This is a genomic window from Allokutzneria sp. A3M-2-11 16 (genome assembly GCF_024213555.1).
Classification (GTDB): Bacteria; Actinomycetota; Actinomycetes; order Mycobacteriales; family Pseudonocardiaceae; genus Allokutzneria.
Map to the genome: position 1 here is coordinate 1 of NZ_JANAVO010000013.1, position 56654 is coordinate 56654.

The following is a 56654-nucleotide window of genomic DNA, read 5'->3' on the forward strand; positions in this document are numbered from 1 at the left end:
AAGCGCGACCTCGACGACGGCATGTCCTCCCTCCGCTTCCTCGTACCCGCCCTGGACGGCGTGCTGATCTACGACCGGATCGATCGGATCGCCCGCGCACTCCCCAAAGATGACCGGACCCTGGACCAGAAGCGCGCCGATGTGGCGATGGATGTGCTGCTGGGTAAGGAGACCGGCGCACCCCAGGGTGAGGTGCGGGTCTACCTCACGATGCCGGTCACGAGTGTCATCGGGATGAACGACGATCCGGCGATGCTGCACGGATACGGACCCCTCCCGGCCGAGATCGCGCGGGATGTCGTCGCTGGTGGGATCTGGAAGCGCATCCTCACCGACCCCGTCACCGGCATGGCCGAAGAAGTCAGCGATGTGTACCGGCCGACCGCGAAGCAGCGGGAGTTGATCGCGGCTCGGTTCCCGAGGTGCACGGCGATCGGGTGTCAGCAGCCCGCCCACCGCTGTGACCTGGACCATTGCTGCCGCTACGACGGCACCAACACGACGGTGAAGAACCTGCGGCCCAAGTGTCGGCACCACCACCGGATGAAGCACGAATCCAGCTGGACGTGCGAAAACCGAGACGACAGGCGGCACGTGTGGACCACACCCAGCGGCGACGTCTACGAAACCGAACTCGAACCCATCGCCGAACCGGCGCCCTTCTGAGACGCGCGGGCGACGTGGTCGGCGATGTAGGTGGCGAGCACGGGCCAGAGCTGCCACGGGAAGCCGTGTGCCATGCCCTCCACCACCACGAACTCGGCGCCGGGGATGGCGGCAGCGGTGGCACGGCCGCCGCTGATGTCGCAGAGGATGTCCTCGGAGCCGTGCAGCACGAGGGTGGGCGCCTGCACGGTACGCAGACGCGACGTGCGGTCGCCGGTGGCGAGGACGGCCATGCCCTGGCGCTGCATCCCGGACGGGTCATAACCCCGGTCGAAGATCCGCCCGGCGCGCTCGACCGCCCCGGCGAGGTCGAACTCCAGGACGGGGGAAGCGGCGATCCGCATGGTGCTGACATGCCACTCGATGAACGCCTCGCGCTCCTGCGGCGGGCCGCCGAGCTTGGCGAACGGCGCGAAGTTGCCCTCGGCGACACCGGGCTCGCCGGTGGTCGACATGATCGACGTGAGCGAGGCGGTGCGGTCGGGGTGCTCGATCGCGATCATCTGCCCGATCGCGCCGCCCATTGAGGCACCGACGATGTGCGCGCGGGCGATGCCGAGTACGTCGAGCAGACCAACGGTGTCGGCGGCCATGTCGGACAGCGAATACGCGGCGGAGGACAGATCGCCTGCGAACGCGGCCGCGAAATCGGGCCGGGGAGCATCGGTGAAGAACGTGGAGCGGCCGACGTCGCGGTTGTCGAACCGGATCACCTGGAGACCGCGTTCCACCAGCTCACGGCAGAAGCCTTCGGGCCAGTTGATCAGCTGACCGCCCGCGCCCATGATCAGGACGACGGGTGGGGCGCCGGGGTCGCCGAACCGCTCGTAGACGATCTCGATTCCGGAGGGGCCGACGTTCAACGCTTTCAGTTCCGGCATGGGCGCAAACCGTAGCCGCGCGGCTGCCCGGGGAAATCGGGCGACAGGCCGACGATTTCCCCTTGTCACCCGGGTTACGGTGAAAATGGCGACACCGGTTGTGGGAGAGCACGGGGTGGGGTAGTCCCGTGCGGTGACCACCGACAACGCGGGTGTGACCGTCGGCGTCGAAGAGGAGTTCCTGCTCGTCGACCCCGGCACGGGATTCCCGGCCCCGGGCGGCGCGGACGTGCTGCGGCACGCGCGAGCGCGCAGGCGCGTCGTCTCGCTCCAAGGGGAGATGCTGAGCACCCAGGTCGAAGCGGCGACCGGCGTGTGCGCCGACCTCGGGGAGCTGCACGACCACCTCAGCGAAGGCCGCGCGTTGCTGGCGGACGGGGCCGGGGCCAACGGGATGCTGCTGGTGCCGACCGGAACGCCGGTGCTCCGCGACGGCCCGCCGCCGCCCGCGGAAGGCGACCGGTTCGCCGCGATCATCGACGCCTACGCCGAGGTCGCCGAGCACTACCAGGTCAACGGCTGCCACGTGCACGTCGGAGTTCCCGACCGGGACACGGCGATCGCGGTGATCAACCACCTGCGGCCGTGGTTGCCGACGCTGCTCGCGCTCTCCGCGAACTCGATCTTCACGGACGGGCGCGACTCCGGCTACGCGAGCTGGCGCGTCCTTGAGCAGTCCCGGTTTCCCGGCTGGGGTGTCACGCCGTGGTTCGGCTCGGCGCACGAGTACGACGACGAGGTCGCCCGGCTCGTCGCCTGCGGGGCGGTGATGGACGAGGCGATGAGCTTCTGGCTCGCGCGCCCCTCCCCGCGATTCCCGACCGTCGAGCTGCGCGTGGCCGACACGGTCCCGACCGCCGACGAAGCGGTCCTTCAGGCGGCGTTGACCAGAGGGCTCGTGCGCACCGCGCTCACCGACCTGGAACGGGGAAGGGAAGCGCACAGGATCAGCGACCAGGTGGCCGCGACAGCGATCTGGACAGCGGCTCGCCACGGCGTACACGGCGAAGCGGTGCACCCGGTCCACCTCCGGCGCGTGCCCGCGACGGCGATGATGGCGGAGCTGCTCGACCACATCCGCCCGGCGCTGAACGAGACCGGCGACCTGGAGCGGACGGAACAGCTGCTGAAGACGGTGATCCGCGACGGTTCGGGGGCCGACCGGCAGCGCATTGCCGCCGCGCGTGGCCCGAGAGCGGTCATCGCCATGCTCGCCGACGACGTGAGGTCTTAACAGGACTGCTCGGGGGTAGTCCGTGCAGGTGGCTACCACTCGCTCGTTGCCGAAGGCCGTCGGTCCGCTGACCGAGGCGCTGTTCGCGACCCTGTCGGAGGCGCCGACCGGTGCGACACTGCCGTATGCGCCCGCCGAGCCCTACGGGCACGATCTCCAGCTCGCGCTGTACACCTGCTACGAGCTGCACTACCAAGGATTTCCCGGTGTTTCCGACGCGTGGGAGTGGGACCCGGAGCTGCTGAGGTTCCGCGCTCACCTCGAAAACGCCTTCCTGAGCGCACTTCGGCGCAACGTGGCGGGCGGCGTCGACGTCGCGGCTGAAGTCGACGCGTTGCTCGTGGACAGTGCGGGAACGGCGGGATACCTGTGCGACGAGGGCGAGTGGTGGCAGATGCGGGAGTACTTCGTGCACCGCTCGATCTACCACCTGAAGGAAGCCGATCCGCATGCCTGGGTCCTGCCGCGCCTGCGTGGACGGGCCAAGGCCGCGCTCGTCGCGGTGGAGTTCGACGAGTTCGGCGGTGGCCGCGCGGAACGCATGCACTCGCAGCTCTTCGCCGATCTCCTGGACGGCGCTGGGCTGGACTCCGGATACCTCGCCTACATCAACGAGGTTCCCGCGCCCGCGCTCGCCTTGGTGAACATGATGTCCTTGTTCGGCCTGCACCGCGGCCTGCGTGGCGCACTGGTCGGGCACTTCGCCGCCGCGGAGATCACCACCGCCCCGGCGGCGAAGCGGATGGAGAAGGCGTTGGAGCGCATGCAGGCCCATCCGGCGTGCATCCGGTTCTACACCGAGCACATCGAAGCCGACGCCGTGCATGAGCAGGTGTTGCGGCACGAGGTGCTCGGCGATCTCCTTGCGCACGAACCGGAACTCGCCGCGGACGTGGTGCTGGGGATTCAGGCGACCGAGCTGCTGGAGACGCACCTCGCCGACCACCTCATGGCGAGCTGGTCGGCGGGACGGACCTCACTCCTCTGACTTCTTCGGGCGGTGACTGGTGTCGCACAAGGGATAGCGTTTGCTCCTGCGGCACATGCAGACCGCGACCTGGAAGCGGTCGCACACGACCGTGTTGCCGTCGAAGTCCACGAGCTCCACGGGGCCTTCGAGCATCAACGGGCCGCCGCGGACCATCCGGGCCCGGCGAGGCCGCTCAGCGGGTTCGGTCGGCACGGATCACCACCAGCTCCTCGTCGCGCTGACCCGGCTCGATCAGCCCCTTGTGCTCCAGCCAGCTGGCCCGGCTCCGCATCACGGGGCCGAAGGGACAACGGCCGCGTGCCACGATCGCGGCCTTCAGACCCGCCTCGCGCAGGCGGAGAAGGGTCTTCTCCGGGCCACACAGGGCGGAGTGCACCATGAGCATCATTCCCTTGGGGGACAACAAACCTGGTGCTCGATCGCAGAGCGGGTCGAGTAGCGCCCTTCCGTCGTCTCCGGCGTCCCACGCACGGGCGGGCGCGTGCCGTCCCGGCTCACCGTGTCCACAGGGGACATACGGCGGGTTGGCGAGCACGACGTCGAAATGCCGGTCGGACAAGCACTTCCGGATGTCGCCGTGCCGAAGCCGCACCCGGCGGCCGCTCAGCCGGGTGTTGACGAACGCCGTCACCAGTGCCCGCCAGGACACGTCGATCGCCGTGACCTCGGCGGCCCCGGCGTCCGCCGCCGCTCGGGCGAGCACGCCCGAACCAGTGCCGATGTCGAGCACGCGAGCCCCTGCCGGCAGCGGCGCGACGAGCATCGCGTCGACGAGGAGCGCCGTGTCGTCCTGGGGGAGGTAGACCCCCATCTTCCCTGGTAGCCACACACGTTCTCGATACCTCCGGGGCCGCGTCCCAAACGTCAGCGGCCGGTGAGTTCCTGGAACATCCGCCGTGCGGGCAGCACCATCGCGGCCAGGCCGGGGGAGTCCAGCTCGGTCAGCTCCGCGAGCAGCCGCTCGCACCGCCGTGTCGTCCGGTCGGCATCGGAGTTCCGCACGATGTCGGCCAGGCAGTCCAGCAAGTCGGCGAGCATGCCCCGCGATCGCTGGTCAGGGTGACTGAACGGGTTGTCGGAGCGCTCGGTGGCGCGCAGGGAGTCGGCGATCTCGTGCAGGTGCGGCCAGCTCGCCCGCAGGCCCCGGAGCAGGCGCCGATGTCGTTCCGTGGGGCCGTGTTCCTCGACCGCTCGGCGGCGCGCGTTGAAGCGCTTGCTCTTCCTGCTGTACGCGACGGCGCGTTCGGCCTTGCGGACCAGGTCCTCGGCGTGGCGGGCGCGGGCTGGCCAGTTCGGCGGATCGTCGGTGTCCCCGTTTCCCCGGAGCTGTTCGGCGATCTCGTTGAGCAGACCGGAGAACTGCTCGGCCAGCCGCTCGGCGGACGCGCGGGCGGGCCTGGCGTAGAACGGTGGGAACAGCAATGCGTTCACGGCGGTCCCGATGCCGACGCCGAGGATCGTCTCCAGCAGCCGGTCACCGAGCAGGTACGGGTCGTTTCCGGTGCCCCACGCGAGGATCAGCATCGCGGTGATGCCCACCCAGTAGCCGCTCTCACCGTAGAACGGGAGCCGTCCGATGAGCAGCCCGAGCAGCGTCGCGAGCCCGATCGCGACCGTGTGCCACGGGATCACGAGGTCCACCAAGGCCGCGAGGAGTACCGCCGAGGCCACCGACGCGACCTGTTGCACGGACGTGCGAAGCGTTCCGGTGACCGTCGACTCCACCGCGAAGATCGCCGCGTAGGGAGCGAGAAACGCTTGCGGCAGCCCGAGGAGCGTCGTCGAGACGAGCCATGCCAGCATCGCGGCGAGCGCGGCCTTCGCGGCCTGTGCCAACACCAGGCGCTCGGTGCCGGGTGTGGTGAACGCGCGCCTAACCCACCGGAACTTCATCGACCGTTCGTGCTGTCACCGCGAACCGCAGCCCGAGCGGATTGAGCACTTCTGGCAACGGTTTGTGGTTCGCGAGCTGAGGATGCGACGTCAACAGGAAGTCGTGCTCTAGGAACAGCGTCGACAGCGCTTTGGCCGCGACGAACAGGACGAGGTCGCGCTCAGGACAGAACGGCGCGGGGATGAGCAGCGTCGAACCGTCCACAGTGCTGTCTCGCAGCACCAACGGCGTCGTGGGCCACAACCGCAGCGATTCGAGCACGCTCGCTCGGAGGTGGTCCTGATCGCGCGGGATCGAAGGATGCGAGGCCAGCAGCGCGAGGGTCCGGAAGGTCGCCATGCCCGCCGCGTCGAACGCGAACAACCAGTGCGCCACCTGGGACTCGGGGCGCACATCGGCCGACTTCGGCAGCTGGGCGATCCGTTCGGCGAGGCTTCCGGGCTCCGCACGGTCCACATAGGACCGTATATCGCGGAGGAAGATCTCTCGGTGCTCCGCGTGCTTTCGGTGGAAGTACGACCACTTCGCGTTCTCTCGTAGCGACTTCAGGCGCGCGGTGATGCGGGAGTCGTCGGCCGCGGAGTCGCCGAGGACGATCCGGCGCACCAACCGCCACCACATGGTCGCGAAGCCGTCCCAATCGAGTGGGCCGACCTCGGGCGAGATCTCTTTCTCCACATTGGCAGGCGTACAGGACACGGCATCGGAGAGCACACGATGCACGTCCTCGCGCGAAAGCACCAGGGAGAACGAACGTCCGGGCACGCGGAGCTGAAGACGATCGTCACCGTACTTGTCCCGAAGTCGTTGCAGGAGATGCACAAGCCGCTTGTCGGCGCCGCGGGGGGTGATCGGCAAGAGTGCTGTCGTCGCCACCCGGAGCGTGTCGAGAACGGAGGCGCGTGCCATCAGCCCTCCCGCCAGTCCGAAGTGGACAGTGCGGAACTGGCCTGCGGCCCCATCAGCAGCATGCCGCCGTCCACGACGTAGGAAGCTCCGGTGACGTAACCCGCGGCCGGAGTGGCGAGGAAGGCCACCACGCTGGCCACCTCGTGCGCGTGGCCTGGCCGCCCGAGCGGGTACCCGGGCCGGTCCTGCGTCCTGGGGTCGACGTTCTCCTGGCCCGTCATCGGCGTCGAGATCTCGCCCGGCGCAACGGAATTGACGGTGATGCCGTGCTCGGAGAGCTCCAGCGCGAGCACCTTGGTGAGCATGCCGAGGCCCGCCTTCGCCGCGCAGTACGGGGCCGCGCCGACGCGGGGCGCGTGCTCGTGCACGCTGGTGATGTTGATGATCCGCCCGCCCCGGCCCGCCTCGATCATCCACCTGGCCGCGCGTTGCGTGCACAGGAAGGCCCCGTCGAGGTCGACCGAGAGCACACCGCGCCAGGTGTCGTAGGCCATCCCGATCGCGGGCTCCGCCGAGCCGGTCCCCGCGCAGTTGACCAGGACGTCGACCCCGCCGAGCTCCTCGGCCAGCTCGTCGATGGCGTTGGCCGAGCCGGGCAGGTCGGTCAGGTCCAGCCGCCGCACCGCCGCCTTCGCGCCGCACCCCGTGACGTCGGTCGCGGTCTGTTCCGCGCCGTCGGCGTCCCGGTGGTAGGTGATGCCGACGTCCACCCCCGCGCAGGCCAGGGTGATCGCGATCGCCTTGCCGATCCCGGAGTCCGACCCGGTGACGATCGCGGTGCGCGGCCTGCCGTCCTGTTCGTGCGGCAGCGGGGCAACTGGGTGCGAGTCCATGCCTGCTGCTTACCCCGCCGCGAGGGCCCGCAACCGGGAGTAGGCGCCGTTGAAGGCGTTCTGGTCGATCGGCTTCGACGAGTACTGCCAGATGGTGTGGATGCCCCACCGGTGCGGCAGCGCGCCGATCGCCGCGGCGTAGCGGGCGATCCACAGCGGGTTGGTCGCGCTGAAGTCCTCGCGTCCGCCAGTGCACTTGGCCCACCAGTTCGCGCTGGTGTAGATCGTCGGGTAGCGGCTCGTCCTGGCCCGGTAGGTGTCGGAGAAGTTCTTGATCCACCTGGCCATCGCGTCCTGGCTGAGGCCGTAACACGTGTCGCCGTAAGGGTTGTGCTCGATGTCCAGCGCCCCGGGCAGCGTCATCCCGTCCTTGGCCCAGTCGCCGCCGTTGTCGACGAAGTAGTTGGCCTGGGCCGCGCCGCTGGACCGGTTCGGCAGCGCGAAGTGGTAGGCGCCCCGGATCATGCCGATCTGCCGGGAACCCGTGTACTGCTGGCCGAACCTGGGGTTCTTGAAGCCGGTGCCCTCGGTCGCCTTGACGTAGACGAAGCGCCTGCCGAGGTTCCAGTGCTCCTGCCAGTTCACCTCGCCCTGGTGCCCGCTGACGTCGATCCCGGCGACGGTCGCCCTGGTCCGCGGATCGAGCGGGACCTCCTCGATCGAGCGCGGCGCGTCCGGGGCGATGCCCTCGTACCGGGCGATCTGCGAGCCCATCGCCGCGTCGCCCCAGGCCGCGGCGGTGAGGGCCGAAGCGAGGAGCGCGCCCGTGGTCAGCGCCGCCGTGAACGCGAGGTGTGCGGTGATCTTCATGTCGACTCCCGATGCTGTGCGTCCTGCCCGGGGTGAATAGCCGGGGCGGACCCGCCCAAGCCGGTCGGCGCGCGGCTTCACTCGAAGACATAGCGGAGGTTTGCCGCGCGGTCGCCCGGGTAGCGCATAGCAGAGTGATCATGAACGCCGGGACCGGCTTTGGGCGTTTCCCGCTGGGCCGCATGGCTGGAACTCCGCTCCTACGGCCGGGTGACGAAGCGCCGGAAAGGTGACGCAGCGAGAGCGCTTCTCCCGCGTCGGGATAGGTGCACGCGCATCTAGCTGCGGTGGAGAAGATCTACCCGACCGGGGAATGCGGAAAAGGTAACTTCTTCAATTGCAACAACTCCTCCGGGTGCGAGCCCGTTTTTGTCTGGAGAAGGAGAATGTGGTGAAAACCGATCGTGCGGTCGGCCGTGCCGTGCTCGTCGCGGCGACGCTGGCAGTTCTGCTGCCGTTCAGCGTGGGAACCGCTCAAGCCACGCCCGCCGTCCCCGCTTCCGGCGCCAATGGCGTCGTGGTGGGCAATACCGGCGGTAACGACAACGACGTCGAGGTCGGTAACCACCGAGCCGTGGGAAACCGCGTCGGTGTGCGCAACACCGATTCCAACCGCAACCGCACCGGCGTCGGCAACAGTGACGCCGCCCGCAACGACTCGCTGGTCGGCAACACCGGCTCCGACGACAACGGCACCGTCGTCGGCAACCGCGACGCCAACGGCAACGGAACAGCCGTGGTGAACCGCGGCGCGCACCGCAATGGAACCGTTGTGGTGAACCGCGGGGCCGACCTCAACAAGACCGACGTGGTCAACCTGCGGGGGCACCGCAACACCACGGTGGTCGGCAACAACGACAGCGACCGCAACCAGTCGGCGGTCCGCAACAGCGGCTCGCACCGCAACACGACCGTCATCAGCAACAACGGCAGCCACGGCAACCGCGTGGTCGTGGACAACTCCAACTCCCACGGGAACACCACGGTGATCAGCAACAACGGCGGCAGCCGCAACACCGTGCGCATTGGCAACGGCGGAACCAGCGTGGACATCGAAGGGGGCTGATCGGCCCTTTTCGGAGAAAGCGGCTCGCCGGTGCCCCCGCACGCACCGGCGGGCCTTTTCGCTCGACTGTCGAAACTATTTGGAGTATTCGTGAAAAAGCGTGCCGCCGCGGTTCTCGCGGGAACCGCCGCCATGATGGCCGTCAGCACTCCGGCGCAGGCGATCGGCATCGGCCTGGATACCCGGCCCACGCCGATCGAGGTGCTGAACAACGTGAGCGTGCTGCCCGTCCAGCTCTGCGGCGCCGGATCGTGCCGGAACGCCCCGGTGGGTGACGACGAGCAGAAGTTGATCACGAACAGCCACGTCGGTCCCTGACCGCTCCCGGCCACCCCATCGTGCGCGTGGCGGTCCCTTCGGCTCCGGCCGGAAACGGCTAAGACGTAAGGGGAACAGCTCACGTGGATGGGGGAGGGCGTGCGGGACAGGGTTTCGATCAGGGTGTCGAACAAGCTCGACATCACCGATCTCACCTGGGACGACGAACCGGTGCGTCGACCGAGGGCGACGCGGGTCAAGCTGGTGGCGCTGTGCGTGCTCGCCGGTGTGCTGCTGGCGGCCGCGCTGTTCCCGGCCGTCGGCGCGCTGGGCATGGTGGCGGTGCGGGCGGGCGACACGGTCGACACCACCGCCACCGACCTCGTCGCCAAGGACCCGCCGCTGCTCACCACGATGCTGGACACCACGGGCAGGCCGCTGGCGCACCACTACGACCAGTACCGGGTGCTGGTGCCCGCCAACAAGATCGCCGTCACGATGAAGGCCGCCATCGTGGCCATCGAGGACCACCGCTTCTACGAGCACGAGGGCGTCGACCTGGTGGCGATCGGCCGCGCGCTGGTCACCAACACCCTGCGCGGCAAGGTCTCCCAGGGCGGGTCGACGCTCACGCAGCAGTACGTGAAGAACTACCTGACCCACATCGTGGCCGAGACGAAGCTGGAGCAGACCAAGGCCCAGGAGCAGTCCGCGGCGCGCAAGCTCCGCGAGCTGCGCACGGCGTTGCAGCTGGAGCGGGTGCTGACCAAGGACGAGATCCTGGCCCGCTACCTGAACACCGTCCCCTTCGGACAGAAGTCCTACGGGATCGCGGCCGCCGCGCAGACCTACTTCGGCATCGCCCAGGAGGACCTGACCGTCGCGCAGGCCGCGCTGCTCGCGGGCATCGTGAACGAGCCGAGCGGGCTGAACCCCTACCGCTTCCCGGAGCGCGCGCTGGCCCGGCGCAACGTGGTCATCGACGAGATGGCCAAGCAGCACCGGTTGCCCGTGGAGATGGCCGAGGCGGAGAAGAAGCTGCCGCTGGGGCTCGCCCCGGAGACGGCCCGCCCGCCGAACGGCTGCATCGGCACCGGCGACGCGGGTTACTTCTGCGACTACGTGACCAAGTACCTGGAAGGCGTCGGCCTGTCCAAGGAGCAGCTGCGCCGGGGCGGCTACACGATCAAGACCACGCTCGACCGCGACGCGCTGACCAAGGCCAAGACCGCGGTGGACGCGCAGGTCCCGCCGGATACCGAGCACGCGGCCAACGCGATGGCGATCGTCAAGCCCGGCAAGGACAAGCACCGCGTGGTGGGACTCGCCGCGAACCGCCCGTACGGCCTCCGGCGGGACAAGCACGAGACGACGCTCGGGTTGCCCTACGCGATGCAGAACCTCGGCGCGGGCTCGATCTACAAGATCTTCACCGCGGCCGCGGCACTGGAGAAGGGCATGGGGATCAGCGCCGGCCTGCCGGTGCCCGGCTCCTACACGTCCAACGTGTTCACGGGCGGCGCGGCCAGCTGTCCCATGGGCGCGGAGGGACTGCGGAAGTACTGCGTGCAGAACGCGGGGGAGTACCCCGAGCGGATGTCGATGCAGGACGCCCTGGCCACGTCGCCGAACACGACGTTCGTGCAGCTGCTGGAGAAGGTCGGCGTGTCCTCGGCGGTGGACATGGCCGTGCGGCTGGGCCTGCGCTCGCTGAACACCGTGCGCGCGGGCGAGGACCCGAAGAAGCGGCCGATCGGCAGGTTCTTCGCCGAGCAGAACTACGGCTCCTTCACCCTCGGCCCGACCCCGACGAGCACGCTGGAGCTGGCCAACGTCGGAGCCACCCTGGCCAGCGGGGGCACCTGGTGCCCGCCGAGCCCGGTGGAGGAGGTGCTGGACCGGCACGGGCGCCGCGTCCCGCTCCGCGAACTGCCGTGCGCGCAGGTGGTGGCGCCGGGGCTGGCCAACGCGATGACCGTGGGGATGAGCAAGGACACGCTCTCCGGCACGGCGGTCGCGGCGGCGAAGGCCTACGGCTGGGACCGGCCGATGGCGGGCAAGACCGGGACCACGCAGGAGCACAAGTCCTCCGGGTTCCTCGGCTACACCCCGCAGCTGTCGGCGGCGGTGTTCACCTTCGACGACTCGCCGTCGCCGACCACGCTCTGCGATCCGGGCGGGTCGCTGCCGCCGCGGCCGTGCACCGGCGGCCGCTACATCTACGGCGGCAAGTACCCGGCGCGCACCTGGTTCCACGCCATGAACGGGGAAGGCGGCCAGCCCGGGATCATGACCGCGATGGAGCGGGCGGAGCTGCCCGAGCTGGAGGACCGCTACACCGAGGGCGAGCGCCGGGAACCGGAGGTGCGCGAACGCGTCCCGTCGGTGGTCGGGCTGTCCCTGGACGCGGCGCGGGAACGGCTGGAGGGCGCGGGTTTCACCGTCCGGGTCGTGCAGAAGGCGAGCCAGAAACCCAAGGGCACGGTGATCGGCCAGAGCGGTAGCTCGGTGATCACCTTGCAGGTCAGCACGGGCGTGGCCGCGAGCGAGGCGGGCTCCGAGGCCGCCACACCGGGAACGCCCACCACGACGAGACCGAAGCCCAAGCCCACCACCGGCCAGTCGACGACGACGCGGCCCCGCCCGACCCGGACGACGGGCTAGCACCATGTCCCGCACGCGGCCCCCAACAACCGCACGCCCCCCGTCCCCTCCCCCACAACATCAGCTGGGCAGCCCAAACTCCCGTTTCGTACTCAAAACGGGATTTTGGAGCGCTCTTTTTCCCGTTATGAGTACGAAACGGGGTTCTCTAGACGGCGCCCGCGGGGAATGGGGTGGACGGGCGCGTGGAGTGCTATGGGCTGAGTTTACTCGGTGGGCGGAGTGCGGACGGGCTTGAAGGACATGGGCTAGGGCTTGCCCTTGCCCCGCACGACGCTGTTGGTGATCAGCTCCGACAGGTGGTCACCGACCGGGGCGTTCTCGCACGAGCTCGCCTGACCGCAGAGCTGGATCGGAAGGATGCTGACGTTGTTCAACGCGCGCAGGCCGAGGGGCTGGTCGTTGAGCACGACCGCGGCCTCGGCGGGGGAGGCGGCGGCGAGCACGCCCGCGACGGCGACGGCGATACCCGCCGCGCGAGTGGAGAACGACATGGCAGAGCACTCCAGACAGGTCGGGGACGCGCCGGAAACCCTTGACGGCGCGGGGAAAACTCAGGCTAGCGACGAAGGGCCGGTCACATTCGCCGGGGTGCCTGGCGTTCCCCGCCCCCGAGACGGAAGAATGATCGACGAGGACCACTCAGACAGTGTTGACCCGGGGAAGGCGGCGGCGGTGCCACAGCGCGTCCTGGCGGGTTCGCGCACGCCCGTGCAGTGGGCGGCCGGAGTCGTCGCGGCGACCTTCCTGTTCCTGGGCATCTTCGGCCTTGTTCCCGGGCTGACCACGGACTACGCGCTGCTCAAGATGGCCGGGCCGCGGTCGGGCGCCGAGCTGTTCGGGGTGTTCGACGTGTCCGTGCTGCACAACGTCGTGCACCTGCTCTTCGGCGCGGCGGGCCTCACCCTCGGCAACACCGGCAAGGGCGCGCGGCTGTTCCTCGCGGTCGGCGCCGGGGTGGCGCTGGCGCTGGGCCTCTACGGTTTCCTGGTCCCGCAGGACAGCACGGCGAACGTGCTCCCGACGGACGCGGCGGGCACCTGGCTGCACGTCGGGCTCGCGGCGGTGATGGCCGTGCTGGCGCTGTGTTGGCGAGTGCCGGAGAAGTCCACTCGGGCAGGTGAGCCGTTGCGGCGAAAGGAAGAGCTGCCGTCCAGTCGGTGAGACCTGTTCTTCGCCCGGGGAATCGGTAGGCTGGCGGGATTCAGGGTCCGTTCCATCCGCTCACGCATCCGGGGACTGTGCAGTCATGGTCAGCAGCGACAAGCTCGACTCCACCCCCTACGACCCCGGTCAGCCCGCGCCGCTGCTGCACGTCCGGGTCACCAGGACCGGCGCGACCAGCGTGATCACCGTGGCCGGGGAGATCGACATGTACTCCGCCCGCGAGCTGGAGGTCGCGCTGACCGGGCAGATGGAGGCCGACGCCGACGCGGCGGTGGTGATCGCCGACCTCAACGGCGTCTCCTTCATGGGGTCGGTCGGGCTGGCGGTGCTGCACGAGGCCGCGGTGCGCGCGGCGGGCCAGGGCGTGCAACTGCGCCTCGCGGTCTCCACCAAGGTGGTGACGCGGGCACTGGAGGTCTCCGGGCTGACGTCGGAGTTCGCCCTCTACCGCACCGTGCAGGACGCCCTGGCCGCGTGAGGCCGGTTTGAATTCTTTGTCGTCCGGCAACTACCTGGGGCGTGAGAATCGCGCTGGTGTCGGCCGAGCACCCTCGGCATCCACACGCCGATGAGCTGCCGCGTCGGCTGATCGCCCTCGGGCACAGGGTCACCCGGCTCGGCCATTCCGGACTGGGGCGGGAACTCGCCACCGATCCGCCCGACGTCGTGCACGCGCACTCGTGGCTCTCCGGCCTGGCCGCGCTGTCGGCGGCGCAGCACACCGACATCCCGGTCGTGCAGACCTGCGACGGCCTCGACGCCTCGGAACACCGGCTGGTGAAGCGCGTCGTCGGACGCACGGCCGCGCGGATTGTCGTTGCGTGCCAAGACGATGCGGCCGAGCTGGTGAGCAGCGGAGTGCGCAGGAGCCGGATCGCCGTCGTGCCCGTCGGCGTGGACACGAAGGTGTTCAGCCCCGAGGGCCCGGTGGCGCGGCGCTCGGAGCGGCACCGCGTGATCGTCGCCGACGACGGAGCCGACCTCGTTCGCGCCGCGCTGCGCGGGGCGCCCGAGACGGAGGTGCTGGTTCCCGGTGATCGCGTGACGCCGGAGCTGCTGCGCTCCGCCGACGCCGTGGTGTGCGTGCCCCGGCGGGACTCCCTCGGCCGTCTCGCGCTCGCGGCGATGGCGTGCGGTGTTCCCGTTGTGGCGCAACCGGTCGGGGCGCTCGCCGATGTGGTGGTGGACGGGATCACCGGAGTGCACGTGCCGACCCGCGATCCCCGTTTCCTGGCCCAGGTGCTGCGGAACCTGCTGGCCGATCCGGTGCGGCGGTGCACGTTGGGCGTCGCCGGGCGGGATCGCGTCGAGTGCCGGTACTCCTGGGAGCGCGTCGCCGAGGAGATGGTGCGGATCTACGCGCGCTCAAGCGTTCAGTGCGCGGCACCACCCCTGCCCGCGACCGACCACAGTGGACAGTGAGGCGCGTCAGGCCAGGCTGAGCTGACCCGCGGAGGTGGTCCTCGGGCCGAGTTCACCGCTGCGGTAGTGCCTGCGGCAGAGCACCTGGTAGCGCACGGTGCTCTCGGCGTCGGGATCGCTGGCAGCGTCCTCAGTGTCGGCGACCAGCACCGTGTCGCCCTCGCGGAGGATGCGGTTGTCCTGGGTGCGCGCGTTGAACCTGCCCGGGAAACCGCACCAGCAGAGCACTTCGACCTGGACCGGGTGCAGCTCGTCGGCCAGCTCCACCAGCCGCTGCGTCCCGGGGAAGAGGTGGCTGCGGAAGTCGATGGCCAGGCCGAAGCAGTAGACGTCGACCTGCGCGTGGTCGGCCAGCTCGGCCAGCTGCTCGACCTGGCAGGGGGAGAGGAACTGGGCCTCGTCCACGATGAGGTAGTCCACCCGCTGGTTGCCCGCCCACTGCGCGCGCACCAGGTCCTGGATGTTCATCTCCTCGTGCACCTCGATGGCGTCCCGGGTGATGCCGATCCGGCTGGTGATCGTCGGCGTTCCGGAGCGGTCGTGCCGCACCAGCAGCAGGCCCCGCCGTCCCTGCCGGGCGTGGTTGTGGTCGATCTGCAGCGCCAGGGTCGACTTGCCGCAGGCCATCGGGCCGAAGTAGTACCGGATCCTGCCGGGGACGGGTTGGTCGCGGCGCGCGGCGGCCGAGGGCACCGGCGAGAGGGCGTGCGTCGCGTCCACGGCGGGGGAGTGTCCGGTCTGTGTCACGGGCGCCGACACTAACGGGTGGTGATCGGCGCGCGTGCAGGGCATCGCGGGGTGGGACTTGTGCGGCGGAGTCCAGTCCCTATGCTCTGCCGATGAGTTTGGTCGATGTCCGTTCGTGGACCCCCGCGGCGCTGTCCGTCGCCGAGGCGGCGCACCGCTTCCTGGTCGACGTCGCCGCCACCCGCGGCGCGCTCTCCGTGACCGCCGTCGTCGCTGACCACGGCGACGCGGGCGTCGAGATCACCCTGGGTTTCGGCACCGGCACCGAGATCGGCGGCTCCGTCTCCACGCACGTCGGCGACGACGAGGACGTGTGCGCCGCGGTGGCCGACCGGCTCCAGGAGATGATGATCGACTACCTGTTCGGCGCCTGGCCGGAATGCCCCGGCCACGGGCACCCGGCGGCCAGCAGGCGGTTGGCTGGCGCGGTGTGGGTGTGCCCGACCGAGGGGGAGAAGCACTTCGCGGTCCCCGTCGGCCGCTACCCGCACAAGGTGAACGTGCCGCTGTAGCGCCATCAGGCGTCCAGCTCGTGCTTGCGGGTTTCCGGTGCGGCGTATGCCATCCACAGCACGGCCAGCAGCACGGTGGCGCCGATGACGGCGAAGGTCGGCGGCAGCCCGAGGTGCGGCCACAGCACCGTGCCGAAGATCAGCGGCACGAAGCCCGCCCCGATCCGGCTCACCGTGGACGCCCAGCCGAACCCGCTGGCGCGCAGCTCGGTCGGGTAGAGCTCCGAGACGTAGGCGTAGAGCGCGGGAATGGTGATCTGGATCAGGAAGCCGTAGACCGCGATCCACAGCTTGGCGGCCGAGGCGATCTCCAGTTGCGCGGCGAAGAGGACCAGGGCGAGCGCGGACAGCGGGGCGCTCACGCCGATCACCCACTTGCGGCCGACCACGTCCACCAGCCACGCGGACACGAGCACGCCGACGACGCCGACGGCGGTCATCAGCGTGGTCACCATGAAGGCCGCGTAGTCGCCGTAGCCCTCGGCCTTGAGGATGCTGGGCAGCCAGGTCAGCGCGCCGTAGTAGAGGACGAAGACGGTCAGGAACACCGCCCAGGCCGCTGAGGTGATCTTGGGGCTGTACCGCCACAACGCGGCGACCTGGGCGGCGACCGCGCGCGGGGTCAGCCGGGGTGCGGGATGCGGCTCGGGCAGGCGCCACGGCCCGACCTCGGCGCCGGTGCGCGCCACCAGCCGGTCGATCACCGCGCGGGCCTCGTCGCCGCGCCCGCGCCGCACCAGGTACATCGGGGACTCCGGCACCGACCGCCGCACCCAGAACACCAGCAGCGCGGGCAGCACCATCACGAGCATGAGCGCGCGCCAGCCGCCGACGCCCGCGAGCAGCGTGGAGGTCAGGCCGCACAGCGTCGCGCCGATGGGCCACCAGATGTCCATCGCGGTGAGCACTCGGCCGCGCACCTTCGCCGGGGTGAACTCGCCGACGAGCGCGTAGTCGACCGGGATGCAGCCGCCGAGCCCGACCCCGGCCAGGAACCGGAACACGCAGAAGGTGACGAAGTCCGGTGACGCCGCCCCGGCCACGGTGAACAGCGAGAACATCAGCAGCGTCCAGCGGAACGCGCGCTGCCGCCCGACCAGGTCGGCGATCCCGCCCCAGGCGAACGCGCCGACCGCCATGCCGATCAGGTTGGCGGTGCCGACCCAGCCGCGTTCGCCCGTCGTCAGGCCCCACTCGGCGCCGACGAGCGGGATGAGGAAGCCGTTGAGGGCCACGTCCCAGGCGTCGAACATGAAGCCGAGCCCGCCGACCAGGAAGATCGTTCCCTGGGTGTGCCACCGCCAGGGCAGCTCCTGGACGACCTGATCACCAGTGCGCATCACCGCATCCTAAGTCATCATTTACCTCGATGACTTCAGTGCACAGTGAAATTAATCTTTCGAGATCAAACCGAAAAACAACGCGCCTGGACGATCCACGCGGCCGAGCCGTAGAACACCCCGTGCTCGGTCTGGTGGGCGCCCATGTCCGCCCGCACCTCGTCGAGCACACGGCTCTGGGCCCCGGGGGAGAGGTCGCGCGTCATCCAGCCGAACTGCTCGACGACGAAGTCGAGGGCGTCGTCGACGTCGCGGCCGAAGTACATGGGCTCGCTGACCGGACGGAACTCGATCTCGGTGAATCCCGCCGAGGCCAGGAGCTCCCGGGAGAGGTCCGGATCGGTGAGCGAACCGGCGCGCGGCGTGGCAGGAGGTTGTTCGCGCCCGGCGGCGAAGGCGGTGCGGAAGGTGGTCATCCACTCGTTGCGCTTCGCGGGCTGCCAGGTCAGGAGCGCGAGCCGCCCGCCGGGGCGCAGTGCGCGGGCGATGTTGGCGAACGCGGCCTCGGCGTCGCCGAAGAACATCGCGCCATGGCGGCTGATCGCGACGTCGAAGCCGCCTTCGGTGAAGGGGTGGATCTGCGCGTCTGCTTGGAGGAAGGTCGCGTTCGATATCCCTTCGCGCTCCGCGAGTTCGCGGGCCAGGTCGAGCATTCGCGTCGACAGGTCCACTCCGACCGCTGATCCGTTCTTGGCCAGGCGCGCGGCGTCCCGCGTGTACTGACCGCTGCCGCAACCGATGTCGAGCACAGTCGCGTCCGGCTCGATCGCCGCGGCGGTGAAGAAGTGGTCGCGGTAGGCGGCGACCCCGTCGTCGAACCGTTGCGCACGCCTCGTCCAGAACGCGCCTTGATCACCGTTCCACGCGCTGAGCTGGTCCGAGTTGGACGGGTCAACTGTTGCAGTCATGTTGCGCAGCCTATGTGCGGCCGCCTCGCTATTTAGGGTTCGACGGACGATCGCCGACGAGAGGGGCCGCATGTCGACCTGCTGTGTTGTCGGAGGAGGGCCGGGCGGCCTGGTGCTCGCGTACCTGATGGCGCGGGCGGGGATCGAGGTGACGCTGCTGGAGTCGCAGCCGGACTTCGACCGCGACTTCCGGGGTGACTCGCTGCACCCGGCGACCCTGGAGCTGATGGACCAGCTCGGGCTGGCCGACCGGCTGCTGGAGCTGGACCACTTCCGCGCCACCACCTTCTCCCTGCACAGCCCCGGCCGGACGATCAGGACCGCCGACTACGACCGCATCGGCGGCAAGTTCCCTTACGTGGCACTGCTGCCGCAGGCCCGCTTCCTGGACTTCCTCGCGCGCGAGGCCGCCGCGTTCCCCGGTTTCGAGCTGCGCACGAACGCGAAGGTCACCGCGCTGGTCGAGGAGGACGGACGCGTCGTCGGCGTGCGCTGCGGCCGGGAGAGCGTCCGCGCGGACCTGGTGATCGCCGCGGACGGGCGGTTCTCCCGGCTGCGGCGGCTGGCCGACCTGCCGGTCACCTCGCTCGGCGGGGGCGGGGACATCCTGTGGTTCCGGCTGCCCCGGCGCGCGGACGACCCGCCCGAGGCCGACGTGGACATCTACTTCGGCGCCGGGCACTACGTCGGCCTGCTCGGCGGTCCGGACTCGTGGCAGGTCGGCTACACGATCCCGAAGGGCGGCTTCCAGGCGGCCCGGCGGGCCGGGGTGGAGCCGATCCGCGAGTTCCTGCACGTCAACGTGCCCTGGCTGGCCGATCGCGCCGACCAGCTGACCCGCTTCGAGCAGATCACGCTGCTGTCGGTGGACATCGCGCGGGCCAAGCGGTGGCACCGACCGGGGTTGCTGATGATCGGCGACGCGGCGCACGTGATCTCCCCGGTCGGTGGCAACGGGATCTTGATGGCGGTCCAGGACGCGGTGGTGGCGGCGAACGTGCTGATCCCGCGACTGCGTGCGGGCTCCGTGCCGGAGGAGGCGCTGGCGGAGGTGCAGCGGCTGCGCGAGCCCGCGATCGAGAAGGTGCAGGCGCAGCAGGTCCGGGTCGAGGAGCGGACGGCGAAGGCGCTCGCGACCGGCCTCCCGTATCGGCCCCCATTGGCGTTTCGCCTGCTCTGCGCGCTCGCGCCGTTCCGCAAGGCGGCGGCCCGCGCCAACGCGTACGGACCCTTCCGGCCGACGCTCGATCCGGGACTGCTGGACATGTAACCCCTATGGGGGTACAAAGGGGGTACACCTGATGAGAGGGGTATCCCGTGCCGAAGATCAACGTGTATCTGCCGGACGAGCTGGCCGAGGCCGTCAAGGAGACGGGCGTGCCGGTGTCGGCGATCTGCCAGCGCGCGCTGGAGCAGTCCGTGCGCCGCGTGACCGCGATCAGGGAAACCGCGCTCGGCGACCTGAAGGGCGATGACCCGACAGCGCGCATGGGCCTGGCGCGCTACACCGACCGGGCGCGCGAGGCGGTCAGGCTCGGCATCGACCGGGCGCGCCGCGCGGGCTCGGAGAGCGTCGACTCGGAGCACCTGCTCGGCGGGGTGCTGGCCGAGGGAGGCAACCTCGCGCTGCACGTGCTGCGCGCCGTGGACATCGCCCCCGAGCAGCTGCTGCGCGACCTGGACGGTGAGCAGTCCTCGGCCTCGGGCGGGGGCACCGGCGCGCGGTTCAGCAGCTCCGCGGCGAACGTGCTGGAACTGGCGGTGACCGAGGCGGTCTCGCTCGGCCACAACTATGTGGGCTGCGAACACCTGTTGCTGGGCTTGGTCGCCGAGCCGGAGGGGATGGGTGGCGAGTTCCTGCGGTCCCGCGGGGTCGAGCTGCGGTTGACGCGGCGGGCGGTGTCGGCGGCGCTCGCGGGGTACACGCACCTGCGCGCCCAGTCCAGCCCGCAGGCCGACGCGGCGGCGCTGCTCCAACCGATCATGCAGCGGCTGGAGCGCATCGAGAAGCACGTGGGCCTGTGAAGCCGATCCTGGTGCTGGCCACCACCGACACGATCGCCCAGTCGCACAACGCGGTCGCCACCGGCCCAAAGTTGATTCCATCAGGGCTGGTGCCCTCGGGAGTGGTCGTCGAGGACGTGCTCGCGGAGCCGAGCTGGGACGTCACGCCGTCGACGATGCTGGCCATCGCGCGCCGTGTCCGTGACGCGCTGCTGGTCGACGGCTTCGGCGGAGTCGTTGTGGCGCATGGGTTTGACACTGTCGAGCACACGCCGTTCCTGACCGAGCTGATGGTCGGCGAGGTCAGCAGGCTCGGCGCGATCGTGTTCACCGGCGCTGTGCGGCTGCGCGACGAGCCGTTCAGCGACGCTCCGCGGAACCTGGCTTCGTCCATTGTGGCCGCTGGTGAACCGGCTCTGCGCGGAGCGGGCGTGGTGGTGTGCGCGGACGACGAACTCCACGCGGCGCGATGGGTCCGCCAGGTCGACGCGACGTCCGTGCGCGGGTTGTCCTCCGGGCCGCATCCGTTGGTGGGCAAGGTGATCGAGGGCCACGTGATGCTCATCGGCGGCGCGCCGCATCCTGTTCCCCCACCCGTCGGCGAGCCCGAAACCGACGTCGCCGTCATCGCGGCCTATCCCGGTGCTCGCGCGGAGCAGCTGTCGGCGATCGTCGACGCGGGCGCGCGCGGCATCGTGCTCGACGGGACCGGCATCGGCAACGTCCCCGTGGAGATGTTCGCGGCCGTGGGCGAGGTCGTCGACTGGGACATCCCCGTCGTGGTCGCGTCACGGGCGCAGCCGCACTCCGGCACGGAGATCGGCATCGTGAGCAAGGTCGGCGCGATCAGCTCACGCGGACTCGGCGTGGGCCAGGCCCGCAGTGCCCTCATGGTGGCCCTTGGCGGAGGCGGGGTCTCCTACGCCCGCTCCTACTTCGCCCACCTCTGATCCCCCGCCGAGGCCGTCTAGAGATCTCCCGTTTCGTACTCTTATCGGGGTTTGGAGCGCTCTAATCCACGGTAATGAGTACGAAACGGGATTGGTTTGGACCACGCCGGCTTACGAGGAGGTGGAGGCGGCGTGGTGCAGTGGGTCAGTTTAGCTCAGCGGGGGCCAGGGGGAGCCCCACGTGGTGTCGCGGGCGGCGCGGTAGAGCGGGCCGTGGCGTTTGGTGACGGTGGTTTCGGACAGCGCGCCGTCGTTGGAGCAGAGTTGCAGGGACACCAAACCCTTGCGCTTCAAGGGATGCCTGAGGATGCGGTTTTCCGCGCGGGAGAGGGGAACGGTCGAGGCCGCCACGTAGGAGAACTTCTCGTCCTCGAAGTTGAGCGTGCCTTCCTTGATCAGCCGGTGCGCGCCGACGCGGGGCAGGCGCGCGGAGAAGTGGCACCAGTCCGAACCGCGGGGGATGGGGCAGGCGTGCTCGTGGGGGCAGGGCGCGACGAGGGAGCGCCCCATGTCGAGCAGCTGTGCGCGAGCCTCGGCGATCCGCGAATACCCCGCCGGAGTACCGGGTTCGATCAGCACGACCATGGCGCCGGACGCCGCGAGCCACGCGACGGTCCGGGAACGCATGGCCTCCGGGAGCTCACCGAGCACATAGGACAGTGTCACCAGGTCGGCGGCGGGCAGGGGGGTCTTGGGATCGATCACGCCCCGCCGCCACGTCGCCGATCGCAACGCGGGGGACTTGGCGGACGCGGCGAGCTTGCGCCCCAGGGCGAGCGCCTTCTCCACCTGCTCGACCACGGTCAGCTCGGTGAGCGTGGACCAGGTGCCCGCGGCGGCCCACAGCGCGGTTCCGGTGCCGCCGCCGACGTCGACGTGCGACTTCGGGGAGAACTCCGGCGCGAACGTGGCGACCTCGTCCAGCACCGCGCGCACCGCCGCGTAGGTGGCGGGCATGCGGTAGCCGGCGTAGGCCGCCACATCGCTGTCGGAGTTCATGATCGGCGTGGTGGCCGCGCGTCCCTCCCGGTACCGGGTGCTCAGGCGGTCCACCGCGCGCGAGAGCTCCTGGTTGGGGAAGCGGCGCAGCTCGGTGTCCAAAGCGGACTGCAGGTCGGTCGGGAGGGCCACGAGCGAAGATTCTCGCTCATGCCGCGACTGGCTGGGCGAACTGGGCCGCGTACAGGCGCGCGTAGTGCCCGCCCGCCGCGAGCAGCGCGTGGTGATCACCCTGCTCGACGATCCGCCCGGAGTCCATCACCAGGATCACGTCCGCGTCGCGGATGGTGGACAGCCGGTGCGCGATCACGAAGCTGGTGCGGTCCTGGCGCAGCGACGACATCGCCTGCTGGAGCAGCACTTCGGTGCGCGTGTCCACCGAGCTGGTCGCCTCGTCGAGCACGAGCATCGCGGGGTCGGCCAGGAACGCCCGCGCGATGGTGATCAGCTGCTTCTCCCCGGCGCTGACGTTGGAGCCCTCCTCGTCGATCACCGTCTCGTAGCCGTCGGGCAGCGTGCGGACGAAGCGGTCGACGTGGGTGGCGCGCGCCGCCTCGACGATCCGTTCGCGGGTGACGTCGTCGACGCCGTAGGCGATGTTCTCCGCGATCGTCCCGCCGAAGAGCCACGTGTCTTGAAGGACCATGCCGATGTTGCCGCGCACCTGGGACCGGTGCGCCTCGGCGATGTCCACTCCGTCCAGGGTGATCCGGCCCTCGGAGATCTCGTAGAACCGCATCAGCAGGTTGACCAGCGTGGACTTGCCCGCACCGGTCGGGCCGACGATGGCGACGGTCTGCCCCGGCCGCACCGACAGCGAAAGGTCCTCGATGAGCGGCTTGTCGGGGGAGTAGCGGAAGGACACGTTCTCGAAGGTCACTCGTCCGCGCACCGTGCCGAGCGGAACGGGCCGCAGCGGTTCCGGGCGCTGCTCCTCCGCGTCGAGCAGCCCGAACACGCGTTCCGCCGACGCGAGCCCCGACTGGACGATGTTGGTCATCGCGGCGAGCTGGGTGATCGGGTGGTTGAACTCGTGGACGTACTGGATGAACGCCTGCACGTCGCCCAGCGACATCGTCCCGCTGGCCACCCGGAGCCCGCCGACCACCGCGACCATCACGTAGGTCAGGTTGCCGACGAAGGACATCGCGGGCTGGGTGATCCCGGAGACGAACTGCGCGCGGAAGGCCGCCGTGTACAGCTTCTCGTTGTGCTCGGCGAAGGTCGCGATCGCTTCCCGCTGCCTGCCGAAGAGCTTGACCAGCGCGTGCCCGGTGTACATCTCCTCGATGTGGCCGTTGAGCTTGCCGGTGGTCGCCCACTGCGTGCTGAAGTGCGGCTGTGCCCGCTTCGCGATCGCCCTGGTGATCACGATCGCGACCGGGATGGTGACCAGCGCGAGCAGCGCCATGGTCGGCGAGAGCCAGAACATCATCACCACCACGCCGAGCAGCGTCAGCAGCGAGATCGCGACGCGGCTCAGAACCTGTTGCAGCGCCTCGGAAACGTTGTCGATGTCGTTGGTGACCCTGGAGAGCACCTCGCCCCTGGGGCTGCGGTCGAAGTACTCCAGCGGCAGCCGGTTGAGCTTGTCCGCCGAGCGCTCGCGCAGCCGGAAAGCCAAGCGCTGCGCCACGATCGCGGTCAACCTGCCCTGTGCCCAGGCGAAGCCGGACGAGCCCGCGATGGCGGCCAGTGCCCACGCCAGCGCGGTGCCGACCGCGGTGAAGTCGATGCCGGGCCCCCGCGCTCCGGTGAAGATCAGATCGGTGACGTGGCCGAAAATCAGCGGCACGGTCACCCACAGGGCGACGTAACCCAGTCCGGCGGTGAAGACCCCGGCCAGCAGCGCTCGTTCCGGCCCCATCATCCGCAGCAGCCTGGCCAGGGAACCGCTGAAGTCGTCCGGCTTGGCCGTTTCCTCGGTGTTCATTTCGCCCCCACAGTGTCCTGGGAGAGCACGATCTCCCGGTAGGTGTCGCTGGTGTCCATCAGTTCGGAGTGCGTGCCTGTGCCGACAACGCGCCCGCCGTCGAGCACGACGATCCGGTCCGCGTCGCGGATGGTGGAGATCCGCTGCGCGACGATCACCACGGTCGCGTCGCCGAGCTCGCGCGCCAGCGCGGCCCGCAGCGCGGCGTCGGTGCTGTTGTCCAGCGCGGAGAACGAGTCGTCGAAGAGGTAGATGTCCGGCTTCGCCACGAGTGCCCTGGCGATGGCGAGCCGCTGGCGCTGCCCGCCGGAGACGTTGCTGCCGCCTTGCCCGATCGGGGCGTCGAGCCCGTCCGGCAGCGCCGCGACGAAGTCCCTCGCCTGGGCGATGTCCAAGGCGTGCCACAGGTCCTCGTCGGTGGCGGCGGGGTTGCCGTAGCGCAGGTTGGACGCGATCGTCCCGGAGAACAGGTAAGGCTTCTGGGGGACGAACCCGATCGAACCGGCCAGCGTCGCCGGAGCCAGCTCGCGGACGTCGACCTCGCCGATCCGGACCTCGCCCTCGGTGGCGTCGAACAGCCGGGGCAGCAGGTTCAGCAGCGTGGTCTTGCCGCTGCCGGTGGAGCCGACCACGGCGGTGGTCTGGCCTGGGCGGGCGATGAGGTCCACGTCGTGCAGCACCGGCCGCTCCGCGCCGGGGTACCGGAAACCGGCGCCGCGGACGTCGACGTGACCCGGTCGGGGGAGGTCGGTGACCGCGTTCTCGGCGACGGTGACGCTCGTGGCGGTGCTCAGCACCTCGTCGATGCGGCCCGCCGACACCCGCGCGCGGGGGAGCTGGAGGACCATGAACGTCGCCATCAGCGTGGACATCAGGATCTGCATCAGGTAGTGCAGGAACGCGAACAGCGCGCCGATCGGCATCGCCCCCGCGTCCACCCGCTGCCCGCCGAACCACATCACGGCCGCGTTGGACAGCTCCATCACCAGCATGATCGCGGGCAGCATCAGCGCCATCAGTTTGCCGACCCCGAGCGCGACACCCATCAGCTCGCCGTTGGCGTCGGCGAAGCGCTCACGCTCGTGGTCCTCGCGGACGAAGGCCCGCACCACGCGGATGCCGGTGATCTGCTCGCGCAGCAGGCGGTTCACCCGGTCGATGCGCTGCTGCACGAACCCGGCCAGCGGCCCCATGCCGCGCAGGATCAGCCGCATCGCCAGCGCGAGCGCGGGCACCACCACGACCAGCAGCGCCGACAGCGGAACGTCCTGTCCCAGAGCCATGATCACGCCGCCGACGCCCATGATCGGCGCGGTCACCATGGATGCCAGCGCGAGCATCGTCACCATCTGGACCTGCTGGACGTCGTTGGTGGTGCGGGTGATCAACGACGGCGCGCCGAACTCGCCGAGCTCGCGCACGGAGAAGGTCTGCACCCTGGCGAAGACCGAGGCGCGGATATCGCGGCCGACCGCCATCGCCGTGCGCGCGGCGAAGTAGATCGCGGCCGCGGCGCCCACGACCTGGACGAGGGTGACCGCGAGCATGACCGCGCCGCTGCCGAGGATGTGGTCGGCGTCGCCCTTGACCACGCCGTTGTTGATGATGTCGGCGTTCAGGGCCGGCAGCAGGAGCGAGGCGAAGGTCTGCGCGAGCTGGAGCAGCACCACGATCGCGATGGCACCGCGGTACGGGCGGAGATGGGTGCGGAGCAGGCGGAGGAGCGCTCCGCGGCGCTCGGGTTCGTCGGTCACGTGATCACGTTAGGAACTCAACCAATGTTGAGGTCAAGGGCACGCGTGCAACCTTCCGGGGCCCTCGCGGCATGTAGTGGGCAGAGGGGGCCACCGGCCCCACCGATCCGAACCCGATCCGAGGAGTTCCGCATGCGCAAACGAATGATCTTCGCCGCCGGGGCGCTCGTGCTGGGCGGCGTCTGCCTCGCCGCACCGGCGCTGGCCCAGCCCACCCCGGCCCCCGCGCCGGGATCCGGCGAGTGCGCGTTCCCGCTCCCCGCGCCGCCGCTGCCAGGTCAGGCCACGCCCCTGCCGATCGCGCCGCCCGCCCCCGGCCACCCTGTGCCGGTTCCTGTGCCGAGCCCGTTCACGCCGCCCGGTGCCGTCGCACCGCCCGCCCCGAACCAGGCAGGCCCGCGGCCGCCCGAGCCCGCGCCGCTTCCGGTCCCGCCCGCTCCCGGCCAGGCCGTTCCCGCCCCGGCCCCGCCTGGCGCTGTTCGGCCCGATGTCGCGATGCCGCCCGCCCCGTTCCCGCCCGGTGCTGTCCGGCCCGACGGCGCGATCGCGGTCCGGCCCGACGCTCCGGTCCCGCCCGCTCCCGGCCAGGTCACGCCCGCGCCGCTGCCGGTTCCCGGCACGCCGGGCGAGCCCACTGCGGCACCGGCCCCGGTTCCGGCCCCGGCTCCGATCCGGTGCCCGGTTCCCGCCCCGCCCAAGTGACCTGCGACGCGGGAGACCACCACGCGTGAGCGATCCCATCTGGAACGCCGAGTTCAGCGCCTGTTTCGACCGGTGCGCCGGCGGCATGCGCTTCACCACGTACCTGCTGTGCGGCGACTGGCACGAGGCCGAGGACCTGATGCAGGCGGCGTTCCTGAAGCTCTACCTCGCCGGGCCGCGGCTGGCCCGGCGGGAGGGGCTGGAACCGTACCTGCGCCGGATCGTGGTCCGGACCTTCCTCGCCGAGCGGCGGCGGGTCCGCTGGCGCAGGGAACGGGTCACCGACGCGCCGCCCGAGGTGCCGCAGGACGCGGCGATCAGCGAGGACAAGCTCGTCCTGTGGCAGGCGCTCGGCACGGTCCCGCCGCGCCAGCGGGCGGTGCTGGTGCTGCGGTACTGGACCGACCTGAGCGTCGAGGAGACCGCCGCGGCGCTGAAATGCTCGACCGGGACCGTGAAGAGCCAGGGCAGCCGCGGGCTGGTCGCGCTGCGGCGCATCCTGGGACCGGATTTCGCCGACTTGCCAGTGGAGGTGTGACGTGGTGCGGGAACAGGACGTGCGGGCGGCCTTCGCGGCGCTCAACGCGCGCGGGGCGCCACCGCTGGCCGTGACGGCGGAGGACCTGATCGAGTGCGGTGACCGGGTTCGCAAGCGCCGCAAGAAGACCCTGGCCGCCGCGTGCACCGGGCTCGCCGTCGCGGTGGTGCTCGCCGGGGTGTTCGTGGCGCTGCCGGAGCACCGCGCGCCGGGGGAGATCACCCCCGCGCGCCTGCCGGACTCCACGTCGATCTTCGTGCCGCCGGACGCGCCACCGATGCCGGAGCCCGTCCGCCCGCCCGGCCAGCGCTGACGTCCGAACAGGTGGTTTTGCCCGTTCAGCTGAGGATTTCGCGTTCCATGCGGCTATTCCCCGATCATGGGCAGGCATTCCCTTGAGGAACCGGGGAAACTCGACATCTCCAAGATCTTCGACGGCGGCGCGGCCCAGGCGGTGACGAGCCGGCACCGGCTGGTCGTGCGCCTGGTGGCCCTGTGCGCGCTGGGCGGGGTGCTGCTCGCGGCGGTGCTGTTCCCGCCGGTCGGACTGCTCGGCTTCCTGTCCAACAAGACCGGCGACACCGTCAACGCCACCGCGGTCGAGCTGATCGACAAGGACCCGCCGGTGGTCAGCACGATGGTGGACGTCTCGGGCAAGCCGTTCGCGCGCCTCTACGACCAGTACCGCGTCCTGGTGCCCGCAGAGCAGATCTCGCCCGCGATGAAGTCGGCCATCATCGCGGTCGAGGACCACCGCTTCTACGAGCACAACGGCGTGGACCTGATGGCGATCGCCCGCGCGCTGATCGCGAACGAGGCTGAGGGGCGGATCTCGCAGGGCGGCTCGACGCTCACCCAGCAGTACGTCAAGAACTACCTCGTCCACGTCGCGGCCGCGACCAAGCAGGACCGGGAGAAGGCGCTGGAGCAGTCGACCGCGCGCAAGATCCGCGAACTGCGCACGGCGGTCCAGGTGGAGCAGGCGCTGAGCAAGGACGAGATCCTGGCCCGCTACCTCAACACCGTCCCCTTTGGACAGAACTCGTACGGCATCGCCGCCGCGGCGCAGACCTACTTCGACGTGCCGCAGGAACGCATGACGGTCGCGCAGGCCGCGCTGCTGGCGGGGATCGTGAACGAGCCGAGCGGCCTCAATCCCTACCGCTTCCCCGAACGCGCGCTCGCCCGGCGCAACGTCGTGATCGACGAGATGGTCGCGCAGAAGCGCATCGCCGCCGACGTCGCGGACGTGGAGAAGCGCAAGCCGCTCGGACTGGCACCGGAGATGTCCAGGCCGCCCAACGGTTGCGTGGGAGTCGGCGACGCCGGTTACTTCTGCGACTACGTGCTGAAGTACCTGAGCGGGGCGGGCGTGGACCTCGCGACCGTGCGCCGCGGCGGGTACACGATCAAGACCACCCTCGACCTGGACGCGCTCGCCAAGGCCAAGGAGGCGGTCGACGCGCACGTCCCGCCGGACACCGACCAGGTGGCCAACGCGATGGCGATCATCAAGCCCGGCAAGGACAAACACCGCGTCGTCGCGCTCACCGCGAACCGCACGTACGGACTGGACAAGTCGAAGGACGAGACCACGCTCGGCCTGCCCTACGCGTTGCAGAACCTCGGCGCCGGGTCGATCTACAAGATCTTCACCGCGGCGGCGGCCCTGGAGAAGGGCAAGGACATCAACGACGTCATCGACGTGCCGCGGTCCTATGTGTCCGAGAAGTTCATCGGTGGCGGCGCGAGTTGCCCGATGGGGCGCGCGGGGCTGCGGAAGTACTGCGTGCAGAACAACACCGGGAGCGACTACCCGGAGAAGCTGACCATTCAGGACGCGTTGGCCGTGTCGCCGAACACCGCGTTCGTGAAGCTGCTGGAGGAGACCGGGGTCTCGGCCGCGGTGGACATGGCCGTGCGACTGGGGCTGAGGTCGCTGGCCACGACGACCGCGAGCGAGGACGCCAAGAAGCGCACGATCGGGAAGTTCTTCTCCGACCACAACTTCGGCTCGTTCACCCTCGGGCCGACACCAACGTCCACAATGGAGCTGGCCAACGTCGGGGCGACCCTGGCCAGCGAGGGCACGTGGTGCCCGCCGAGCCCGGTCGAGGCGGTCGTGGATCGCGGCGGGCGCGCGCTGCCGGTGCGCGAGGAGCCGTGTGCGCAGGTCGTCGAACCGAAGGTGGCGAAGGCGATGACCGTCGGGATGAGCAAGGACACGATCGACGGCACCGCGGTCACCGCCGCGAAGACCTACGGCTGGGATCGCCCGATGGCGGGCAAGACCGGGACCACCCAGGAGCACAAGTCGGCCGGATTCCTCGGCTACACCACGGATCTGGCGGGAGCGGTGTTCACCTTCGACGACTCGACCGCGCCGAGCACGCTGTGCGACCCGGGCGGAGACGCCCCGCCGAAGCCGTGCAGCAGCGGGAAGTACATCTACGGCGGCAAACAACCCGCGCGCACGTGGTTCCAGGCGATGAACGGCGTGGGTCAGGAGCCCGGGATCATGACCGTGCTGCCCCGCGCGGAACTGCCCACAGTGGACGGTGGCCGCTAACGGTGTCTTCAAGTACCCCCGACCCCCCTCCCAGCGGTCGCTAACGGCTACTAACCCCGGGGTTAGTAGCCGTTAGCGATGGTTCTAGGTGGGGTTGGGGGTACTTGAAGACGTGCGGACCTAGCGGGTGTAGTGGAGCCAGACGACGCCGGTTTCGAAGTGGCGGACGCTTTGGAGCGCAAAGGAATCCGGGCGGAAGTCGCCGGAGAACAGCGGCGTGCCGGAGCCGCACGCCACCGGGTTCACCTTCAGCACCAGTTCGTCGATCTCGTCCCGCAGCTGCGCGGCCAGGTTCCCGCCGCCGCACAGCCAGATGCCCATGCCCTCCTCCGCCTTGAGGGAGCGGACCCTGGCCACCGGGTCACCGGCGACGATCTCGATGCCCGGGACCGGGGCGAGGCTGGTGGAGAACACGACCTGGCGCAGGTGGGAGTACGGGCTGGTGATCCCGTGCGGCAGTCCCGGATCGTAGGTGCCGCGTCCCATGAGGACGGTGTCGAATCGACGGTTCGGCGTGTCCTCCGGCATGCCGAGCATCGGGCGGACGTGCGTCGGCACGCCTTCCGGGTACTCCTCGCAGACCGCCGTGATGTGATCGCCCTCCATCGGGAAGAAGTCGAACTCGTGGTTCGGGCCGCTGATGAAGCCGTCGATCGTGGTGGCCACGAAGTAGGTCAGTTTGCGCACGGTGTTCCTCGGGTTTGGTCGAGCGTGCCACGCCGAAGTGCACGCGTTTAGGTGACAGGAAGCCCGTTTCCGGGCATTCCGGAGTGCTGGTGCGGCCGGGCGCGGTGATGATGCAGCCGTCATCTGCGCCCGGCGGGCGCGGGTTTCCTGGCAGGAAGGACGTCAGCAGTGCCTCTCCCCACGATGACCCCCGAGCAGCAGGCCCAGGCCCTGGCCAAGGCGCAGCAGGCCCGAGCGGCGCGCAGCGCCCTCACCAAGGAGCTCAAGGAGGGTTCGCTGACGCTCCACCAGGTGCTCGACAAGGCGGACTCCGACGACGTCGTTCGCAAGACCAAGGTGCTGGCGCTGGTCAAGGCGCTGCCGGGAATCGGTGCCGTCCGCGCCGCGCGGGCCTTGGAGGCCGCGGGCATCCCGGAGAACCGCCGCGTCGGCGGGCTCGGGGAACGGCAGCGCGCCTCGCTGCTGGCCGAACTGGCCGACTGAGCGGGCTTGCCGGGCTGGTCGCGTCATCAGATCACGCGGCCAGCCTGGCACGACCCCTCGCGGCGCGGCAAGGAGAAATCAGCGCGCTGCTCGAAGAGGCAGCGGTTCTCCCGAGACCAGCGCACACGCTCCTCAAGCTCGTCGAGCACGCCGTCCCAGACCCAGCTCCGTTGCGGCTCCAGCCCGCGGTCGGCCACCGCGACCACGTGGCCCGCCACCGCGATATGACCCCGGGCATCACGATCACCCTCCACATCAGCTCCGGCCGTTGAGCGGTCTTCAAGTACCCCGCACCCCCCTCCCAGCGGTCGTTAACTGCCACTAACCCCGGGGTTAGTAGCCGTTAACGACGGTTTTGGGTGGGGTTGGGGGTACTTGAAGACATGCGGACCTGGTGTGCGCCTCGCGCCCGTCGTCGACGCCGAGCGGCCAGGGCACCGGAGTCATTCTTCCGGGCTACAAGTAGGGGGCGGTAGGGGTTCCCCCTAGCTGCCCCGGGCGGGGTTTAGTTCAGCTCCCAGCGTTGCCATGCGGGTGCATTGTTAAAAGTTCACCCACGGTCCTCGCTGGTGAGAGAACTGGACGTGGTCTCCGGAGCCAGCGCAGCGCCGGGATCCGCTCTCATGAGGGGACGCGCACATGAGCAACGAGGACAAGCTGCGGGAGTACCTGAAGCGGGTGACGGCGGACCTGCACCGGGTCCGGCGGCGGCTGGGGGAGCTGGAGGAGCCGGTCGCCATCGTCGGGATGGCCTGCCGGTACCCCGGTGGGGTGAGCACGCCGGAGCAGCTGTGGGAGCTGGTCGCCTCCGGCACGGACGCGATCGGGGCGTTCCCGGGTGACCGCGGGTGGGACCTGGACTCCCTCTACGACCCGGACCCGGACACGCCGGGCACAACCTACGCCCGCGAGGGCGGCTTCGTGACCGCGGTCGACCACTTCGACGCCGCGTTCTTCGGCATCGCCCCACGTGAGGCGATCGCGATGGACCCGCAACAGCGACTGCTGCTGGAGACCGCGTGGGAGGCGCTGGAGCGCGCGGGCATCGACCCGACCACGCTCAAGGGCAGCCGCACCGGCGTGTTCGCGGGCGTGATGTACCAGGACTACACCGCCCGGCCGGGGTTGTCCGCGAAGGACCTGGAGGGATCGCTGGGCGCGGGCGGCTCGGGCAGCGTCGCCTCCGGGCGGATCTCCTACGTGCTCGGCCTGGAGGGGCCGGCGGTCAGCGTGGACACGGCGTGCTCGTCGTCGCTGGTCGCGCTGCACACGGCGGTGCGGGCGATCCGCAACGGGGACTGCGACCTCGCCCTGGTCGGCGGGTCGATGGTGATGTCGACGCCGGTGGCCTTCGTCGACCTGTCCCGCCAGCGGGGGCTGGCGCGGGACGGCCGGTGCAAGGCGTACTCCGACGACGCGGACGGCACCGGCTGGGGCGAGGGCGTCGGCATGATCGCCGTCGAACGGCTCTCCGACGCGCGCCGCAACGGGCACCCGGTGCTGGCGGTGGTGAAGGGGTCCGCGCTCAACCAGGACGGGGCGTCCAGCGGGCTGACCGCGCCGAACGGGCCCTCGCAGCGGCGGGTCATCGAGGCCGCGCTGGCCGACGCGGGCATCCCCGCCGCCGAGGTCGACGTCGTCGAGGGGCACGGGACCGGGACCGCGCTGGGCGATCCGATCGAGGCCCAGGCGCTGCTGGCGACCTACGGCCAGGACCGGGCCGGGCGGCCGCTGTACCTGGGTTCGCTGAAGTCCAACATCGGCCACACCCAGGCCGCCGCCGGGGTCGGTGGTGTGATCAAGATGGTGATGGCGTTGCGGCACAAGGTGATGCCGAAGACGCTGCACGCCTCGAATCCGTCCGAGAACGTGGACTGGACCGCGGGCGAGGTGTCGATCCTGACCGAGGCCCGCGAGTGGCAGCGCGCGGATCACCCACGTCGTGCCGGTGTCTCCTCGTTCGGGTTCTCAGGAACCAACGCGCACGTGATCCTCGAAGAAGCGCCCGAGGCGGAGCCCGTCGCGCGGCGAGAGCACGGCGGTGCCGTGCCGCTGGTGGTGGCGGGCCGGACGCCGGAAGCGCTGAGGGCGCAGGCTGAGCGGATCGCCGATTTCCTGGAGTCCTCCGAAGAGTCCATTGTGGACATCGCGTACTCGTTGGAGGCGACGCGATCCGCGTTCGAGTGTCGGGCTGCCGCGGTTGGCACGGATCGCGCGGAGCTCGCCGCGCAGTTGCGCGAGCTGGCGATCGCCGGTCAGGTGCGCGGGGACGCACGGCGACCGGTGCTGGTCTTCCCTGGTCAGGGATCGCAGTGGGTCGGCATGGCGGTGGAGCTGCTGGACACCTCGCCCGTGTTCGCCGAGCGGATGGGGGAGTGCGCCGTCGCGCTCGCGGAGTTCGTGGACTTCTCGGTGCTCGACGTGATGCGCGGGGCGCCCGGTGCTCCGCCGGTCGATCGGATCGACGTGCTCCAGCCGGTGTTGTGGTCGATCATGGTGTCGCTGGCACACCTGTGGCGCTCGTTCGGCGTCAGCCCGGCCGCGGTGATCGGGCACTCCCAGGGCGAGGTGGCCGCGGCCGTGGTCTCCGGCGCACTCTCGCTTTCCGATGGGGCAAAGATTTGTGCGTTGCGGAGCAAGGCGTTGCTGACGTTGTCAGGGCACGGCGGCATGTTGTCGCTCGCGATGCCGTTGGCCGCCGCCGAGGAGCTGATCTCCCCGTATGAGGGCAGGATCTCCGTCGCGGTGGTGAACGGCCCGCAGGCGGTGATCGTCTCCGGGGAAGAGGCGGCGCTGGAGGAGGTGCGGGCCGTCGCCGAGGAGCGCGGAGTGCGGGCGCGGAAGGTCGCCGCTGACTGCGCCGGGCACTCCGCCCAGATGGACTCGTTGCGGGATCGGTTGCTGGCGGAACTGGCTTCCGTGCGGCCGATGTCCACCGCGACGCCGTTCATCTCCAGCGTGATGGGGAAGGCGATCGACACCGCGACGCTGAATGCGGAGTACTGGTTCGCGAACATGCGGCAGACCGTGCTCATGGATACGGCCACGCGCACCGCGTTGGAGCGAGGGCACCGGACGTTCATCGAGGTCAGCCCGCACACCGTGCTGGCGATGGCGATTCAGTCCACTGCGGACTCCGCCGGGCTCGACGCCGTGGTCGTTGGTTCGTTGAAGCGCGATGAAGGCGGGCTCGAGCGGTTCCTGCGCTCCGCCGCCGAGGCGCACGTCCACGGCGTGCCGGTGTCCTGGTCGACTGTGTTCGAAGGCGCGCACGCGGTGGACCTGCCGACGTATGCGTTCCAGCGGCAGAAGTTCTGGCTGGAGTCCGTCGAGTCGACCGGTGACGTCGCGGGCGCGGGGTTGCGCGGCGCGGAGCACCCGCTGCTCGGCGCGATCATGGAGCTGCCGGACGGCGCGGGAGTGCTGTTCTCCGGCCTGCTGTCCACGAAGACGCATCCGTGGCTCGCCGACCACGCCCTTGGCGAGACGGTGCTCTTCCCGGGAACGGGTTTCCTGGAGCTCGCGGTCCGCGTCGGCGACGAGGTGGGCTGTTCGAAGGTCGAGGACCTGACGCTGCAAGCACCTCTCACTCTGTCCACAAAGGACGGAGCGCAGCTGAGGATCAGCGTCGGTGGACCGGATGTCACGGGTGTGCGCGAGGTGAACATCTACTCGCGGCAGGACGAGGAGTTCGTCTGCCACGCCACCGGGACGCTGTCCGCCGATCTGGAGGAGCCCGGCGCCGCGCTGACCGTGTGGCCGCCCGCCGGTGCGGAGGAGATCGAGGTCGGCCAGCTCTACCAGCGGTTCGCGGAGAACGGGTTCCTTTACGGCCCGGCGTTCCAGGGAGTACGAGCCGCATGGGCGCGTGGTGACGAGGTGTTCGCGGAGGTTGCCTTGCCGCCTCGGCAACGCGCTGACGCGGCTTCCTACGGCCTGCATCCCGCGTTGTTGGACGCCGCGCTGCACCCGATCGCCTTGAGCACGTCGCTGTTGGAGCCCGGAGAGCACAGCTGGCTGCCGTTCTCGTGGACCGGTGTCTCATTGCACGCGTCCGGCGCCGAAGAGCTTCGCGTGCGGCTTTCGAGCGCCGGAAGCGACGCGGTCGCGTTGACGATCGCCGACGGGGTCGGGAACCCGGTCGCTGACGTGGAAGCGGTGGTGCTGCGGCAAACACGCGGCGTCGAGACGCCTGCGAAGCGACACGAGTCACTGTTCACCCTGGACTGGCAGGTCGCTTCGCTGACCGGGGATGCGCCGCAGCGTGTTGCAGTGGTCGGCGACGACTCGCTGAAGATCACCGAGGAACTGCAAGCGGCGGGCGTGCGCGTTGAGTCCTATGTGGACCTGGTGGACATGCCCACGCCGGACGTGGTGGTCGCACCTGTGGGATCGGGGGATGCCCGCGAGGTCACGCGACATGTGTTGGGCCTGCTGCAAAAGTGGCTGGCTGATGCCCGATTCGGCGACGCCCGGCTGGTTTTCGTGACGAAGGGCGCCGTGGGCAGCGGGATCACCGACGTGGCGGCGTCCGCCGTATGGGGTCTGGTGCGCTCGGCCCAGTCGGAGGAGCCGGGCCGCGTGCGGTTGATCGACATCGACGATGTCGCTGCCCTGCCCGCGCTGCTCGGCGGAGCGGAGCAGCAAATCGTTGTGCGGGACGGGATCGCGCACACGCCGAAGCTCGTCGCGGCCAGGGAACTGCGGCCGGGCACGTTGCCCGCGGGCGGCACGGTCCTGGTGACCGGCGGCACGGGGTCGCTCGGCGGGGCGTTCGCGCGGCACCTCGTCACCAACCACGGCGTCCGCAACCTCGTCCTGACCAGCCGTCGTGGTGCGACGGCGGAAGGAGCCCGGGAGCTGCGCAACGAGTTGATAGAGCTGGGCGCGTCGGTCTCGGTGCGGGCTTGCGACGTGGCGGACTTCGACGCGCTGGCCACCGTGATCCAGAGCATCCCGAGTGACCGTCCACTGTGCGCGGTCATCCACACCGCGGGTGTGCTCGACGACGGGACGATCGGCTCGCTGACCGCGGACCGGCTCGACACCGTGCTCCGGCCGAAGGTCGACGCGGTGATCAACCTGCACGAGCTGACCAAGGACCTCGACCTCGCCGCGTTCGTGCTGTTCTCTTCAGCCGCAGGAGTCCTCGGCGGCGCCGGTCAAGGCAACTACGCCGCGGCGAACACCTTCCTCGACGCCTTCGCGCAGCGCCTACGCGAGCAGGGGCATCGGGCCACATCGCTGGCGTGGGGGCTCTGGGACAACGTCAGTGACGAGACCCGGTCCGGCATTGTGCCCTTGACCTTCGAGGAAGGGATGGCGTTGTTCGACGCCGCACTCGGCATGGACGACGCACTGCTCATCCCGATGCGCATCAACAAGACCGCGCTCCGCGAGGCCGTGGCGGCACCGGCGCTGCTGCGCACCATGGTGAAGGTCCCGGTCCGCCGCGCGACGGCGAGGAGCGCCGTGGGCACGGGCGACTTGCGGAATAAACTGGCTTCGTTGAGCGAAGAACAGCAGATCGCGACCATGACCGACCTGGTTCGTGAACACGTGGCCACGGTTCTCGGGCACACGAGCGCGGTCAGCGCGGAACACTCCTTTGTGGACTCCGGATTCGACTCGCTGAGCGCGGTCGAACTCCGCAACCGGCTGGCCACCGCTACCGGACTGCGGCTGCCCGCGACCCTGGTGTTCGACCACGCCAACCCCGTTTCCCTGGCCAAGCACCTGCTGGGCGAACTGGGGACGAAGGCGCCGGTGGAAGTGGTTGCGGCGCCGGTGGAATCCGGTAACACGGTGACCGCCCTGTACAACCAGAGCCTCAGCGCGGGCCGGTTCACCGAGGCGTTCGACTTCCTCCGGGCCACCGGAGCGCTGCGACCGCGCTTCGACGGCGTGGCCGACCTCGGCGAGCTGCCCATGCCGGTGCTGCTGGCGCGAGGACCGCGGGCGCCGAAGCTCTACTGCTTCTCGTCCTGCATCGCCACGGCGGGCATCCACCAGTGCGCCCGGTTCGCCACGAACTTCCGCGGCATCCGCGATGTCGCCGCGCTGGCGCTGCCGGGCTTCGAGAGCGGGGAACTGGTGCCGAGCACCATGGCCGCCGTGATCGAGGCGCAGGCGGAGGCCGTGCGGCGGGACGCGGACGGAGCGCCCGTGGTGCTGCTGGGCGCGTCGGCGGGCGGGTGGTTCGCGCACGCGACCGCCGCGCACCTGGAGAGCATGGGCGAGGAGGTCGCCGGGGTCGTGCTCGTCGACACCTACACGCCGCAGAGCAACGTGCTCAAGCACTTCGGGCTACCGCTGATGGACGCGATGTCGCAGCGCGAGGGCGTGTTCGTCACCATGGACGAGGCCCGGCTCTCCGCGATGGGCTGGTACCTCACGCTGTTCGGCCGGTGGGAGCCGTCCGCGATCCGGGCGCGCACCCTGCTCGTCCGCGCGACCGAACCGATGGGGCAGCGGCTCCCACAGGACCAGGGCGAGGACTGGCGCCCGGCCTGGGAGTACCCGCACGATGTGGTCGACGTGCCGGGGGACCACTTCTCCATGATGGAGCGCCACGCCGAGGGCACGGCGGCGGTGATCGAGGAGTGGATCAGCGCCGCTGCCGGGGCAACCGGCTCTCCACGTCGGCTAGCTTCTGCCGGACGTGGCTGACCCAGTACAGCGCCTCGTGCCGGTGGTCGGTGTCGACCTCGGCGACCTGGGCGTAGACCTCGGCGGTCTGGCGGTGGTAGGCGTGCCACTCCGACGGGCGGGCGTGCGGGGCCGGGCGGAGCCGGAGCAGTGTCTCGTGCGCCTCCCGCAACGTCCGTGACCGCATCGCCACCGCCCAGCCGTCCCTGCGTCGCACGCCCGCGCCCCCCTTGATCGTTCTCGACCAGGGAGGCTTTCGGCGGAAAACCGGGACGCGCGCACCGCATGGCGGGACTTCTCAGGACGTCCTTGCTAGGTTGCGCGCGTCCCGGCCGTCGAAGGGAGCGATGTGGCCAACGAACGACTGCGGGAAGCCTTGCTGCGCAAGGGGTTCGACCTCGAACACGCGGCGGCGGCCACCGGCGTGGACCGCAAGACGGTTGAACGCTGGATCACCCAGGGACGAGTTCCCTACCCCCGGCACCGGCGCACGATCGCCGCACTGGTCCGCGAGGCGGAGGACTACCTGTGGCCGGACGCGGTCCCGCCGGAGCTGGCCGAGTCCGAGGTGGTCAAGGTCTACCCGCGGCGCAGCGACATCCCCACCGACCTGTGGGACCGGCTGCTCGGCACCGCCACCCGCCGCGTCGACGCGCTCTCCCTGGCGGCGTTGTTCCTGGTGGAGCGGCCGGACTTCGCCAGGCAGCTGCGCAGGAAGGCCGAGGAGGGCACGAAGGTCCGGCTGCTCTTCGGCGATCCGGGGGCCCGCGAGGCGGCCAAGCGCAGCGAGGAGGAGCAGCTCGGCAAGGGCACGGTGGCCGCGCGCATCCGCAACGCGCTGGCCTTCGTCCGGCCGCTGGCCGGGGTCGAGGGGATCGAGATCCGGCTGCACCGGCGCACCCTCTACAACTCCGTGTTCCGCTTCGACGACGAGATGGTGGTCAACACTCACGTCTACGGCGTCCCCGGCGGTCACGCGCCAGCGATGCACCTGCGGAAGCTGTCCTCCAGCAGCATGTTCGACACGTACTCGACGAGCTTCGCGACCGTGTGGGCGGGAGCTGAAGAGGCGAGGTTATAGCCGTGGCACGCGCCGACTACTACAACGATCCGTCCGCGCCGAGGGCGAACAGCCTCAAACCCGCGGTGAGCGCCGTCGTGCTGGACGGAACGGGCAGGCTGCTGATGATCAGGCGGACGGACAACGACCGGTACGCGATTCCCGGCGGGGCCCAGGAATGCGGGGAGACAGTGACCCAGGCCGTTGTCCGCGAGGTGGAGGAGGAGACCGGTGTGGTGGTGGAGGTGGTCAGCCTGGTCGGCATCTTCTCCAACCCCGCGCACGTGGTCGCCTTCTCCGACGGCGAGGTCCGCCAGGAGTTCTCGATGTGCTTCCGCGCGGTGCCCGTCGGCGGCGCGCCCCGCGCGAGCGGCGAGTCGAAGGAGGTGAGGTGGGTGGTGCCGGAGGACCTGCGGTCCCTGGACGTCCACCCCTCGATCCGGCTGCGGATCGAGCGGGGCCTGGCCGACCCCACCTCCCCGTACTTCACCTGATGTGGGACAGGATGTTGACCACGTTGCCGTCCGGGTCCTCCACGAAGAACCGGCGCACGCCCCACGGCTCGTCGGTCAGCTCGTAGATGATCTCCGCGTCCGAGTCCAGCGCGGCCTGGTAGCTCGCGTCCACGTCCTCGACCTGGATGGACGCGACCGGCACCACGGGCGCTGTCGCGTCGTGGGTCATCAGGCTCAGCTGCACCTCCGGCCGTTCCCGGTCGGCCAGGGTGACGATCCACCCCTGGTTCATGACCACGCGCATCCCGACGACACTGGTGTAGAACTTCACGGCCGCGGCCATGCTCGTGGTCGGAAGATCAGCGACCACCCTGTTCACCTTCATGGCGTACCTCTACCAGTTTGATCTGACGGTCGTGCACGCGGGAGAACAACAGCTGCGCGGCGCTCGCCCCGAGCAGGGCCATGGTCATGTCCCACTGGGTGTCCCACTGGTCGCCCTGGGTGCCGAGGTAGTCGGCCGCGTTGTCCCCGCCGAGCATCCCGACGAAGCCCTCGAACACCTCGAACCCGCCGCTGACGCCCAGGCAGACGAAGGTGGTCAGGGTGATCAGCCAGCGGCCGGGGACCAGGGGAGTGCGGCGCAGCAGCAGCTCGCGGACGACGATCGCCGGGATGAAACCCTGGGCGAAGTGGCCGATCCGGTCGTAGTGGTTGCGGTCGAAGCCGAACCAGTCCTCCATCCAGAACCCCAGCGGCACCTCGGCGTAGGTGTAGTGTGCGCCGAGCGTCAGGATCAGCGCGTGCACCGCGATCAGCCGGTACGTCAGCGGTGTCAGCGGGAACCGCCGGTACGTCGCGATCAGGGGAACCGCGGCCAGCGCGATCGGCAGCACCTCCAGGGCCCAGGTGCCCCAGGAGTGCGGCTTGATCGCCGACACGGCGACAGCGACGAGGACGACGCCCAACAGGACGAGGGGTTCACGCTTCACGCGAATTTTCCTACCCGGTTTCGGTGGTTTGTACGTCTTTCGCATGAATATTGCAGTCATGATGGTTTCAGTGATGAGTAAAGCTACTCACCCGGAGACGAAAAGCACGGAATGCGCCAGGACGGCGAGGAGTTGCCCTGGAACATGGCCTCACGTTTCCCGCTGTCCGTGCTCGACCTCGCCACGGTCGCCGAGGGTTCCACCGACGCCGAAGCCCTGCGCCGCGGCGTCGAACTCGCCCAGCACGTCGAATCCCTTGGCTACCAACGGTTCTGGACGGCCGAGCACCACAGCATGCCGACCATCGCCAGCTCCGCGCCCGACCTCCTCGCGCTCCAGGTGGCCAACGCGACGAGCACGATCCGCGTCGGCTCCGGCGGCGTGATGCTGCCGAACCACTCGCCGCTGGTGGTGGCGGAGCGGTTCGCGTTCCTGGAGGCCTTCCACCCCGGGCGCGTCGACCTGGGCATCGGTCGTGCGCCCGGCACCGATCCGAAGACGGCCGCCGCCGTGCGCAGGCACACCGGGCACGGCGTGGAGGACTTCACCGAGCAGCTCGCCGAGCTGGAGGGCTACCTCGACGGTGGCCTGCCGGAGGGGCACGCGTTCGCCGGGGTGTGCGCGGTGCCGACCAACCCGACCCGCCCGCCGGTGTGGCTGCTCGGATCGAGCGGGTACAGCGCCGCGCTCGCGGCCAGGCTGGGGCGGCCGTTCGCCTTCGCCTACCACTTCGCGCCCGACAACGCGGCGGCTGCGCTGCGGCACTACCGCGAATCGTTTCGGCCCAGCCCGGAACTGGCGCGGCCGCACGCGATCCTCACCGTCGGCGTGATCACCGCGGACACGGCGGCCGAGGCGGAGCGGTTGGCGCGGCCGATGGGGCTGTCGGCCGCCCGGTTGCGGGCCGGGCGGCCGACGCGGCTGCCTTCGCCAGAGGCCGTCGAGCGGCACGAGTGGACGCTGTCCGAGGAAGCCGTCGCGGAGCACTTCCTGGCCACGTACCTGGTGGGCGAACCGGATGACGTGGCGTCGCGGCTGCGCGGGCTGGTCTCCTCGTTGGGGGCGGACGAGGCGATGATCACGTCGATCATCCACTCGCCGGAGGACCAGCGGCGCAGTTACTCGTTGCTGGCGAAGGCGATGTCCTAACAGCTCGCCAGGAAGTCGCCGAGCACGGTGTTGAACCGCTCGGGCTCCTCGGCGAACGGCGCGTGGCCGCTGGCGGCGAAGCGGGCGACCTCGGCGTTGGGCAGCTGCCCGGCCAGCCAGCCCGCGAGGTCGCCGGGGAAGACCTTGCTCTGCTCGCCGTAGATCAGCAGCGCGGGCACGGTGACCTTGCAGAGCATGGCGCGGAGGTCGGCGTAGGCCATGTCGAACCACACGTCCAGCGCGCTGCGGGTGTGGGTCTTGGCGGTCTCGGCGTAGATCGCGTCGATCGTGGCCTGGTCGGGCTCGTCGGCGAAACAGGCCGCGATGAACGGCTTGATCACCGAGGGGCGGGCGTGCCGGACGCCCTGCGTGAACACGGCCAGGTCGGTGATGGGGTAGCCGCCCAGCAACGGGAAGTCCCATTCGGCCGCGTCGAGGAAGCGGGGGGACTGGTCGACGAAGCAGACCGAACGCAGCTTCTCGGTGCCGTACTCGCGGACGTAGCTCAGGATCACCGCGGTGCCCATGGACCAGCCGACGAGGCAGACGTCGTCGAGGTCCAGGTGGTCGATGAGGGCGCGCACGTCCTGGGCGTACTGGTGCAGCGAGTGGCCGTTCTCGGTCTTGCCGGAGTTGCCGTGGCCGCGGAAGTCGACGGTGACCACGCGGTTGCCCTGGCTCAGCGGGCCGGTGTTGGCCTGCCAGAACGTGCTGTTCATCGTCCAGCCGTGGAGCAGGACGACCGCGGGGCCGCTGCCGGTGTCCTCGTAGTGCAGCGGGACCCCGTCGGGCAGTTCGAGGTAGGCCATGGCACAACCCTTTCGATGTCTTCGCGGTCGGCGCCGATGATCGTCCCGGCGGTGACCGGGGGAGAAGGGGTTGCAACGGGGTTGCACGAGGGTTGCACCGCCGGTGCGGGCCGACCTACGTTCTCCGATGACCGAAGATCCGCTTGCGGGGACGAGGCGACCATGGACGCTGAGGGGAAGCGGCTGGCCCGGACCCGGGACCAGGCGCTGAGTGGTGTTGAGCCGCGCGGGGTCCGCCCGGCGGTTCGAGCGTCGTGGGACCGGTCGCGCAGCAACGGCGTGCGCCCGGATCGCTACCTGCCACCGGTTCCGCTGGCCGAGGACGCTGTTTTCGAGCTGCGGCGCGAACATCCGCTGGCGCGGGTGTGGCCGACGTTGGAGCGGACGCTGCGCACGTCGCTGGACGGTCCGGGGCGGATCCTGTTCCTCAGCGACGCCGCCGGGCACCTGTTGTGGGTCGACGGTGATCGCACGACCATGCGGCGCGCGGAACAGGTGAACCTCGTGCCGGGCGCGCGGTGGAGCGAGGATGCCGCCGGAACCAGTGGCGTCGGCACCACTTTGGCGTTGGGACGGCCCTTCCAGGTGCGCGGTCCGGAGCACTACCTGTCCGCGGCGACGAGGTACACGTGCTCCGCGGCGCCGATCCGGGACACGATGACCGGTGCGGTGCTCGGCGCCCTCGACCTGACGACCGAACCGTTGGACGGTGCTGAGGGACTGGCGTTGTCTTTGGTCGTCTCGACCGCGCGGTTGGCTGAGGCGCAGCTGCGGGAGTACGCGCACCGGCAGCACGCCGAGTTGCAGCGCCGCTACGTGAGCCGCTTGGCCAACCGCGTCGGCAGCCACAGCGCGGTTGTCACGCCGGATGGCCGCGTGGTGTTCGCCGATCCCGTGGGATGGTTACCGGATCGGTGGTACCAGCCGTTGCGCGAGGGGACCGCTGTACTGCCCGACGGTCGATCCGTGGTGATCGAGCGCCTGGCCGTCAACGGTCCTTTTTTCGTTATGGCACAAGAGGTCGAGATCGACGCCGCCGTGGTCTTCGGCGGCCTCGGGCTCGATCGGGGTTGGCTGCGGGTCGATGGTGTCGCGCACGAGCTGACGATGCGGCACAGCGAGCTGCTCTCGATCCTGTGCGCGTGGCCCGGCGGGTTGACCGCCGAGGGTTTGGCGCGCGAGGTCTACGGTCCGCAGGGGAAGACCGTGACCGTGCGTGCGGAGATGGCCCGCTTGCGGCGGATTCTCGGCTACCGCCTGGCATCTGAGCCTTACCGTCTCGTTGGCCCCGTGCGTGCGGATTTCCTTGACCTGGAACAGGATTTGGCGTCCGGTTCGGTCGGCGGGCTGCTGGACCGGTACCGGGGTCCGCTGCTGCCGCGTTCGGCCGCGCCCGGTGTGGTGGAGCTTCGGGCCCGCGTGCACGAACGGCTGCGCGGCCGCGTGTTCTCCGAGGGCGACACCGATTCCGTGGTCCGCTGGCTGGCCGCTCCCCACAGCCGCCCCGACCGGCTTCCCTAGGCCGGTCCGGTCCGGACGAACCCGAGCGATGTGAGCAGCCGCTCCGAAGGCGTGTTCCCGTCTGTAACCCCCGCGAACACCGCCGCGTCGTCCAGTACCCCAAGCGAGGCCGCCACCACCGCCGTCCCGAGCCCACGTCCTTTCCACCCGGGATCGGTTATGACGTAAGCGATCCAGTACGTGTTGTCTGTTCCTTCTGCGACCAGCGAGGCCGCGACCGGCACGCCGTCGTCTTTGATCGCCACAAAGCTCGCCTCCGGGACCGCGCGCTCCCGCCAGCCCGCGATCTCCACCGCGCCATCGCTGTTGTCGCCGAGACTTTCGTCGATCGTCCCCGCGTACGCGCGCTCCATGAGTCGACCCAGTACCGCGTCGTCACTGTCGTCGAGCGGCCTCAGCGCAATCCCGTCGACCGGTGGGCGCTCGGTGATCCTCTGTCCGGGAGGGCGGTGGTAGATGCTTCGCGGTGGAAGGCTCATAGGTAGACAGTGTTCTCGCGCTGTCCAGGGCTCAGAAGGGTGCGGGTCCGGCGATGGGTTCCAGTTCCGTCTCGTAGACGTCTCCGCTAGGTGTGGTCCACATGTGGCGTCCGTCTGGCAGGTTTTCGCAGCGCCAGGTGGTGTTGTGCTTCATCCGGTGGTGGTGCCTGCACTTGGGCCGCAGGTTCTTCACCGTCGTGTTGGTGCCGTCGTAGCGGCAGCAATGGTCGAGGTCACAGCGGTGTGCGGGCTGCTGGCACCCGATCGCGGTGCACCTGGGGTAGCGGGCTGTGATGAGTTCCCGCTGCTTGGCGGTCGGTCGGTAGACATCGCTGACTTCTTCGGCCATACCCGTGACGGGGTCGGTGAGGATGCGCTTCCAGATCCCTCCGGCGATGACATCGCGGGCGATCTCGGCCGGGAGGGGTCCGTATCCGTGCAGGATGGCGGGGTCGTCGTTCATGTCGATGACACTGGTGACCGGCATCGTGAGGTACACGCGCACCTCGCCTTGGGGTGCTCCGGTGTCCTTACCCAGCAACACATCCATCGCCACATCGGCCCGCTTCTGGTCCAACGTCCGGTCATCCTTCGGCAACGCTCGGGCGATCCTGTCGATCCTGTCGTAGATCAACACACCTTCCAGCGCGGGCACCAGGAAGCGGAGCGAGGACATGCCGTCATCGAGGTCGCGCTTCTCCACCGCGCGTTCCTTGGTCGCCTTCTTGTGGCGGCGCAGGGCGGCATCAGGGTCGAGCTTGTGGATCACCGTCTGCGCGTGCCTGCGTACCGAGGTGTAGGTGCGAGTTTCCGCGTACGCCAGGAGGTCTTCCTCCACGATCGCCTTGTGGATCTCGGACAGGACACTGATCTGGTCCAGGATCAGCAGGGCCTTGCCCTCGTCGACTCGGCCTTCGGCCATCGCCTGCAACACGGCAGGGCGCTCGGTGAGTTCAAAGCCTCGACTCAGCATCCGGTCAGCTTTCCGACGTGACATCGCCAACCGAGGACCGACCTCCGAACCCATGTACTGGTAGTCCCATTCCGGCACCTGATCCATGTACTTCCGGCACGCGAGAGCGAGATCTGCTTGCGCCTGTGCCAGCGCGCGAGCGGCATCTTCGACCTCATCGAGATATTTCCCAAGGGGCATACACCCATTCTATCGCAAACAAATAGACGATCATGCCTCTAAAGGATGAATTGCCAGGCGTCCGAAAAGCAAGTTCCAGCGAAAGCGGGCCGCCGCTGGAAATAGGGTCGGCTTTACCTGGGGTGCGCGTGCCATACGCTTCCCGCGAGGGCCGGGGTTCCATCCCGTGCCCCCGAGAGGCCCAAGGGTACGCGCAAGGGCCCCCAGGTCAAGCCGACCCCACCGCTGGTACCGGTGCGAGCTGGAAGTCCAGCCGCGCAAGCTGGAAGCCCAGCCCGCTCACGCCGGAAACCCGCCAGCAAGATGCCGAACAACAGCAGCATCATGCCCATCACCCCGCTCAACCAACAACGAAGCCACCCGCCCCCGATGCTCAACCGACTTGTTCCCCCCGAACTTGAACTTCGCCCGAACCCCCGTAACGCTCAACACAAGCCCCCGAATCCCAGGCAACAACCGCCCATCAACCCCCGATGCAGAAACAGGACACCGAGAACTCCCAGGCTCAAAATGATCAAGCTGGGCATTCAACAAAGAAGCCTTCTCTGAAGGACAGTCAACAACCCGAGCATCACACTCCAACTGCACCGTCGCATAGTACGACGTCGGCACACCCGAAGAAACCGGTCCATTCCAATGAGACCGAATATACGTATAGTCCCCAACCACGGTCAGCAACACACGAGGATTCTCGTCCACCGCCGCCCACACCGGATTGGGACGAGCGAGGTGCAGCAGGATCGCATCGTCCCGAAACACGAAGTGCGTAGGCACGACCACCGGGAACTCACGATCACGCCCAGGAGCGATGAGCTGGCCGAAGTCGTGCTCATCGCGCAACCACGCGCGCCAATGGTCGTCGTCGATGGGGGCGTCCCACGGATGAATCAGCACGCCCCGATCCTGCGCCGCGCGGAAACCCCCACCCCAGGGCCACTGGCCAGGCAGTTCCGATGGCCACTAGGACGAGTCGGCGACCTCGGCCAGGGCGGCGTAGGTGCGGTTGGCGCCCGCGGCCATGCGTTGTTCGCGGGCGGTGGCGTCGATGTAGTTCTGGCTGGCGGTGATCGACGCGTGGCCGAGGAGCTTGGCGATCTCGATCACGGAGGCGCCGTCCTCGGCGAGGCGGGTGGCGAAGGTGTGCCGGAACGCGTGCACGAGCGCGCCGCGCTGGACCCGGTCGCCGACGCCCGCGGCGCGCAGCGAGGTGCGGACGAGGTACTGGAGCCCGCCGCGGCGCAGCGGTTCGTCGCGGTGGTCGACGAACAGCGGCGCGGCGCCGGGGACGCGCAGGCCGAAGCGGAGTCCGCGGCTGTGCAGGTAGGCGTTGATGATCTCGTCGAGCGGGCGCTCGATGGGGACGGAGCGGCGGGTGCCGCCCTTGCCGCTGACCTGGATGCGGCGCTCGCCGGGGCGGCCGACGAGGGAGGCGACGGTGAGGCCGAGCAGCTCCGCAGACCGGACCCCGGTGCACAGCAGGGTGGCGAGCACGGCCAGGTCGCGTTCCGGCCAGGGGTTGCGCGCGGCGCGAGCACCTTCGGCGACGCGGCGGAGCAGCTGTTCGGGGGTGTCCTCGCCCTGGAGCGGTTTGGGCGCGCGCATCGGTGTGCGGGGTTTGGGCACGACCTGCATGGGGTTGCCGACCGCGGCGCCCTCGATGACGAGGAAGCCGAAGAACCCGTTCCAGGTCGACCAGGCGCGGGTGACGGAGGCGGCCGAGCGGGGCCCGGCGAAGCGGGCGAATGCCGAGCGCAGCGGCCCGGCGGTGATCTCGTCGACGGTGATCTCGTCGGGTTCGCGGTCGAGGACGACGGCGAGGTCGAAGGCGACGGATTCCAGGTCTCTGCGGTAGGCGCGCACCGAGTTCGCGGCGAGCTTGCGCGCCTGCATGTGCTCTAGATAAGCGCTGATCGAGTCCCACAACGCGGTCACCCCGCCATCTTCCCCCACCACCCCGACAAGATCATCATCCGACGAGGTGCAATCCAGAAGAAGTCTTCCGGAAGTTTTCTTCTGGATGTACCGTCGGCCCGTGACCGAACGCCGCAAGATCACCGATCCGGACGTGCTGAAGGGCCTGGCGCAGCCGCTGCGACGGCGGCTGTACCGGCTGCTGTGCCAGCTCGGCCCGGCCACCGCCGGAGCGCTGGCCAAGCGCACCGAGTCCGATCCCGGCCTGGTCAGCTACCACCTGCGGGAGCTGGGCCGGACCGGCTACATCGAGGAGGCGCCGGAGCTGGCGCGCGATCGCCGGGAGCGGTGGTGGCGCGCGGTCCCCGGCTCGACGTCCTGGTCGCACCTGGACTTCACCGACCCGGAGGGCCGCGCCATCGCCGACACGGTGAAGGCGCAGATGGTCGCCGACCAGCTGGAACGGTTGCGCGCCTACGAACGCGAACGCGACGACTGGCCGGACGAGTGGGCCGAGGCGGCCACCTCCACCGAGGGCGGATTGCGCCTGACCCCTGAAGAAACGCGCGCGATGAGCGAAGAACTCCAAGAAGTGCTGATCCGCTGGTCGCAGGTCGGCAAGGGCGGCGTCGACGACGGCCGCGAGCACGTCTTCCTGTTCCTGCACGTCTTCCCGGAGAGACCGTGACTGTCGCCGTTCCCGCCTACCGCGTCCCGCAGTACCGGCGCTATGTCGCAGGCGAGGCCGTTTCCGTTCTGGGCGACCAAATCTGGTACGTCGCGCTGTCCTGGGCCGCGGTCCAGCTCGCCTCGCCCGGGGTCGCTGGTGTCGTCCTCGCGGTGTCGGCGGTGCCGAGGCTGTTGCTGATGGTGCTCGGCGGCCCGCTCGCCGATCGTTTCGACGCGCGCCGCCTGATGGTCGGCAGTGACGCCCTCCGTGCGGTGATCATGCTGGTCGCCGCCGGAATCGCTTTGGCAGCAACGGAAATCTGGCTGTTGGTGGTGGTCGCGTTGATCTTCGGAGCCGTGGACGCGGTCTTCATGCCCGCCGCCGGATCGCTGCGCCCGCGACTGCTGGAGACCGAGCAGCTCTCCGATGGGGCGGCGCTGCGGGAACTCGGGGTACGAGCCGCGCTGATGCTCGGCGCCCCGCTCGGCGGAGTGCTGGTGACCGTGGGCGGTCTCGCGCTGGCGTGCGCGGTCAACGCGGTGACGTTCGTGGTGTCCCTGTTGGCCATCCGCACCCTGACCCCGCGCCCGATCGAGCGCGTCGAGCAGCGCGAGCCCTACGGCGTGGCGTTGCGCGCCGGGTTGCGATACCTGTTGTCACACAAGCTCTTGCTGCCGTTGATGTTGGTGACGCTGCTGTTCAACATCGGCTTCGTCGGACCGATGAACATCGGACTGGCGCTGCTGTCGGAGGAACGCGGGTGGGGCGCGCAGGGGATCGGGTTCCTGCTCGCGGGCTTCGGCGTCGGCGCGGCCATCGGTTCGATCGTCATGCTCCGAGTTCGTATCCGAAGCCACATCGGCATCGGCATCGCCGTGTGCGCGTGCGGGGAGGCCGTGGGGATCGCGGGAGCCACGCTCGCGCCGAACCTCGGCCTCGCGGTTGCCTCCACCGCGCTGGTCGGCCTGCTAGGCGGGCCGCTGGGCATCTTGTGCGGATCGCTGAGCCAGGCCAACACCGACGATGCGTTCCGCGGGCGGACGAGCAGCGTGCAGGCCCTGCTCACCCTGGGCGTCACACCCCTGGTCATGGCCGCGGTCGGTTGGCTCGCCGGAGAATTCGGCACCACGCCGGTGATGCTGGCCAGCGCGGCGGTCGAAGCCACCGCCGCCGTGCCGTGCCTGCTCCTCGCGCGGCTGCGCACAGCGTCGATCACGCAGGGAGCAGACCGAGGGTGAACGCACGCGCCACGAGTGCCGTGCGGTTCGGGACGTCGAAGCGCTTCACCATGCGGGTCACGCGATAGGTGAGCGCGGGCACCGGCCTCGCCCCGTTCCGCGGCGGGATCGCGGCGGTGGCTGGACGAGTTGATCGCTACTGACCGCTACGTCGAGGACGTCTACGCGGGCTGAACCTCATCCATCCGTGCCTTCAAAATCACGAAACGTGGGGGGTCCGATCGGGGGTAGTGACACTAACGGGTGATGGAGATCATGGCGGTCCCTGTAGTCCGGACGGCGGAAGGCTCTGAGATGACCGCACGATCCCGCTCTGCCGCGTTAGCCCTCGGAGCGGTGCTCGCCACCACGCTCCTGCCCGGCGTCGCGCACGCCCAGGCCGACCCGGCGGCCGAAGCCCAGCGCGTGCTCGACCTGACCAACGGCCACCGCGCCGCGGCAGGCTGCCCCGCGCTGACGACCAACCCGCAGCTCGCCGCGTCCGCGCAGGCGCACAGCGAGGACATGGCCCGGCACAACTACTTCAGCCACACCGGCAAGGACGGCAGCAACCCGGGGCATCGCATCGCCCGCGCCGGTTACCAGGCCCGGTCGTGGGCGGAGAACATCGCCGCGGGCTACCGGGACGCCGAGACCACCGTGCGGGAGTGGATGAACAGCCCCGGCCACCGCCGCAACATCCTCAACTGCAAGCTGCGCGAGCTCGGGGTCGGCTACGTCTCCCAGTCCGGCACGCGGTACACGAGGTACTGGACCCAGAACTTCGGCAGCAGGTGAGCCGTTCGCCGCGCCGGACTGCTCCGAACGGGTGCGCGCCGGCGCGGCGATGTGGGGGGCAGAGGTGCGTGCGAAGCTTGCCCGGTCGGTGAAGTAGTCCGGGGAGGCGCCAGCCATGAGTTTCGACCTGAACCGCCGGGACCTGTTGCGCAGCAGTGGTGTCGTCGCGGCCGCGGCCGCGCTGGGCGGCGCGACCGCCGTCCCGGCCAACGCCGCTGCCGAGGACGAGCGGGGCGGTAAGCCGAGGGTCGATCTCACCGAGGGCACCAACATCAGCGCGTCCGCCTCCTCGGACGGCAAGCTGATCGCCTTCGACCTGGTCACGGCGATCTGGGTGGTGGGCGCGAACGGCGGTCCGGCGCGGCGGCTGACCGACGACCTGGCCGACGCCACGCTGCCCCACGTCGCCCCGGACGGTTCCCGGATCGTGTTCCAGTCCTATCGGGACGGTAACTATCACTTGTGGACAGTCCGGCCGGACGGCAGCGGGCTGACACAGCTGACAACCGGCACCTACGACCACCGCGAGCCCCGGTTCGCGCCCGACGGCAAATCCGTCGTGTTCACCTCGGATCGCGGAAACACCGGCAGCTACGGCGTTTTCCGGCTCGACCTGGCCGACAAGAAGATCACCACGCTCAGCGACACCGCCGCCGAGCAGGCCGCGCCCGCGTGGTCCCCGGACGGCAAGCGCGTCGCGTACACAGTGGACGATGCGGCGATCGACGTCCTCGATATCGGCTCCGGCGCAGTAACCAGGGCGGTCACCGCCACGGGTGGGGCGAAGATCTACGGGCCCGCCTTCGCCCCGGACGGCAAGACCCTGTCGTACATGCGGCTCACCGGCGCGGTCGCCGAACTCGTGGTGGGGGAGAAGGCCGTCACCTCCGGTGAGGACGTGTTCGGCTTCGCGGCCACGTGGCTGTCGGCCGACGAACTGCTCTACACCGCGGACGGCCACCTCCGCCGCCGCAAGCTCAGCGGGGGTACCGCCGCCGACATCGCGTTCACCGCGTCGGTCCCTGTCACCACGCGCCGGGTCTACCGGCAGTTCGTCCGCGACATCACCGATCGGCGCGCCCAGGCGACCCGTGGAATCGCCTCGCCCGTGGTGTCCGCGGACGGCAAGCAGATCGCCTTCCGCGCGCTGAACGCGTTGTGGCTGTTGACGATCGGGGACGCCAACCCGAAGCGGATCGTCGCGGACGGCTACTTCAACTCCGACCCCGACTTCGCCCCGGACGGCAAGTCCCTCGTCTACACCTCCGACCGCGCGGGCGACGCCGATCTGTGGGTGCGCGATCTCGCCAGCGGCAGCGAGCGCAGGCTGACCGGGCTCGCCGGAGCGCAGCTGACCCCGCGCTTCTCCCCGGACGGCAAGCGGATCGCTTACCAGGACCACGATGGTGCTGCCTGGATCGTGGACACTGCTGGTGGTACGCCGAAGCAGGTCACGCCGACTCTGTTCATGCCGGGCCGGATCACCTGGTCGCCGGACGGCAACACGATCGCGCTCGCCGCGGTGAAGCCGTTCTCGAAGCGCTTCCGCGAGGGCACCAGCCAGATCCTCACCGTCGACCTGGCCAGTGGCGCGCTCACCTACACCGAGCCGATGCCCTTCGCGTCCATCGCCGCGCGCGGTGACGACGGGCCGGTGTGGTCGCCGGACGGCAAGCACCTGGCGTTCGTCGTCGAGTCCACCGCGTGGATCGTCCCGGTCGACGCGCGCGGCAAGTTCACCGGTGCGGCCCGCCAGGTCACCCGCGAGGTCACCGACTCGCTGGCGTGGATCGGCTCGGACGCGTTGCTGTACCTGAACAACGGCCGCCTGCGCAGTCAGTCGATCAAGGGCGGCCGACCGGCGACGATCCCGCTCGACCTCACCTGGAAGCGCCCGGAGGTCAAGGAAAAAGCCGTCATCCGCGCGGGCGCGCTGTGGGACGGGCAGTCACGCGAGCTGCGGCGCAACGTCGACATCATCGTGGACGGCAACCGCATCGACGGCATCGTCCCCTCACGGCCCGGACGGGCCACTGTGGACGCTTCGAAGCTGACCGTCATGCCCGGCCTGATCGACTCGCACAACCACTGGCACCTGCGCGGACGGCAGTGGGGAGACCGGCAGGGGCGGGCGTGGCTGGCCTACGGCATCACCACGACGCGCTCTCCCGGCGACCCCGTCTACCAGATGCTCGAAACCCGCGAGGCGCTCGACGCCGGTGCACAGGTCGGACCGCGGTTCTTCGCCACCGGCGAGGCGATCGACGGCTCGCGCGTCTACTACAACTTCATGCGCCCCACGCGGTCGATCACGCAGCTCGACCTGGAGCTGGAGCGCGCGCGGGAACTCCAGTACGACCTGATCAAGACCTACGTGCGGCTGCCCGTGGAGTACCAGAAGCGGGTGATCGACGCCGCGCACCGCGCCGGGATGCCGCTGTCCTCGCACTACCTCTACCCGGCCGAGCACATCGGCATGGACGGCATGGAGCACACCGGGGCCACCAACCGCCTCGGCTACTCCCACACCGTGTCCCGGCTGGGCCGCGCCTACGCCGACGCGATCACGCTCTTCGTCCGGTCCGGCATGTCGATCACGCCGACGCTGTTCAACTCGTCGGTGATGTACGCCGACGACCGGTCCCTGGTGGAGGACCGGCGCACCAGGACGCTCTACCCCTCGTGGGAGTACGAGCGCCTGGTGAAGAAGGCCGACGACGCCAAGCTCCCCGCCGCCGAGGCGGTCCGCGCACTGCTGAAGTCCAATGTGGACATGGTGCTGCGCATCCACCGCGGCGGCGGCATGGTGATCGCCGGCACCGACGCGCCGCTGGACAACCCGGCGATCTCGTTGCACACCAACCTGCGCGCGATGGTGCGCTACGGCTTCACCCCGCACGAGGCGCTGACCACCGCGACCGCCAACACCGCCCGCTGGCTGGGCCACCAGGGCAGGCTCGGCGTTGTCGCCCGCGGCGCGCTGGCCGATCTGTCCTTTGTGGACGGAAACCCGCTCGCCGACATCAGGGCCGCCGCCGCCGTCCGCCAGGTCATGCTCGGCGGCGTCCTGCACACCGTCGAGGACCTCCTCAAGCCCTTCGCCACCCCCGCCGCCCGCATGGCCCCCGCCGCCGTCCTCCGCAACCCCGCCGTTTCCCACTCGCACTCCGACCGCACCCATTGGTGGCACACCCCCGAATGGCAGCAGCAGGTGTGCTGCGGCACTCCGCACTAGAACACCTGAGCGCGCAGAAGTTGGGGCGTCTTCAAGTACCCCCGACCCCCTTCTCAGCAGTCGCTAACCGCCCCCAACCTCCGGCGCCTCGCCGGGGGTTGGGGGCGGTTAGCGGTGATCAACGAGGGGGGTTCGCGGTACTTGAAGACCGGCGGACGTGGCGAAGGCGCCGGCTCACGAGGAGCACGGCGCCTTCGGGTGGAGCGGAGTGCGGTGTTCCTGAGTGCGGGGGTTACTGACCGCTGGCGGCCTGGCTGGAGACGACGGCGGCGACCACGGTCGCGGTGACGGCGGCGTTGATCGCGGCGAGGGCCTGCGAGACGCCCTTCGCGGCGATGTCGTCGCTGGCCAGCTCCTTCAGCCGGGCGCGGGCGTCGCTGTCCCCGCCGTAGACGTGCTTGCCCAGCTTGCACGCGTGCAGCAGCGCACCGAGCGCGGCGGCGCGGTCATCGCCCTCCGCGCCACCGAGCACGACCTTGTCCAGGCGCGCCTTGACCTCCGCCTTCGCGGCCGCGTCCTTGACGGGGAAGCGGTGCACGGGGATGAGACCGAGGACCTTCTTGCTGTTGTCCTCGATCACGCCCGCGTTCGACAGGCGGTCGGCGTAGGTGTCGCGGGTGTGCTTCTTGGCCTTGTTCAGCCAGGAGGCCGGCTTGACGGGCTCGCCCTTCTCCACCAGCCCGGCCAGCGCCGAGTCCAGCGCGGCGTCACCGACCGGCTTCGCGTCGGTGACCACGATCTTCTTGTCTTCGAACGCGATCCGGTCCGCGAGGGCCAGTTCGGTGAGCTCGGCGCCGGCGAGGCCGAGCACGACAGCGTCGCCCGAGTGCAACTTGCCGTCCTCGTCGTCGAGGGCGAGCAGGAAGAGGTCCTCGGGAAGGGTCCTGGAGGTCATGCCGCGCATTGAACCACGCCTCACGTTCACCTTCGCGACGGTATGTCCATCAGAAGATGGACCATGTGGCCCAGTGTCATCCGGTGTTCGCCGGGTGTTCCCAGAGCCAGCTGGTTAACCTTTGCCCGCTTGAGGGAAAGGTGCGCGGGGTGCTCCCACGTCATCCCGATCCCACCGTGCAGCTGGACCGCCTCCTCCGCCGCGTGCACCGCGAGGTCGGCGCACTCCGACTGGGCCAACGCGACTGCGACATCGGCATCATCTGCCTGGCGCGTCAGGGCGTCGGCCGCGTGCCGTGCGGTCGCCCGCGCGCAGACCAGCTCCAGCCACAGGTCGGCCAGCCGGTGCTTGATCGCCTGGAACGAACCGATCGCCCGTCCGAACTGGTGACGGTCCTTGACGTGGCGGACAGTTTGCTCAAGGCACGTTTCCGCTATACCGACCTGTTCCGAGGCCAGCAACCCCGCCCCTGCCCGAAGTGCCGCCTCCACTGCGGCTGTGGCTTGATCACCCGATGCGATGACGACACCTGGGGTGGATGCCAGAGACACGTCGGCGATGCGACGCGTCATGTCCAGCGACACCACCTCGGTGACCGTGACTCCGGGAGCGTCGGCGCGCACCGCGTACAACGCCGGACCGGCCACCGGGACCACGAGCAGCGAGGCCGCCCGCGCGTCGACGACTGAGGTCACCCGCCCCGTGAGCAGGCCGTCCGCCGACGCGGACACCGTTGCGGGAAAAGGAGATCCGGGCGCCGCGGTCAGCGGAACGGCGAGTGCCCCGGTTGTGGTGCCCGACGCCAACGAGCCCACCAGGTCGGAGTCGCAGGCGAGCAGCGCGGTCGTCGCCAGCACGGTGCTCCCGAGGAACGGCACCGGAGCGACGAAGCGGCCCAGCTCCTCCATCACCACAGCCGTCTCCCGCAGCGAAGCCCCCTGGCCACCGCGGTCCTCCGGCACGTGCAAGCCCGTCACGCCCAGCTCGACCAGGATTCGCCACAGGTCCATGTCACACGGCGAGTCGGATTCCAAGCGCGCCAGCACCGCCGAGGGCGGGCAGTGGTCGGTCAGCACCGCGCGGACGCTGGCCCGCAGGTCTTCCTCGATCTCGGAGTAGAGCAGGTTCATCGCGGGAGGTCCTTCCACGGGCCGGTGTCGGAGCGCGGTTCGCTCGGCAGGCCGAGGACGCGCTCGGCGATGATGTTGCGCAGGATCTCCGAGGTGCCGCCCTCGATCGAGTTGCCCTTCGCGCGCAGGTAGCGGTAGCCCGGACCGCGCCCGGTGAAGTCGACCTGGTCCGGGCGGCACAGCGTCCAGTCGTCGTAGCGCAGCCCGGCCTCGCCCATCAGCTCCACCTCGAAACCGCTGATGTCCTGGGCGAGCCTGGCGAAGGCCAGCTTCATCCCGGAGCCCTCCGGCCCCGGGGCGCCCGCCGCGAGCTGCTGGCGCAGCCGGACCCCGGTCAGCCGCAGCGCCTCCGCCCGCGCCCACAGCTTGACCAGCCGCGCGTGCAGTTCCGGCGTGCGCAGCTCGGGGTGCTGCCGCCACGTGTCCGCGACGATGCCGATCATCCCGCCCTCGCGCGGGATCGCGGCGCCGCCGATCGCCACGCGCTCGTTCATCAGCGTTGTGCGCGCGACCTTCCAGCCCTCGCCCACGGCGCCGAGCCGGTGCGCGTCCGGAATCCGCACGTCGGTGAGGAAGACCTCGTTGAACTCCGCCTCGCCGGTGATCTGGCGCAGCGGCCGCACCTCCACGCCCGGCGCGGTCATATCGCAGACGAAGTACGTGATGCCCTGGTGCTTCGGCAGGTCGGGGTCGGTGCGGGCGAGCAGGATCGCCCAGCGCGCGGTGTGCGCGCTGGAGGTCCACACCTTCTGACCGGTCACCACCCAGTCGTCCCCGTCGCGCACCGCCCGCGTGCCCAGGGCGGCCAGGTCCGATCCGGCGCCCGGCTCGCTGAAGAGCTGGCACCACACCTCCTCGCCAGTCCACAGTGGACGGAGGAATCGGCTCTTCTGCTCCTCTGTGCCGTAGGTGAGGATCGTCGGCGCGGCCATGCCCAGCCCGATGCCGATCCGCAGCGGGTCGTTGTCCGGCGCCCCGGCCTCGTCCAGCTCGGCGTCGACGACCTGTTGCAGCTCCCTGGGCGCGGCGAGCCCGCCGAGTCCGACGGGGTAGTGCACCCACGCCAGCCCCGCGTCGAACCGGGCGCGCAGGAACTCCAGCCGGTCGGTGCTCCCGGGATCGTGGGCGGCCAGGAGCTCCCGCACCCGGTCCCGGATGTGCCCTGAATGAGTCATTGAGGGAATCTAACGCCCCCAATGACTCGTTCAGGGCGTTCGCGGTTTACGCCAGGCGGGTGATCTCCACGTCAACCTCCAACGCGGAGGCCGCTCCGCCGGAGTAGATTCCCTTCAGCGGCGCCACATCGGCGTAGTCGCGGCCGAGCGCCACCCAGATGTGCCGGTGCCCCACCGGGATCGCGTTCGTCGGGTCGTAGCCCCACCAGCCGCCGGTCCACGCCTCGATCCACGCGTGGCTCTCGCCCTTGACCGTCTCCCGCACCTCACCGGCCGGGTTGGTGTGCAGGTAGCCGGACACGTAACGGGCCGGAATCCCCATGGAGCGCAACAACAACAGGCTCAGGTGCGCGTAGTCCTGGCACACGCCCTCCTCGGCCTGCCACGCGTCGACCGCCGAGCTGCGCACGCTCGTCCGGCCCTGCTGGTAGGTCAG

55 protein-coding genes (1 of these 55 running past the window's edge) are annotated in these 56654 nt (G+C 69.9%); 27 read left to right on the top strand and 28 right to left on the bottom strand.

Annotated elements, in window-relative coordinates; genetic code table 11:
• Positions 1–666: HNH endonuclease signature motif containing protein (locus tag NLX83_RS34420; RefSeq protein WP_254239434.1), on the top strand; the 666-nt coding region annotated here is incomplete at its 5' end.
• On the opposite strand, the gene NLX83_RS34425 is transcribed toward NLX83_RS34420, so the two are convergent.
• Positions 621–1547 carry an alpha/beta fold hydrolase gene (locus NLX83_RS34425; protein WP_254239435.1) on the bottom strand — a complete coding sequence of 309 codons (927 nt, stop codon included), beginning with the start codon at positions 1545–1547 and terminating at the stop codon, positions 621–623. The genes NLX83_RS34420 and NLX83_RS34425 overlap by 46 nt on opposite strands.
• A 133-nt stretch (positions 1548–1680) precedes the next feature.
• Here NLX83_RS34425 and NLX83_RS34430 point away from each other — a divergent pair, with 133 nt between their 5' ends.
• Together NLX83_RS34430 and NLX83_RS34435 are read left to right on the top strand one after the other, a co-directional pair.
• On the top strand, positions 1681–2781 hold the full coding sequence (locus NLX83_RS34430; protein ID WP_254239436.1) for a carboxylate-amine ligase: 1101 nt from the start codon (positions 1681–1683) through the stop codon (positions 2779–2781).
• A 28-nt stretch (positions 2782–2809) separates the two neighbouring features.
• The gene (locus tag NLX83_RS34435; protein ID WP_254239437.1) at positions 2810–3769 is read left to right on the top strand and encodes an iron-containing redox enzyme family protein; all 960 of its coding nucleotides are present in this window, start codon (positions 2810–2812) and stop codon (positions 3767–3769) included.
• Here the strand turns inward: NLX83_RS34435 and NLX83_RS34440 are convergent.
• From NLX83_RS34440 to NLX83_RS34465, 6 genes are read right to left on the bottom strand one after another with little or no spacing between them, the layout of a single operon-like run.
• The gene (locus NLX83_RS34440; protein WP_374118844.1) at positions 3758–3964 is read right to left on the bottom strand and encodes a CDGSH iron-sulfur domain-containing protein; all 207 of its coding nucleotides are present in this window, start codon (positions 3962–3964) and stop codon (positions 3758–3760) included. The genes NLX83_RS34435 and NLX83_RS34440 overlap by 12 nt on opposite strands.
• Entirely contained in the window at positions 3945–4583 is a 639-nt protein-coding gene (locus NLX83_RS34445) for a HemK2/MTQ2 family protein methyltransferase (RefSeq protein WP_254239438.1), read from the bottom strand. The genes NLX83_RS34440 and NLX83_RS34445 overlap by 20 nt, the downstream gene beginning before the upstream one ends.
• 53 nt (positions 4584–4636) lie before the next feature.
• Positions 4637–5665 carry an FUSC family protein gene (locus NLX83_RS34450; protein ID WP_254239439.1) on the bottom strand — a complete coding sequence of 343 codons (1029 nt, stop codon included), beginning with the start codon at positions 5663–5665 and terminating at the stop codon, positions 4637–4639.
• Positions 5646–6575: a hypothetical protein gene (locus NLX83_RS34455; protein ID WP_254239440.1), complete on the bottom strand. Its 930-nt coding sequence runs from the start codon at positions 6573–6575 to the stop codon at positions 5646–5648. Before NLX83_RS34455 ends, NLX83_RS34450 begins: the two co-directional genes overlap by 20 nt.
• Positions 6575–7408, bottom strand: a complete 834-nt coding sequence (locus NLX83_RS34460; RefSeq protein ID WP_254239441.1) for an SDR family oxidoreductase — start codon at positions 7406–7408, stop codon at positions 6575–6577. Before NLX83_RS34460 ends, NLX83_RS34455 begins: the two co-directional genes overlap by 1 nt.
• A gap of 9 nt (positions 7409–7417) precedes the next feature.
• Positions 7418–8218 (bottom strand): lysozyme, encoded by an 801-nt coding sequence (locus NLX83_RS34465; RefSeq protein ID WP_254239442.1) that lies wholly within the window; start codon positions 8216–8218, stop codon positions 7418–7420.
• Between the two features lie 391 nt (positions 8219–8609).
• On the opposite strand from NLX83_RS34465, the gene NLX83_RS34470 reads away from it, so the two are divergent.
• The 3 genes from NLX83_RS34470 (at position 8610) to NLX83_RS34480 (ending at position 12206) form a co-directional block, all read left to right on the top strand.
• Positions 8610–9284 (top strand): hypothetical protein, encoded by a 675-nt coding sequence (locus NLX83_RS34470; protein ID WP_254239443.1) that lies wholly within the window; start codon positions 8610–8612, stop codon positions 9282–9284.
• Positions 9285–9374: 90 nt separating this feature from the next.
• Positions 9375–9602 carry a hypothetical protein gene (locus NLX83_RS34475; RefSeq protein WP_254239444.1) on the top strand — a complete coding sequence of 76 codons (228 nt, stop codon included), beginning with the start codon at positions 9375–9377 and terminating at the stop codon, positions 9600–9602.
• Between the two features lie 99 nt (positions 9603–9701).
• Positions 9702–12206, top strand: a complete 2505-nt coding sequence (locus tag NLX83_RS34480; RefSeq protein WP_254239445.1) for a penicillin-binding protein — start codon at positions 9702–9704, stop codon at positions 12204–12206.
• Between the two features lie 248 nt (positions 12207–12454).
• Here NLX83_RS34480 and NLX83_RS34485 read toward each other — a convergent pair whose 3' ends face one another.
• Complete coding sequence (locus NLX83_RS34485) at positions 12455–12700, bottom strand: hypothetical protein (protein WP_254239446.1); 246 nt, start codon at positions 12698–12700, stop codon at positions 12455–12457.
• A gap of 181 nt (positions 12701–12881) precedes the next feature.
• Between NLX83_RS34485 and NLX83_RS34490 the strand changes: the two genes are divergently transcribed.
• From NLX83_RS34490 to NLX83_RS34500, 3 genes are all read left to right on the top strand, one after another.
• Complete coding sequence (locus tag NLX83_RS34490; RefSeq protein ID WP_254239447.1) at positions 12882–13370, top strand: DUF4383 domain-containing protein; 489 nt, start codon at positions 12882–12884, stop codon at positions 13368–13370.
• Between the two features lie 85 nt (positions 13371–13455).
• Positions 13456–13851 (top strand): STAS domain-containing protein, encoded by a 396-nt coding sequence (locus NLX83_RS34495; protein WP_254239448.1) that lies wholly within the window; start codon positions 13456–13458, stop codon positions 13849–13851.
• Positions 13852–13892: 41 nt separating this feature from the next.
• The gene (locus NLX83_RS34500; protein WP_254239449.1) at positions 13893–14795 is read left to right on the top strand and encodes a glycosyltransferase; all 903 of its coding nucleotides are present in this window, start codon (positions 13893–13895) and stop codon (positions 14793–14795) included.
• A gap of 6 nt (positions 14796–14801) precedes the next feature.
• Here NLX83_RS34500 and NLX83_RS34505 read toward each other — a convergent pair whose 3' ends face one another.
• Positions 14802–15587, bottom strand: a complete 786-nt coding sequence (locus tag NLX83_RS34505; RefSeq protein WP_374118845.1) for a thymidine kinase — start codon at positions 15585–15587, stop codon at positions 14802–14804.
• Between the two features lie 47 nt (positions 15588–15634).
• Here NLX83_RS34505 and NLX83_RS34510 point away from each other — a divergent pair, with 47 nt between their 5' ends.
• Positions 15635–16054: a hypothetical protein gene (locus tag NLX83_RS34510; RefSeq protein WP_254239451.1), complete on the top strand. Its 420-nt coding sequence runs from the start codon at positions 15635–15637 to the stop codon at positions 16052–16054.
• A gap of 5 nt (positions 16055–16059) precedes the next feature.
• Here NLX83_RS34510 and NLX83_RS34515 read toward each other — a convergent pair whose 3' ends face one another.
• Together NLX83_RS34515 and NLX83_RS34520 are read right to left on the bottom strand one after the other, a co-directional pair.
• A complete protein-coding gene (locus NLX83_RS34515; protein ID WP_254239452.1) occupies positions 16060–17394 on the bottom strand; it encodes an MFS transporter in 1335 nt (444 codons plus the stop codon).
• Positions 17395–17459: 65 nt separating this feature from the next.
• Positions 17460–18302 carry a class I SAM-dependent methyltransferase gene (locus NLX83_RS34520; RefSeq protein WP_308209427.1) on the bottom strand — a complete coding sequence of 281 codons (843 nt, stop codon included), beginning with the start codon at positions 18300–18302 and terminating at the stop codon, positions 17460–17462.
• 70 nt (positions 18303–18372) lie between these two features.
• Between NLX83_RS34520 and NLX83_RS34525 the strand changes: the two genes are divergently transcribed.
• From NLX83_RS34525 to NLX83_RS34535, 3 genes are read left to right on the top strand one after another with little or no spacing between them, the layout of a single operon-like run.
• Positions 18373–19572 carry an FAD-dependent oxidoreductase gene (locus NLX83_RS34525; RefSeq protein ID WP_254239453.1) on the top strand — a complete coding sequence of 400 codons (1200 nt, stop codon included), beginning with the start codon at positions 18373–18375 and terminating at the stop codon, positions 19570–19572.
• Between the two features lie 47 nt (positions 19573–19619).
• A complete protein-coding gene (locus NLX83_RS34530; RefSeq protein WP_254239454.1) occupies positions 19620–20327 on the top strand; it encodes a Clp protease N-terminal domain-containing protein in 708 nt (235 codons plus the stop codon).
• Positions 20324–21256 (top strand): asparaginase, encoded by a 933-nt coding sequence (locus NLX83_RS34535; protein WP_254239455.1) that lies wholly within the window; start codon positions 20324–20326, stop codon positions 21254–21256. The genes NLX83_RS34530 and NLX83_RS34535 overlap by 4 nt, the downstream gene beginning before the upstream one ends.
• 150 nt (positions 21257–21406) lie before the next feature.
• On the opposite strand, the gene NLX83_RS34540 is transcribed toward NLX83_RS34535, so the two are convergent.
• From NLX83_RS34540 to NLX83_RS34550, 3 genes are read right to left on the bottom strand one after another with little or no spacing between them, the layout of a single operon-like run.
• Positions 21407–22387 (bottom strand): small ribosomal subunit Rsm22 family protein, encoded by a 981-nt coding sequence (locus NLX83_RS34540; protein ID WP_254239456.1) that lies wholly within the window; start codon positions 22385–22387, stop codon positions 21407–21409.
• A gap of 16 nt (positions 22388–22403) precedes the next feature.
• Positions 22404–24188, bottom strand: coding sequence for an ABC transporter ATP-binding protein (locus tag NLX83_RS34545; protein WP_254239457.1), 1785 nt, complete (start codon positions 24186–24188; stop codon positions 22404–22406).
• Positions 24185–25942 carry an ABC transporter ATP-binding protein gene (locus NLX83_RS34550; protein WP_254239458.1) on the bottom strand — a complete coding sequence of 586 codons (1758 nt, stop codon included), beginning with the start codon at positions 25940–25942 and terminating at the stop codon, positions 24185–24187. The genes NLX83_RS34545 and NLX83_RS34550 overlap by 4 nt, the downstream gene beginning before the upstream one ends.
• A 132-nt stretch (positions 25943–26074) precedes the next feature.
• Here NLX83_RS34550 and NLX83_RS34555 point away from each other — a divergent pair, with 132 nt between their 5' ends.
• The 4 genes from NLX83_RS34555 (at position 26075) to NLX83_RS34570 (ending at position 29751) form a co-directional block, all read left to right on the top strand.
• A complete protein-coding gene (locus NLX83_RS34555; RefSeq protein ID WP_254239550.1) occupies positions 26075–26644 on the top strand; it encodes a hypothetical protein in 570 nt (189 codons plus the stop codon).
• 85 nt (positions 26645–26729) lie between these two features.
• Positions 26730–27182, top strand: coding sequence for a SigE family RNA polymerase sigma factor (locus NLX83_RS34560; RefSeq protein ID WP_254239548.1), 453 nt, complete (start codon positions 26730–26732; stop codon positions 27180–27182).
• Between the two features lie 4 nt (positions 27183–27186).
• A complete protein-coding gene (locus tag NLX83_RS34565; protein WP_254239459.1) occupies positions 27187–27495 on the top strand; it encodes a hypothetical protein in 309 nt (102 codons plus the stop codon).
• 66 nt (positions 27496–27561) lie between these two features.
• Positions 27562–29751: a transglycosylase domain-containing protein gene (locus tag NLX83_RS34570; RefSeq protein WP_254239460.1), complete on the top strand. Its 2190-nt coding sequence runs from the start codon at positions 27562–27564 to the stop codon at positions 29749–29751.
• A 120-nt stretch (positions 29752–29871) separates the two neighbouring features.
• On the opposite strand, the gene NLX83_RS34575 is transcribed toward NLX83_RS34570, so the two are convergent.
• On the bottom strand, positions 29872–30438 hold the full coding sequence (locus NLX83_RS34575; RefSeq protein ID WP_254239461.1) for a dihydrofolate reductase family protein: 567 nt from the start codon (positions 30436–30438) through the stop codon (positions 29872–29874).
• A gap of 168 nt (positions 30439–30606) precedes the next feature.
• On the opposite strand from NLX83_RS34575, the gene mihF reads away from it, so the two are divergent.
• A complete protein-coding gene (gene mihF, locus NLX83_RS34580; RefSeq protein ID WP_254239462.1) occupies positions 30607–30921 on the top strand; it encodes an integration host factor, actinobacterial type in 315 nt (104 codons plus the stop codon).
• Positions 30922–30947: 26 nt separating this feature from the next.
• On the opposite strand, the gene NLX83_RS34585 is transcribed toward mihF, so the two are convergent.
• Positions 30948–31175, bottom strand: coding sequence for a hypothetical protein (locus NLX83_RS34585; RefSeq protein ID WP_254239463.1), 228 nt, complete (start codon positions 31173–31175; stop codon positions 30948–30950).
• A gap of 385 nt (positions 31176–31560) precedes the next feature.
• On the opposite strand from NLX83_RS34585, the gene NLX83_RS34590 reads away from it, so the two are divergent.
• Complete coding sequence (locus NLX83_RS34590) at positions 31561–37590, top strand: type I polyketide synthase (protein ID WP_254239464.1); 6030 nt, start codon at positions 31561–31563, stop codon at positions 37588–37590.
• On the opposite strand, the gene NLX83_RS34595 is transcribed toward NLX83_RS34590, so the two are convergent.
• Entirely contained in the window at positions 37529–37786 is a 258-nt protein-coding gene (locus tag NLX83_RS34595; protein WP_254239465.1) for an AMED_5909 family protein, read from the bottom strand. The two genes, NLX83_RS34590 and NLX83_RS34595, sit on opposite strands and share 62 nt — an antisense overlap.
• Before the next feature lie 132 nt (positions 37787–37918).
• On the opposite strand from NLX83_RS34595, the gene NLX83_RS34600 reads away from it, so the two are divergent.
• A complete protein-coding gene (locus tag NLX83_RS34600; RefSeq protein WP_254239466.1) occupies positions 37919–38650 on the top strand; it encodes a DUF5919 domain-containing protein in 732 nt (243 codons plus the stop codon).
• 2 nt (positions 38651–38652) lie between these two features.
• Positions 38653–39123, top strand: a complete 471-nt coding sequence (locus tag NLX83_RS34605; protein ID WP_254239467.1) for an NUDIX domain-containing protein — start codon at positions 38653–38655, stop codon at positions 39121–39123.
• Here the strand turns inward: NLX83_RS34605 and NLX83_RS34610 are convergent.
• Both NLX83_RS34610 and NLX83_RS34615 read right to left on the bottom strand, forming a co-directional pair.
• A complete protein-coding gene (locus NLX83_RS34610; RefSeq protein ID WP_254239468.1) occupies positions 39116–39454 on the bottom strand; it encodes a VOC family protein in 339 nt (112 codons plus the stop codon). The genes NLX83_RS34605 and NLX83_RS34610 overlap by 8 nt on opposite strands.
• Positions 39444–40076, bottom strand: coding sequence for a DUF2238 domain-containing protein (locus NLX83_RS34615; protein ID WP_254239469.1), 633 nt, complete (start codon positions 40074–40076; stop codon positions 39444–39446). Before NLX83_RS34615 ends, NLX83_RS34610 begins: the two co-directional genes overlap by 11 nt.
• A gap of 144 nt (positions 40077–40220) precedes the next feature.
• On the opposite strand from NLX83_RS34615, the gene NLX83_RS34620 reads away from it, so the two are divergent.
• On the top strand, positions 40221–41225 hold the full coding sequence (locus NLX83_RS34620; protein WP_254239470.1) for an LLM class flavin-dependent oxidoreductase: 1005 nt from the start codon (positions 40221–40223) through the stop codon (positions 41223–41225).
• Here NLX83_RS34620 and NLX83_RS34625 read toward each other — a convergent pair.
• Positions 41222–42034, bottom strand: coding sequence for an alpha/beta fold hydrolase (locus NLX83_RS34625; RefSeq protein ID WP_254239471.1), 813 nt, complete (start codon positions 42032–42034; stop codon positions 41222–41224). The genes NLX83_RS34620 and NLX83_RS34625 overlap by 4 nt on opposite strands.
• 162 nt (positions 42035–42196) lie before the next feature.
• On the opposite strand from NLX83_RS34625, the gene NLX83_RS34630 reads away from it, so the two are divergent.
• The gene (locus NLX83_RS34630; RefSeq protein WP_254239472.1) at positions 42197–43555 is read left to right on the top strand and encodes a GAF domain-containing protein; all 1359 of its coding nucleotides are present in this window, start codon (positions 42197–42199) and stop codon (positions 43553–43555) included.
• On the opposite strand, the gene NLX83_RS34635 is transcribed toward NLX83_RS34630, so the two are convergent.
• The 4 genes from NLX83_RS34635 to NLX83_RS34650 form a co-directional block, all read right to left on the bottom strand.
• Positions 43552–44034: a GNAT family N-acetyltransferase gene (locus NLX83_RS34635; RefSeq protein ID WP_254239473.1), complete on the bottom strand. Its 483-nt coding sequence runs from the start codon at positions 44032–44034 to the stop codon at positions 43552–43554. The genes NLX83_RS34630 and NLX83_RS34635 overlap by 4 nt on opposite strands.
• A 31-nt stretch (positions 44035–44065) precedes the next feature.
• Positions 44066–45187, bottom strand: coding sequence for an HNH endonuclease signature motif containing protein (locus NLX83_RS34640; RefSeq protein WP_254239474.1), 1122 nt, complete (start codon positions 45185–45187; stop codon positions 44066–44068).
• A gap of 279 nt (positions 45188–45466) precedes the next feature.
• Positions 45467–46081: an FMN-binding negative transcriptional regulator gene (locus NLX83_RS34645; protein WP_254239475.1), complete on the bottom strand. Its 615-nt coding sequence runs from the start codon at positions 46079–46081 to the stop codon at positions 45467–45469.
• 66 nt (positions 46082–46147) lie between these two features.
• Positions 46148–47119, bottom strand: coding sequence for a tyrosine-type recombinase/integrase (locus NLX83_RS34650; RefSeq protein WP_308209428.1), 972 nt, complete (start codon positions 47117–47119; stop codon positions 46148–46150).
• Positions 47120–47219: 100 nt separating this feature from the next.
• On the opposite strand from NLX83_RS34650, the gene NLX83_RS34655 reads away from it, so the two are divergent.
• The 4 genes from NLX83_RS34655 to NLX83_RS34670 all read left to right on the top strand — a co-directional run bounded on the left by NLX83_RS34655 (position 47220) and on the right by NLX83_RS34670 (position 53018).
• Positions 47220–47786, top strand: a complete 567-nt coding sequence (locus NLX83_RS34655) for a winged helix-turn-helix domain-containing protein (RefSeq protein ID WP_254239476.1) — start codon at positions 47220–47222, stop codon at positions 47784–47786.
• The gene (locus NLX83_RS34660) at positions 47783–49006 is read left to right on the top strand and encodes an MFS transporter (RefSeq protein ID WP_254239477.1); all 1224 of its coding nucleotides are present in this window, start codon (positions 47783–47785) and stop codon (positions 49004–49006) included. Before NLX83_RS34655 ends, NLX83_RS34660 begins: the two co-directional genes overlap by 4 nt.
• Before the next feature lie 294 nt (positions 49007–49300).
• On the top strand, positions 49301–49783 hold the full coding sequence (locus NLX83_RS34665) for a CAP domain-containing protein (RefSeq protein ID WP_254239478.1): 483 nt from the start codon (positions 49301–49303) through the stop codon (positions 49781–49783).
• A gap of 115 nt (positions 49784–49898) precedes the next feature.
• Positions 49899–53018 carry an amidohydrolase family protein gene (locus tag NLX83_RS34670; RefSeq protein ID WP_254239479.1) on the top strand — a complete coding sequence of 1040 codons (3120 nt, stop codon included), beginning with the start codon at positions 49899–49901 and terminating at the stop codon, positions 53016–53018.
• A 232-nt stretch (positions 53019–53250) separates the two neighbouring features.
• Here the strand turns inward: NLX83_RS34670 and NLX83_RS34675 are convergent, their stop codons facing one another.
• The 4 genes in view from NLX83_RS34675 to NLX83_RS42135 are tightly spaced (at most 46 nt apart) and all read right to left on the bottom strand, a layout consistent with a single transcriptional unit that may run on beyond the window.
• Positions 53251–53913, bottom strand: coding sequence for a GOLPH3/VPS74 family protein (locus NLX83_RS34675; protein ID WP_254239480.1), 663 nt, complete (start codon positions 53911–53913; stop codon positions 53251–53253).
• 26 nt (positions 53914–53939) lie between these two features.
• A complete protein-coding gene (locus tag NLX83_RS34680; RefSeq protein ID WP_254239481.1) occupies positions 53940–55043 on the bottom strand; it encodes an acyl-CoA dehydrogenase family protein in 1104 nt (367 codons plus the stop codon).
• Positions 55040–56218 (bottom strand): acyl-CoA dehydrogenase family protein, encoded by a 1179-nt coding sequence (locus NLX83_RS34685; protein ID WP_254239482.1) that lies wholly within the window; start codon positions 56216–56218, stop codon positions 55040–55042. The genes NLX83_RS34680 and NLX83_RS34685 overlap by 4 nt, the downstream gene beginning before the upstream one ends.
• A 46-nt stretch (positions 56219–56264) precedes the next feature.
• A protein-coding gene (locus NLX83_RS42135) for a transglutaminase family protein (RefSeq protein ID WP_254239483.1) crosses the window boundary here: on the bottom strand, positions 56265–56654 show its 3' portion. The gene runs 453 nt beyond the window's last position; only the last 390 of its 843 coding nucleotides appear in the window; its start codon lies beyond the right edge, outside the window — the gene reads right to left on this strand; the stop codon is at positions 56265–56267.

Excerpts from the sequence above, each read along its gene's own strand:
- NLX83_RS34425 (WP_254239435.1), bottom strand. The coding sequence starts at position 1,547 with ATGCCGGAACTGAAAGCGTTGAACGTCGGCCCCTCCGGAATCGAGATC.
- NLX83_RS34445 (WP_254239438.1), bottom strand. The coding sequence starts at position 4,583 with ATGGGGGTCTACCTCCCCCAGGACGACACGGCGCTCCTCGTCGACGCG.
- NLX83_RS34450 (WP_254239439.1), bottom strand. The coding sequence starts at position 5,665 with ATGAAGTTCCGGTGGGTTAGGCGCGCGTTCACCACACCCGGCACCGAG.
- NLX83_RS34455 (WP_254239440.1), bottom strand. The coding sequence starts at position 6,575 with ATGGCACGCGCCTCCGTTCTCGACACGCTCCGGGTGGCGACGACAGCA.
- NLX83_RS34460 (WP_254239441.1), bottom strand. The coding sequence starts at position 7,408 with ATGGACTCGCACCCAGTTGCCCCGCTGCCGCACGAACAGGACGGCAGG.
- NLX83_RS34465 (WP_254239442.1), bottom strand. The coding sequence starts at position 8,218 with ATGAAGATCACCGCACACCTCGCGTTCACGGCGGCGCTGACCACGGGC.
- NLX83_RS34485 (WP_254239446.1), bottom strand. The coding sequence starts at position 12,700 with ATGTCGTTCTCCACTCGCGCGGCGGGTATCGCCGTCGCCGTCGCGGGC.
- NLX83_RS34495 (WP_254239448.1), top strand. The coding sequence starts at position 13,456 with ATGGTCAGCAGCGACAAGCTCGACTCCACCCCCTACGACCCCGGTCAG.
- NLX83_RS34505 (WP_374118845.1), bottom strand. The coding sequence starts at position 15,587 with ATGCCCTGCACGCGCGCCGATCACCACCCGTTAGTGTCGGCGCCCGTG.
- NLX83_RS34510 (WP_254239451.1), top strand. The coding sequence starts at position 15,635 with ATGAGTTTGGTCGATGTCCGTTCGTGGACCCCCGCGGCGCTGTCCGTC.
- NLX83_RS34515 (WP_254239452.1), bottom strand. The coding sequence starts at position 17,394 with ATGCGCACTGGTGATCAGGTCGTCCAGGAGCTGCCCTGGCGGTGGCAC.
- NLX83_RS34520 (WP_308209427.1), bottom strand. The coding sequence starts at position 18,302 with ATGACTGCAACAGTTGACCCGTCCAACTCGGACCAGCTCAGCGCGTGG.
- NLX83_RS34525 (WP_254239453.1), top strand. The coding sequence starts at position 18,373 with ATGTCGACCTGCTGTGTTGTCGGAGGAGGGCCGGGCGGCCTGGTGCTC.
- NLX83_RS34545 (WP_254239457.1), bottom strand. The coding sequence starts at position 24,188 with ATGAACACCGAGGAAACGGCCAAGCCGGACGACTTCAGCGGTTCCCTG.
- NLX83_RS34555 (WP_254239550.1), top strand. The coding sequence starts at position 26,075 with ATGCGCAAACGAATGATCTTCGCCGCCGGGGCGCTCGTGCTGGGCGGC.
- NLX83_RS34560 (WP_254239548.1), top strand. The coding sequence starts at position 26,730 with ATGCGCTTCACCACGTACCTGCTGTGCGGCGACTGGCACGAGGCCGAG.
- NLX83_RS34570 (WP_254239460.1), top strand. The coding sequence starts at position 27,562 with ATGGGCAGGCATTCCCTTGAGGAACCGGGGAAACTCGACATCTCCAAG.
- NLX83_RS34590 (WP_254239464.1), top strand. The coding sequence starts at position 31,561 with ATGAGCAACGAGGACAAGCTGCGGGAGTACCTGAAGCGGGTGACGGCG.
- NLX83_RS34620 (WP_254239470.1), top strand. The coding sequence starts at position 40,221 with ATGGCCTCACGTTTCCCGCTGTCCGTGCTCGACCTCGCCACGGTCGCC.
- NLX83_RS34625 (WP_254239471.1), bottom strand. The coding sequence starts at position 42,034 with ATGGCCTACCTCGAACTGCCCGACGGGGTCCCGCTGCACTACGAGGAC.
- NLX83_RS34630 (WP_254239472.1), top strand. The coding sequence starts at position 42,197 with ATGGACGCTGAGGGGAAGCGGCTGGCCCGGACCCGGGACCAGGCGCTG.
- NLX83_RS34635 (WP_254239473.1), bottom strand. The coding sequence starts at position 44,034 with ATGAGCCTTCCACCGCGAAGCATCTACCACCGCCCTCCCGGACAGAGG.
- NLX83_RS34640 (WP_254239474.1), bottom strand. The coding sequence starts at position 45,187 with ATGCCCCTTGGGAAATATCTCGATGAGGTCGAAGATGCCGCTCGCGCG.
- NLX83_RS34665 (WP_254239478.1), top strand. The coding sequence starts at position 49,301 with ATGACCGCACGATCCCGCTCTGCCGCGTTAGCCCTCGGAGCGGTGCTC.
- NLX83_RS34670 (WP_254239479.1), top strand. The coding sequence starts at position 49,899 with ATGAGTTTCGACCTGAACCGCCGGGACCTGTTGCGCAGCAGTGGTGTC.
- NLX83_RS34675 (WP_254239480.1), bottom strand. The coding sequence starts at position 53,913 with ATGACCTCCAGGACCCTTCCCGAGGACCTCTTCCTGCTCGCCCTCGAC.
- NLX83_RS34680 (WP_254239481.1), bottom strand. The coding sequence starts at position 55,043 with ATGAACCTGCTCTACTCCGAGATCGAGGAAGACCTGCGGGCCAGCGTC.
- NLX83_RS34685 (WP_254239482.1), bottom strand. The coding sequence starts at position 56,218 with ATGACTCATTCAGGGCACATCCGGGACCGGGTGCGGGAGCTCCTGGCC.